The sequence below is a fragment of the Paenibacillus yonginensis genome (assembly GCF_001685395.1).
Taxonomy (GTDB): domain Bacteria; phylum Bacillota; class Bacilli; order Paenibacillales; family Paenibacillaceae; genus Fontibacillus; species Fontibacillus yonginensis.
In genome coordinates, this window is record NZ_CP014167.1 from 3222919 (window position 1) to 3280589 (window position 57671).

A 57671-nucleotide genomic window follows, 5' to 3' on the forward strand; every position below is an offset into this window, starting at 1 on the left:
CAGTCATTATGAACGGCTTGAAGGCATGCGTCTCGCCGCCTTTGAAGCCGGCATCAAACTTCGCGAAGACTGGCTGATTCAGGATGCCGTCGAGGACAGCAGCTATGTACATGGAACAATCGCCGAAATGAAGGAACGGCCGACCGCCTGGTTCTGCGTCAACGACGGCTTTGGTTTTATGATTACGTCTGCCCTGCAGCATCTGGGCATTAAGGTTCCGGAGGAGGTGTCGGTCGTCAGCTTCGACAACGGTTATCTGTCGCAGGTATGCACCCCCTCAACCACCACCCTGGATGTGAACCGAAGTTTGTTCGCCAGCTATGCGCTTAAGCAGCTGTTCAGCCGGCTTGAGAATCCGCAGCAGCCTTATACGGAAATTCTGCTGCCGACGCAGCTGCTGATCCGGGAGTCAACAGCTCCGCCTCCTGAGAAACCGTCTGAATAAATACAGTTAATCTTGTCTAACCATAAGAAGGCCTTCCGTTATTCGGAAGGCCTTTATCTATTATGTCTCATTGGCTTTTCTTTGGCTCTGGTCTTCAAACGACTAGGGCTAATTTTATCTTATTTTTTTTATAAAAATCTTTACTTTTCAATCCCTTTGTTTTATCCTAAATAACGGACTGGTTCAAACATCCTACGTTTAATAAGGAGTTTTGTTTTATGATCAATAAACTGCGTCGGACTTCGTTATCGGGGCAAGCGTACGCCGAAATGGAGAACATGATTTCCTCCGGCACCTGGCAGCTGGGACAGCGGATTCCAAGCGAAACCGAACTGATGGAGAAGCTGGGCGTCAGCCGCAACACACTGCGGGAAGCCATCCGTGCTCTCGTACATGTGGGACTACTGGATACCCGGCAGGGGGACGGTACGTTTGTGATAGCTACAAGCGAGCTGGATGCCATTGTGCAAAAAAGAGTTCACCGTTCCACCCTGCTCGAAACGCTTGAGGTCAGGCATGCCCTGGACCGGCAAGCGGTTCTGCTGGCCTGCGTTAACCGGACGGATGAAGACCTTGAAGAAATCAAAAAGTATGCCCAGCTGTGTGTAACGGCCCACCAGCATCAAATTCTGGAACAATTTGTTCAGGCAGACTGGAAACTTCATCAGGCAATTGTAACGGCCTCCCATAACGTCCTGTTGACCGATATCTATCTGAGCCTTTTTGCCGAGATCCTAACCTCTATTGCCCAAACGACCGAATGGGGAGAATCCTCCCAAATCGGACATCTGGTGCTCGTCGAAGCCATTGAAGAACGCAATGCGGACAAAGCGGCTTTGGAAGTCGACCGCTATATCGCCTTTTTCAAGGAAAAGACTTTAATCTCATAGAGATTCCATCTATTAATATACAAATTAAAGAGAAATGGAGAACCATACTTATGGAAGAAATAGATATGACCCCTCAAACCCGCAAACAGGCTGAGCGCCGGTCACAGACCGGCAACGCTTCGCTTCAGCCATCCAGAAGCCTCTTATCCGAGCTGGAGGCCGAGCAAAATGACGTAAAAAGAAGCGTGGCGCTGCTGCTGGTCGGCATCATTCTTATCGCTGCCAACCTGCGAACGCCTCTTACTTCCGTTAGTCCTCTGCTGGATTTAATTCGTTTGGATATCCCGATTTCAGGCACGCTGGCCGGATTCCTGACCACGCTGCCGCTGCTCGCTTTTGCGGGATTATCCCCTTTCGTCCCCAAGCTGGCCCGGCAATTCGGCATTGAACATACCTTGTTCGCCGCCTTGATCGTGCTGCTGGCGGGCAGCTTGATCCGCCAAGGCGGAAACGAAGCCTCGCTGCTGCTGGGTACCGTCGTTACCGGGCTTGGCATCGCTGTCGGCAACGTTATGCTTCCCGCGCTGATCAAGAAGGAATTTCCGCATCGCCTTGGCATTATGACCGGCGTTTATTCCATCTCGATGAACGTATTCGCTGCTATGGCATCTGCCGTCAGCGTGCCGATCGCCCGCAGCACCTCACTCGCCTGGAGAGGCACCCTGCTGACGATTACGCTGATTGCGCTGGTGTCCATTTTGTTCTGGCTGCCGCAGCTTAGACATAATGCGAAACCGGGCAAAAATAAAGCGGCCGCCGTACAGGTCTCGGCTGCCCGTACAGGAAACGGCGATTCTGCCCGGCCTGTGAGCAGTTCCGGCACAGCTACAGCAGCGCCTGCTTCTGCGAAGCCGGCTTTAGGCGCTGGCGGTTCCAGGAACCCACGCAGCGTTTGGCGTTCCGGACTGGCCTGGAACATCACGTTATATATGGGACTGCAATCTCTGATCTTCTATGTATTTGTCGCCTGGCTGCCGGACATGCTGCTGAGCCAAGGCTTATCCCACGAACAAAGCGGTTTTATGTTGTCCCTGCTGCAAATCGGTCTTATTCCGTTCACATTTATCATTCCGATTATTGCCGCCCGGAGGAGCAGTCAGCTGGGATTAATGGTTGGAACTGGCTGCTTCTATTTCCTCGGCTTCGCCGGCATTCTGCTTTCGCACGGAAATATGGGCATCCTTTCGTTATCCGTCCTTCTGCTCGGCGTAGCCGGAGGTACATCGTTCAGCCTGGCGATGATGTTCTTCAGCCTGCGGGCACGCACAGCACAGGAAGCCTCCGAAATTTCCGGCATGGCGCAGTCGATCGGTTATCTGCTGGCGGCAACCGGACCTTTCCTGTTCGGCGCTATCCATGATGCGGCGAATTCCTGGAACATGCCGATGCTGCTGCTGTTCGCCGCGGCGGCCGTGCTGATCCTGGTTGGGATCGCACCGTCTAAAGGAAAAAGTTATGTGTTTCCCGAATAATTAGATTATTAATAGATTAGATCATTAATAAATTAGATCAACCCATTAACAGATTATTAGTATGGATTTAAGGAATCCGCTAGAGGAGGAGTCTTATCTTTATGGCCTTTGAAGATATTCGTATCCTGCCGATGGATCACAGTACTGCCCACGATCTAAATGCGGCCAACGACCCCTTCCCTGCACCCGGAAAACTCGTTCCCGCTTTTCAGAATCAGGAATGGACCTTTGAAGAAATCCTGTTTAAACATCCCTACGAAATCAAATTTCCGGATGATAAACTCGACGTCGACGCCTATATCGGCAAACCTGATAAAATCATCTATTTGGCTTACGATCAGGACAAATGCGTCGGACAAATCCGGCTGGTTAAGGATTGGAACCGTATGGCCTACGTGGAAAATATTGCGGTCAAGCAGAGTCACCGGGCTAGAGGAATCGGCAAAATGCTGTTCGCAGCCGGCGAGAAATGGGCTCTGGATCAAGGACTGCGCGGGCTTATGCTGGAGGCGCAGGACGATAACCTCGCAGCCTGCCGTTTCTATTTGAAGCAGGGGATGCAGCTCGGCGGGGTAGATACGTTGAAGCAGACCTTTAATCCAAACATTGAAACAACGCTGTATTTCTATAAAAAGCTGGATTAGCTCCCCACACTAAAAGGGGCTCCGTCCTCCACTGTAAAGAATCAAAAAGCTGGCCCCCGGCACACTGCCGGGCGGCCAGCTTTTTCTTTTTTTTCATCAAACAAACGATCTTAACCCAAATTAATCTCCCGAACCTTCTCCAGGGGAACCTTTGGCTTTCGGTCTTCGGTCAGCAGGCCGTTCACCTCGTGCTGCACGTCCGTAATCTGCGTATAACAGTATCCGGCTATATACGGAATCGACTTAATCGCGCCGGTAATACTGGCGAACCGCTCCAGGAAAGCCTCCTCGCTGTCTACCTGGTTGCCGTACCCCCATCCCTGCTCGCTTTTGAAGGCAATGCCGCCAAATTCACTGATGATAATCGGCTGGCCTTTATAGCCATATCCTTCTGCAAACGGGAATTTCCATTCATTGTAGGTACCGGTGCCGCCGGTAATCAAACTCTTATCCTTGTAGGTTTCATAAAAAGCTTCGCCCCGCTCCACATAATCGTGCAGGGTTAATATATCAGAGACCGTATGCTCCCAGCCGTCATTCGTAATCACCGGACGATAAGGGTCGATGGATTTGGTCAAATGATAAATGCCTTCCGTAAACTTCTGCTGGCGGACGTCATGGAGAATGTTTTGAATGCCCCACGATTCATTAAAGGGCACCCAGGTGATGATGCAGGGATGATTATACTGCTGCTGCACAACCTCCACCCATTCCCTCGAAAAACGCTCCACCGCTTCGTCGTTAAACTCATATGCGGCCGCCATTTCCGACCAGACCAGCAGCCCTTTGACATCGCACCAGTACAGGAAGCGGGCGTCTTCGATTTTCATATGCTTGCGCAGGCCGTTGTAGCCCATCTCCGCAATGGCTTCAATATCTTTGACCAGCGCTTCTTCGGATGGAGGCGTGAGATGGCTGTCCGGCCAATAGCCCTGATCCAGAATCAGCCTTTGATAAAGAGGCAGGTTGTTCAACAGAACTTGTCCGTCTTTGATGGAAATTTTGCGCATGCCGAAATAAGAGCCTACCCGGTCGACTTCCTGATCGCCCTCGTACAGCACAAACTCCACGTCGAACAGATTCGGGTTGCCCGGCGACCACAGGTTCTGCAGCCAAGGCCCGTTGATGCCGTTCATCATGCTGGTTTCCACCGTCAGCCAAGCCCGGTCCACTGAAAGGCCTAGCTTGCGAATCGGCTCGCCTTTAAATGTAATTTCCGCCTCCAGCCTGAGATTTGGTTTGGTTTCTGCTCCATGCAGGCGGAAATCAAACCGGACCATTTGACGGTCGATGTCCGGCGTGATTTTTACCGAATCCAGACGGGTTTCGCTGACATGTTCGAGCCAGACGGCCTTCCAGATGCCCGTGGTCTGTACATAAAAGCCATCGTGATTGCGGCCGGCCCACCGCTGTTTGCCCCGGGGCTGCAGGCAGCTGTCGCTGTCTTCAACCTTCAGCACAATTTCATTGCCCGCGCCCGGCTGGAGCAGATCGGTAATATCAAACGAAAACCGGGCGTACGCCCCCTCATGCTGACCGGCCCAACCGCCGTTTACCCAGCAGGTGGCTTTGTAGTCCACACCTTCAAAATGCAGGATCGTCCGCTTGCCCTCCGCCTCCGGCGGAAGGGTGAATGTCCGGCGGTACCATACCTGCGGATGGAATTTCTCCTCGCCGATCCCGCTCGCTTTGGTTTCATAAGTGAACGGAACGTGAATGGTTTGTCCAATCGGAAAATGTTCAACCCACCGCTGCGCATCCCCGGTTTGCTTGTCGTCAAAGCTGAAATCCCACTCCCCGTTTAAATCTATCCACTGACTGCGGACAAACTGGGGTCTCGGGTAGTTCTCTTTATAAAACTTAGTAGCTGATGTAAGTGTAGCAACCATGATGAACCTGTCCTCTCCATTTCTTGTTAAACCTTTAATGTTTTTCTTTTTTAGAATCTTTTTTCGCCATTCATTACATATATTTCATTTGTTTCTGGCGATTATATAGCCAATTTCAGCAATAGTCAACGTTATAAACCAATAGTTTGGAATAAATATAAAATCAGAACCACCCGTCCAACGGGTGGTTTGCACTAGGGGTATAACCCCTTGTTGCCAAACTGCGCCTAAAGACGCTAGCCTGACCACAAAGCGTTCAGGCTCAGTGTTATTTGTCTCTTTCACTTACCAGTTAAACTGGTTTTACTTTTTCTTGCTCTTGTTGCTGCTGAATGGATCTTCATACTCTTTTACACTCAGCTTATCCACTGCCTGGTCATGTGCCTCTTGCTCTCGAATGTATTTGGCGACGGTGGCTTCATTTAGCCCCACTGTACTTACGTAGTAGCCTTCCGCCCAGAATTTACGATTCCCATACTTATACTTCAAATTGGCATGCTTCTCAAAGATCATGAGTGCGCTTTTCCCTTTTAAATAGCCCATAAAGGAAGACACAGATATTTTCGGTGGAATCGCCACCAGCATGTGCACATGATCCGGCATCATATGTCCTTCTAATATCTCGACTCCCTTGTATTTACATAGACGCTTCATGATTTCAATTAGATCTCGTCTCACTTGATTGTAGATCTCTTTACGTCTATACTTCGGGGTGAACACAATGTGATACTTACACATCCACTTTGTGTGCGCTAAACTAAAGTTTTTATTTGCCATTTAAGACCATCCTTTCGAATTGAGCCTGAACATCTCAATTTTATCGGGATGGTCTTATTGGTGTAACCCTAGATCCCTCCACCCGCATAGCGGGTGGTTTTATATTTCGCGCGTTTCACGCGCTCAACAGGCTGAAGCCTAAAATAAAAAAAGCCATTAATTACATGATTCATGTAATTAATGGCTTTTTAAGTTATACGCAGAGCGCCGCTGCTACCGCTGCCAGCTCTGCTATTTGGGTTACCTCGGATTTCATTTCCCCAAATTGATCTCCCGGATCTTCTCCAGCGGCACCTTCGGTTTCCGGTCCTCGGTCAAAAGGCCGTTAACCTCCTGCTGCACGTCGGTGATCTGCGTGTAGCAGAAGCCGGAAATGTAAGGCGTCGCCTGAATCGCGCCAACGATACTGCCGAACCGTTCCAGGAAAGCTTCCTCGGAAGATACCTGATTGCCGTATCCCCAGCCGCTGTCCGTCTGGAACGCGATGCCGCCGAATTCGCTGATGATGATCGGCTGGCCTTTATAGCCATAGCCCTTGGCAAAAGCGTGTTTCCACTGGTTGAAGGCTACCCCGTTGTTCACCACCACGTCTTTGTCCTTATACATGGCCAGGAAATCCTCGCCGCGTTCCACGTAATCATGCAGGGTCAAAATGTCGGAAACGGTATGCTCCCAGCCGTCGTTCGTCACAACCGGACGGTAAGGATCAATCGCTTTAGTCAAATGGTAGACCGCTTCCGTAAATTTCTGCTGCTTCACTTCACGGCCGATTTGCGGCACGCCCCACGATTCGTTAAACGGCACCCAGGTAATGATGCACGGATGGTTATACTGCTGCGGCACGATCTCCAGCCATTCTCTTGTAAAACGCTCCACAGCTTCGTCGTTAAACTCGTAAGTCGCCGCCATTTCCGACCAGACCAGCATGCCTTTGACGTCGCACCAGTACAGGAAACGGGCGTCTTCGATCTTCATATGCTTGCGCAGGCCGTTGTAGCCCATGGCGGCAATCGCATCGATATCCTCGATCAGAGCTTCCTCGGAAGGCGGGGTCAGATGGCTGTCCTGCCAATAGCCCTGATCCAGAATCAGGCGCTGGTAAAGAGGCCCGTTGTTGAGCAGGATTTGCCCGTTCTCGATCGAAATTTTGCGCATGCCGAAATAGGAAGCGACACAGTCGATTTCCCGTTCTCCTTCGTACAGCACAAACTCCACATCGAACAAATTCGGATTCTGCGGCGACCACAAGCTTTGTTTCCAAGGCCCGCCGGCTTCGTGCAGCACGCTGGTTTCCACCGTGAGCCAGGCTCTGTCGACCGAAAGGCTGAGCGAGCGGACCGGCTGGCCCTTGAGCGTAATCTCCGCTTCGAGGCGCAGGTTGTTTTTCCCTTCTAGACCCTGCATTTGAAAGTCGAAACGGATCATCTGCCGGTCGATATCCGGCGTCATTTTGACACTGTCGATCCGGGTTGCGTTAACATACTCCAGCCACACGCTTTTCCAAATGCCTGTCGTCTGCACGTAAAAACATTCGAAATTGTCGTTGATCCAGCGCTGCTTGCCCCGGGGCTGCGTGCAGCTTTGACTGTCCTCGACCTTCAGCACGATTTCGTTCTCCGCGCCAGGGTTCAGGCTGTCCGTAATGTCGAAGGAAAACGCCGCATAAGCGCCTTCATGTTCGCCCGCAAAAACCCCGTTCACCCAGCAGGTGGCTTTATAATCCACCCCTTCAAAATGCAGCAGGGTCCGTGTGCCCTCCGCTTGTGCCGGAAGCGTCAGCTTTTTGCGGTACCAGACCTGCGGGTGGAACGTCTCCTCGCCGATGCCGCTGGCTTTTGTTTCATAGCTGAAAGGAACGATGATTGTCCGGCCCTCCGGGAACCGGTTCATCCACTGCCCGGCATCCCCGGCCCGTTCGTCGTCAAAGCTGAAATCCCATTCGCCGTTCAAATCCTGCCAGGCTTGGCGGACAAACTGCGGTCTCGGGTAATCTTTGATGTAAGATTTGGTGGTCACAGGTTTTGTAGGTACGGATGTGCTCATAAGTAGCTTCCTCTCTCTCCGTGGTAACATTTATTTTAAAAAAACGGTTGTTAGTCGATTAATGAAACCGTTCCGGCAACGTCAACGCGAGCCTGAACGGTCTGAACGGTCCCGCTTCCCCGCAGGCCGGCCCGGTCTCATGATCCACAGGCTATAGCCGATGATGGCCAGCAGAATCAGCGTCACGCCAAAAGCGGTGCCGGGAGGAATCATAAACCCGTAGGTCCGCTGGCTGGCCGCAATCGCAAAGATCAGCAGGTTGCTCATCAGCAGAAACCACAGTACGTTGCTGCCCATGGCTTCAAGCGGCCTGAACAGCCGGACCGGATAAGGCGAACGCGCCAGCAGCCCATCCGAGAAACGCTCAAGCAGACGCGCCAGCAAATAATAGCCGTACAGCAAGACGGCTGGGCCAAGAATCCACCATACCGACGGGGGAAAACGTTCCGGCAGCAGGCCGTCCTCCGCCCCCAGCCATCTCCAGGCAAACAGCCCTGAAGCCGCCGCCGCTCCGGCAAGCACCCGCCAATCCCAGCCGGTCCGGTATTTGGCGAACAGCATGCCGATCAGATAATAAGGGAAATACGGAACGACCGGGAACGACGCAAAATCGCGGGTCCCAAGCAGCGGCCCCAGCTTGACGGCGTGAATAGCGCCGTACGGGATGAAGGTGGTTCCCAGCAGCAGCAAAGCGATCAGAAATCCGGCCGATTTCCGGCGGACGGCCCATTTCAGCGGCGCAAACAGCACGAGGCCCATGAAAGTGAGATAAGCAAAGGAGATCAGAAACTCCGACCAGCCGGGCATTTCCTGCACCAGCAATATGGGCTTGATCCCTTCCCAGCCCAAAGGCCGGCCGTCGATCAACAAGCGGTAGGCCGCGCCAGACAGCCAGAAAGCGATCAGCATCTTTATGCCGGTGAGCAGCATGCGCGGCGCGGCCTGCCGAAAGCTTTTACCATAATAGGCGAGCTGCGACACGTACCCGAAGCTGAACACAAATCCGGAGAACGTCAGCAGATTGATGACATCAATCCAGCGCTGCCCGGCAGGATAAATCTGCTGGTCGCTGAAGAACTGCAGGCTGTGGCAATAGACCATGCCAATGACCAGCAGGCCTTTGAACAGGTCGATGGAGGTTTCGCGTTTGACCGGTATCTTTTCCAGCCCGCTCATATTCACCCTTTAATGCCCGACATGCTGATGCCTTTGACGATCTGGCGTTCAAAGATGACGAACAAAATGATTATCGGAATCGAAGAAATCGCGTTGATGACCATCGGTTTCACGTAGTCTTCGGAATATTGGCTCATCAGGGTCGGAATGCCCATCGGCAGCGTAAACAGGTTGTCGTCCGTAATGGACAGGAACGGCCACAGGAAGTTGTTCCAGGAGCCGATAAACGTCAGGATCGCCATCGAAGCCATCGCCGGTTTCGTCAGCGGCAGCATCATCCGCGTAAAAATCCGCCACGTGCCCCCGCCGTCAATCTGCACGCTTTCGAGCAGGTCGTTCGGAATGCCGTCGAAGAAGCTTTTGAGCACGATGACCGCTACCGGAGATGCCAGCGCCGGGATGATCAAACCCTGATAGGAATTCAGCAGGCTCATATCCTTGGCCACCTGATACAGCGGAATGATCGTGGCTTCGCCCGGAATCAAAAGTCCCGCCAGCACCAGGAAAAAGGTCAACGTCCGGTAGCGGAACGGCAGCTTGGATAAAGCAAATCCGGCCAAAGCGGCGAACAGCACGGTAAAAATCGTCACAAGCACCGCCACCAGCAGGCTGTTGACAATCCAGTTTGTTAACTTCGTCCCGCTCAGAATCTCGTCATAAACAGCAAATGAATAAGGCGGTTTAAACCAGTCCAGCACGGTGATGATCTTCATGCCTTCTTCCTTGATCGAAACGACTAGCATCCAAACCAGCGGAGCCGCAAACAGAATGGCCATGATGATCGAAAAAATCCGGTAAAACCATTTCATCGCACATCGGCTCCTTTCCGGTTATTCAGCCAATATTGCAGCACGGACAAGATCAGCAAAATGACAAACAGCAGATACGACATGGTGGCCGCGTAGCCGAGGTCGTTTTTCTTGAAACCGGTCTGGTAAATCAGCTGGATGATCGGCCGGGTCTTGTCGAGCGGGCCGCCGCCGGTGATGATATAGATCTGCATAAATACCTTAAAGGAAGCGATGATCTGCAGCATCGTAATGGTGCGGGTGATCGGCGCCAAATAAGGCAGCGTGATCTTCCAGAACATCTGGCGGTCATTCGCCCCGTCGAGCCGGGCCGCCTCGTAAATTTCCTCGGGAATCTCCTGGATCGCCGACAGATGCAAAATAAAATTAAAACCAACGGTCCACCACAAGGTCAGCACAGAGATGGCCACCCAGGCCAGCGCCGTTTCGGTCAGCCAAAACAGCTCTGAGCCTTCGGGCAGAATCCCGAACAGGTGAAGCACCGAGTTCACAAGCCCGGTATAGGGCTGGAACACAAACAAACCCAAATAAGAAGCCACGGCCACCGACAGCACGCTCGGAATAAAAAAGATGCTCCGGTAAAACTTCTGCAGCACCGATTTGCGGTTGGCAATCAGCGCCAGCGTAATCGACAGGACAATCATCGTCGGCGTCGTAAAAACCACAAAGATGGCGGAGTGCCAAAGCGCCTCCCACACTTCACGGTCCTGCAGCACCTCACGGTAGTTGTCCCAGCCGATGTAGCTCATTTTGCGGATCAACGTCCATTTGTAGAACGTCATTTCGACGCCTTTGAGCATCGGCCATATCGTGAACAAGCCGTACACGGCCAGGAAAGGAAGCAGGAACAGCAGCGCCTGAAGGTCCGCCCTCCCTTTCTTCATTCTCATTTTCCGTCCACCCCGTTTCCGGAACGACCGCGGGGCCTGCCTCATGGATTCAAATAGATCCCTTAAGATGGCAGAATCTGCAGCAGGCCTTCGCTTCCGGTTCGTCCCTTAATCCTTATGCCTTGTGCTTTGTGTTTTGTCCGGAGCCGCTCTTAGTCGTTCAGCTCTTTCTGCACGCCTTCCTGCATTTTGTCCATCGCTTCCGCCGGGGTCATTTTGCCTGCCCAGACTTCGTTCAGGAATTTGAAGGATACGTTGTCGCGGATCTGCCAGTTCTTCGTGGACGGCTTGTTGAATTTGACCGTGCCGGCTACGGCCGCGTAATCGCTGCGGTAAGGCATCGCTTTGTATTCCTCTTTCTCCAATACGGAAGGTTTGGAAGGAATATGGCCGGCTTTCGCCCAGATTTGGCCGTTATCAGCGATCCAGTTGGCGAACGTGAGGGCCGCTTTGCGTTTCTCAGGATCGTCTTTCTTGGTTACCGGTAAAATAATCGTATGGGAATCGCCCCAAGTCGCTTCCTGGTCAAAAATCTTCGGAATCGGCATCGCGCCGAATTCCAGGCCTTTTGTGGACTCCCAGGTGCCTGTCGCCCAAACGCCGGTCATCATGATGGCCGCGGTGCCGCTTTGGAAGTTTTTATAGAAATCCGGATCGTTTTTCTTAATGTAACCCTGCGTGTACAGGTTCTGGATAAACTCGGCCGCTTTGATGCCTTTTTCCTTGTCGACCGCCGCTGTCTTCAGATCATCCGCCACCAGGTCGTTGCCGCCAAGCTGCGAGTACAAAGCCCACCAGAAGCGGTAAGGGTCGTCATTGGAGTTGGAAAGCGCAAAAGGAGTAATTTTGGCCGGAAGTTTGTCTTTCAGCGTTTTGAGGAAAGTCATGAATCCGTCCGCCGACTGCTCAAACACAGGTTTGCCGTCTTCGCCCAGCAGGCCGGCTTCCTTCAGCAGCTTAGTGTTATAGAACATGATGAAAGGGTGCGTGTCGATTGGCACCGCGTAATGTTTGCCATCCACAACGGTGGCATTCAGCAGGTTCTGGTTAAAGGAGTTCCAGTCCACGCCCGCGTCGGCCGCCGTTTCGTCCAGGTCGGTAACGACGCCTTGGTCGATCAGATCCGGGAGACGAGAGGTGTGGGAAATGCCGACGTCAGGTCCGTTGCCGTTGCCGACTGCCGTAATCAGCTTGGTGTAGTATTCGCCCCAAGCCAGCTTGGTGTTTTTCACCTGAATATTGGGGTGGGTTTTATTGAATTCGTCAACCATCGCCTGCATGTTGTCCCCGTCCCCGCCGTCAAACAACGTCCAGAAGGATAACGTCACCTTACTGCCGCCGGAATTGCCGGAACCGGAGTCGCTGGAAGCCGCACCACCGTCATTGCCGGATGCTGCTGAGTTGCCGCCATTGTTGCCGCTGGACGAGTTCCCCCCGCCGCTGCTTCCACAGGCGCTTAGAATAACGGAAAAAGACAAGAGCAATGCCAGAACTGCAAAACCGATGCTTCTCTTCTTCATTCGTGTCTCCCCCTTTAATTTAAAGTAAAAGATACAAACACCAATTTCGTTTTATTACATATTTTTTGTATATTTAAGGCGATTATAGGGCCGTATAGACTATATGTCAACGCTTTCAAACAATTATTTTGTAATTAAAAAGAGTGAAAAAGGCCATTAGCTACAGCAATCCTGCAACTAACAGCCTTTTTCAAAAGGAATTTTACCTGCTTATGCGCCTGCTTGTGCGCAGTTTATGAGCAGTCTATGAGAACAACTTATGAACACGCTGATGCGCCGCTTAGGCCTGCGCTTCTTCTTCCTCGGGCACAAAATGCACCTTCATCACCAGATTTTGCTCGTAATCGCCGAACTGCCTGCCGAACAAATTGATCCCGCCCTGATGGACCGCATCCGGCTTGATGCCGATTCTTAAACGGACCTTCGGACTCTGATCCAGATTCAGCTGACTCAGGTTAACCGAAGAAATCTTCTCCATGTCCAGCGTCGTCTTGTCCCGGTCGACCTTCCAGGTCTTGAGCAGGCCGTATTGGGTGGACCAGTCCAGCCACCAGGACGGATTCAGCTTGCCTCTGCGGTCGCCGAAGTCGCCCGGACAGGTCCACATGCCGATCTCGACGCCATTGATCCAGACGGAAATATCGGACGGCCAATTATTGTCGTAATTCGGGGCTTCGGAGCACATCTCCATCGACAGCTCCAGCGCCTCGATGCGCGATCCGGCAGGAATCTCCATCGGCAGCAGATATTCCACATAACCTTTGCGGAACCACATGATCTGGGCGCTGATATGTTTCGGATGATAGAAGCTCGCCGGTTCGTCCTCGCGGATGATCATCCCTTCGGCATTGGCCATGCCGCAGGTCGGCGTCACCTCGCAGTCGCTGTAATGGCCGATTGGCACGTCCACCTCATAAACCCTGATGTCGCCTTTGGGGATCGATTTCTCCTGATTTAACGCGATATGAATATCGTCATAATTCCGGCTGCACACCTTCATCGCTCCCCTTGAAGCCGGGAGAAGTTCAGTATTGATCAATTTGGCGGCCTCCAGCACCCGGATGTTGTTGGCCACCGTGGACACCGGAAGCTTCAGCAGCTCTGAAATCTCAATGACATTAAGGTTTCTGGACACCAGCAAACGCAGAATATCCACGCGCGAACGCGTCGATAATGCATGCGCCACCGTTACCAGCTGTTCAGGATCGTCAAAACTTAGCTCTAACACGACTTTGCACTCCTCTTGAACTCGACGTCTGCTGCTATGATCTCTTTGGTCAAAATGCCTCTATGACCATAATACTACTTCAAAGCGGCTATTAAAATCAATAATTCGGTAATAAAATGAATTTTTTGTATCAAATAAGAGCGGACAAGAGTCGTTTTGGGAAGAAAAAAGCATTCCGGTTAGGAATGCTTTACTGAATCCATGACTGATTAACGATTGAATTGATTAATAAATGTATTGGTCAATGATTGAATTAAAACAATGATTAAAAAACCCTAGGCCAGCGGCTTGTTAAGAATAACTGATCCTCGAGCGGGTCAACCGGTATTTATACAGCTCCGGCAGAACCACGCCGATAAGCACGATGACCACACCGACCCACTGCAGAACACTTACATGCTCACCCAGCACGACCGAGGACATCAGCACCGCCACCGGCAGCTCGGCCGCCCCAAGAATACCAGCCATATCTCCGCCGGTATGAGGAACGCCAACCGCAAACAGCACGGGCGGAAGGAATGCGCCGAAGAAGCCCAGCAGCAGGCCAAACACGAGCAGCTGACTCCAGATCAATCCGTTGAAGAGGAACGTGGGCGGGAACAGAATGCACAAAAGGATGAATCCTCCCGTCACCATCCAGGCGCTCCGGTAAGCCGGATGTGCGGCCGGCACAGCCTTGCCGCTAAACAGCACAAACAGCGAATAGCTTACCGCAGACATCAGGCCAAACGCGATGCCCCAGACATTAAATTCGCTAAGCCCCTGCTCCAGGAACCCTGCAGCAAGCAAAGTGCCGCCGAACAGCACCAGCAGCGTCAGCAGCGTGACCTTATTAGGCCGCTGGCGTTTGAGCACCGCCTGAATCAATACGCTGATCCAGGTGAACTGGAACAGCAGCAGGATAGCCAGCGAAGCCGGAATGTAGCGCAGCGAATGGTAATACACCAGTCCGGTGATAACGGTCGGCGTACCGGCCGCCATCAACAGCAGGCGCTGCTTCCAGGTCAGCTGCTGGAACCCTTCGGCCGCTGCGGCCTTGGAGACAGCCGGGCTTGCTTTGCGGCCTTGTCTGATTTTGGTGAAGAAAGCAAACAGCCAGGACAGGATAAATCCTGTCAAAAGCTGGCTTCCCACCACTTCGCCCAAATCATAGCCCTGCCCGTAAGCAAGCACCACTATCGTAGATAAAATGCCGTAACTCATCGCTCCCGCTAGAACGGCAATATAATATTTCATAGTTTCGATCCCCCTGTTGATTAGCGTGAGAAACGCAAAAAATCCTAACCCCGCAGCCTGAAAGGAGTGTTAGCTCTTTTCATAGCTTCGTAGTTAGGAAGTTAAGGCTCCCTGTAGAAACCCTCGCCCTGTGTACACGATTCGGCCTGCGAGGTTATACGAAAGGAATATAGAATAGCTTGCGTTTATCGCAGCATAAAGTTCAAACAACAACTTTTCATATATTACATGGCAAGTAAGGGGATGTCAACCTTCTTCTTCGGCGGATTTTATTAACAGGGCAGCTGTCGATGCCTATTTTTTTGTTCAGATACGTAATGTTAAACGAGCATCGGTGCAATACCGGTAGCCCCGCCTTCGGCAGCGGCTCCGTGTTCGGCCATGATCCCTAGAGGAAACTGATAAAACTTTCCGGTCCAAAAAAACTGGGCTGGTCTAAATCGTTCCTTTCACGCCGTAAGACCTTTTTGCATGAGCAATTTCTCCTCATACATGCTTATGTCGGTATTCCCCTTGACCAGCTCTATTTCATTTCATGTTGTGTATGTCTTTTGCAGGTAGAAATCAATCGCGACCTTCCAGTCGGAGCCTGATTTTTTTCCTGTACATCATAAGTGGTCAGCCCCTGACCGCCATTAAAACCACTTGATCTGTTTTGTTGCCGCCATTGCCGTTATGCGGTAAACTTGGGCGCCGACGATGAACGCTGTTATGCACCGAGCGATTACTATATCAAATGAAATTAAAACCTGAGCACATTCAGATTTGGAAGAAAATGATTCTGGAGATTTCGCGGCATTTCGTCGAACAGGTCCGTCTGGGCAGCAAAAAAAGATTCAGCCTGCCGATCCAGAAATTGGTCCGGTATATCCGGCAACATCCACGCACCTACGTGAGGTGCGACGATATAAATAGGGGCCATGTCGGTTAGGCTTATGATTTCAATCCGCGCACCTACGTGAGGTGCGACGTCATTTTTTGTGTAATCTTGTTCACACGAATAAAATTTCAATCCACGCACCTACGTGAGGTGCGACTCGGAGCGCATTGTTGGGGCGCTTCGGATTATGATTTCAATCCACGCACCTACGTGAGGTGCGACGATTTGCTTGCCTGCTTCGTCCTTTTGTTGACGATTTCAATCCACGCACCTACGTGAGGTGCGACGGTCGTTGCGGCGGACGTGGGCGGATTCACAGTCCGGATTTCAATCCACGCACCTACGTGAGGTGCGACTGTATATTGGCACTATACACTCCTTCGGGAGATATTTCAATCCACGCACCTACGTGAGGTGCGACTTCAATCCTCCATTGGTACGCATGTATACTGGATTATTTCAATCCACGCACCTACGTGAGGTGCGACAAAGACCTTGCGTCTGGCTCTTGGGGCGTTGTTGTATTTCAATCCACGCACCTACGTGAGGTGCGACTTGCATTGCAAACACCGGATTCGAGAACGGTTAATGATTTCAATCCACGCACCTACGTGAGGTGCGACGGCAGTTCACCAAACAAATCATTTTTAAATACTTATTTCAATCCACGCACCTACGTGAGGTGCGACCTTAACGCACGATATCACGCTTATCGACGGATGAATATTTCAATCCACGCACCTACGTGAGGTGCGACTTACTATTCGTAATATCCTTTACCGCTTGCTTGGCATTTCAATCCACGCACCTACGTGAGGTGCGACTATATATATCCGTATTTGTGAGCTGCCTGTAGATTTCAATCCACGCACCTACGTGAGGTGCGACAGCCGCGTAACCAGGTTTTCCCCGATGTCCTTAAATATTTCAATCCACGCACCTACGTGAGGTGCGACTTCCATTAAATTTGATATACAGAGTAAATTTCAGATTTCAATCCACGCACCTACGTGAGGTGCGACCATGGGCAGAACAAGATTGGGAAGAAGCAAAGGAATTTCAATCCACGCACCTACGTGAGGTGCGACGCTCCGGCGTCACCCAAATTGTCGTGACCACAAAATTTCAATCCACGCACCTACGTGAGGTGCGACTCCGATCGTTTGGCCGAAATGATTATTGCCACAAAAATTTCAATCCACGCACCTACGTGAGGTGCGACGGTGTGTACGCGATTAACGAGCGATACCACTTCCGATTTCAATCCACGCACCTACGTGAGGTGCGACCTAATGCGGATCGATTTAAAGCTCTTGCAGATAAGATTTCAATCCACGCACCTACGTGAGGTGCGACGATGGGCGACCTTTTCAGCTCGAAGGCTGCAGCGATGCATTTCAATCCACGCACCTACGTGAGGTGCGACCAGGGAAACCGGAATCGTCCGGTCGATCCGTTCAGATTTCAATCCACGCACCTACGTGAGGTGCGACGGATGCCGTATCCAAGCTCCGGCCTGACGCCGTCGAAAACATTTCAATCCACGCACCTACGTGAGGTGCGACGTGTGCAACCGTCCGTCAACGTCGAGCGCTTCCGATTTCAATCCACGCACCTACGTGAGGTGCGACTAAGAAATTCGTAGGGGTAACCGGATGGACCGGAGAGGCAGATTTCAATCCACGCACCTACGTGAGGTGCGACTAGTATGGCTGGCATGACGGTTGATCTTCCGGATATTTCAATCCACGCACCTACGTGAGGTGCGACCCTCGCTTTCGTCAATGTCGTTACATCATCGTATATAGATTTCAATCCACGCACCTACGTGAGGTGCGACGTAGCCTTCAACACTATAAGATCACCTCATTACAGATTTCAATCCACGCACCTACGTGAGGTGCGACTAGTATGGCTGGCATGACGGTTGATCTTCCGGATATTTCAATCCACGCACCTACGTGAGGTGCGACCCTCGCTTTCGTCAATGTCGTTACATCATCGTATATAGATTTCAATCCACGCACCTACGTGAGGTGCGACTTCGGTTGATGCCGTTTATACGGACAACCCAGGTATTTCAATCCACGCACCTACGTGAGGTGCGACCATACCTACGGTTCATGCTGATAATATTCCAATCGGTATTTCAATCCACGCACCTACGTGAGGTGCGACGATGATAACAACACATTTGGTAGTTGCGAGGTGATTTCAATCCACGCACCTACGTGAGGTGCGACTGCCGTCCAGTCTTTGTAGGACATTATAACCACTTATTTCAATCCACGCACCTACGTGAGGTGCGACTGCCGTCCAGTCTTTGTAGGACATTATAACCACTTATTTCAATCCACGCACCTACGTGAGGTGCGACTCTTATTCGATTGGACGTGAAAAATGGCCTGCGAATATTTCAATCCACGCACCTACGTGAGGTGCGACGAAATACTTATCAGGTATACCATACTGGATGCTTGATTTCAATCCACGCACCTACGTGAGGTGCGACTACTTAATGCATGCAATAACTACATAAAAGAAAAATTTCAATCCACGCACCTACGTGAGGTGCGACCTTGAGAAATATAACCCATTATGAAGACCAGTCCATTTCAATCCACGCACCTACGTGAGGTGCGACGATGCCGTATACAAAACAATTAACGGGGTGACTTATGATTTCAATCCACGCACCTACGTGAGGTGCGACGCCATATGCAGCAGCACACCGCGAACCTTAAAAGATTTCAATCCACGCACCTACGTGAGGTGCGACCCGGTAAATCTTAGCTTGGCAATCGTCGGCTGTATTTCAATCCACGCACCTACGTGAGGTGCGACGTCTTCTTCTACTACTTCGATATAACCCTTATCCAATTTCAATCCACGCACCTACGTGAGGTGCGACGATGATTACAAAGTCGATTATGAACACTTAGGAATTTCAATCCACGCACCTACGTGAGGTGCGACCTGCACGCTTCCAGATGCCGTCTGTTACAGTTTTAGATTTCAATCCACGCACCTACGTGAGGTGCGACATTAATGCCGTTAACTATACACGCCTGGTCAACATTTCAATCCACGCACCTACGTGAGGTGCGACGCCGGGGGTTTGGGTATCCAAGAAGCTTTTAAACAATTTCAATCCACGCACCTACGTGAGGTGCGACGGCGGCATTATCGACTTTATCACGGGGGTATTCACGGATTTCAATCCACGCACCTACGTGAGGTGCGACGCTCAAGCATTAAAACTGAAGTTTGCCGGTACTCTAATTTCAATCCACGCACCTACGTGAGGTGCGACCCAGACGGCACAAGTTTAATTCTGGCGTATCAAGATTTCAATCCACGCACCTACGTGAGGTGCGACGGAGAAAGACTTTACGGACGATGTTTACCGGAAGCATTTCAATCCACGCACCTACGTGAGGTGCGACTCCCTGATACTTGGTAAGCTTCATTTTCACTCCGCAGATTTCAATCCACGCACCTACGTGAGGTGCGACACCCATTCGCACAGAACGCGCTATATGGGCTAATAAGATTTCAATCCACGCACCTACGTGAGGTGCGACGGTTACGTTATGAGTGGCCACAGAAGCAAGAGCAGATTTCAATCCACGCACCTACGTGAGGTGCGACATTTTTCCTTCCTCTGTAATAGTATATCTGTTAGAATTTCAATCCACGCACCTACGTGAGGTGCGACTTTAAACAAGCGAGAATCGATAACGGTTATTCAAAATTTCAATCCACGCACCTACGTGAGGTGCGACATAACTGCACGACTCAAGTTAGCGCCACGCATATCGATTTCAATCCACGCACCTACGTGAGGTGCGACGCCTATCCGGGTTAGCGGCTAGAGCCTTGATGTAAAGCATTTCAATCCACGCACCTACGTGAGGTGCGACTCTTCTTCAGCTTTGCGTGTTGCCGCAACAATTGGATTTCAATCCACGCACCTACGTGAGGTGCGACCGTCCTGTTTTCTAATTAAAAGCAAATCTCCATCATATTTCAATCCACGCACCTACGTGAGGTGCGACAGCGCCCGAAATGAGCCCAGGCCCAGCAAGGGCTCAGAGGCCGAAAAGTGCGAACCTCGTAAAAGGCTGCTTCAAGCATAGCAAAAAAGAGGCCAATATGCTATCTGGCCGTGCGGGGCGCGTGGTGCGAATCCCCCAGGAAAACCATGTTCGCTTGGGGTTCGCACCAGACCTCTAAAATTGCTGTTACATCATTTCGGGAATCATTCTAACCAAACCATGTGGTAAATAAGATCCTTCAACATGATCCACATAGATTGCACTTTTTACTCCATCCATAGTCGAAAGTTGTCTGGACAAAGCTAATCCCTTAAATCCACCCATTATCAAAATAAAAGAATCTTTGTTTCCTTCAATCTCCTCCACGATTTGCTTTGCACCCTTCTGCATATCCTGAAGCATGACATACGAACGCCCCTTTACTTTTCGCTGTCCATCCATACCCGCCTTATCCAACAGCCTTATAAACTGTCCCAACTTTTCTTTTGTTGCCTGCTGTGAACAGGATAAACGTTCACGAATATACTCACCGTTCCCAAACATTTCCCCTTTATATTCACAGTCACGAGTCAACATCTCTACTGCCATATTAGGAAAAAAATCCACCAAGCTCAATAGCAGAATCCAATTCAGATTCCATATTTTGCACTTTATAGAGCGGATGAAGCCGAAGATCCTCGGCTTTTACGGATACATCGTCCACCATAAGCTTGGTCCCTGGATTGTACACCTGATCCTGATTTCGTAGAATCCTTAGCGAGAATAGCCCCTTTGATCGATGACCCTGGAATATAATACTGAGTATTCTTTGGATCATACTTTGGATACGTCCCATATTGATAGAACGGATATATGATGTTGACTTTATTTTCCCCGCTCTCCAGCTTGTCCCGATGATCAGATATACGAATATCCTTAGTCTCGAAATCGCCAGCAGCCTTATAGAATCCTTGATGATCCCGCGGTGATAGAGCAAGACAGGAAATGGTCTGCAATCTATATGCATAGCGTTTCATTTCACAGCCTCCAATCCGGCCAGCGGGTATAAATAGGCCCTACCAAACACAATCTCTTTCTGGTGAAAAGGAGACGGTACACAGCCGCCAGCGGTTTCAATTGTATGGTTCACATACACCACACTGCCACTTTCAATAAAACTAATGAAGCGACCTTTCATCGATTCATCCCAGCCTAACTTCGAACTGAATGGACGACGTTCGGAAGTAAACAACTTCAAGCTGGACTTGGAAAAATCAATATTCCGGAGAAGCAGCATCCCCAGATTTAAATAGAATCCTTCACCAACTGAGGACTTATGTGTCTCCTCGTGAATCCCAACGATTTCAAAGGTGTTAAGACCTTGTGAACTCCTGGCTCCCAGAACGAATGCTCTACCGCTAGTTTTAGCGTGATGTAACATTTCGATCATGATGTCATGCTCTGAACGTTTCTCCAGACCGATATAAAAAGAAAAATCCTGGATAAAACGGGCACGAGCTTCTGGTTTTTTCTCATCTGTTGAAGCCGTAACCTCCCGAACTACGACCTCAGGTACAGAATATAAATTGGGGTCCAAGGCGGGAAAATTATAGCGTTTGCTATCAATAGCTGCATGAATCTGTTGGGTCTGCTCTACTTCGATATAGGGATCGGGTAAGTTCCCCGGTCTTGAGACGATTTGCTCCATCCGCTCTATAGGAGCAAACAGGCGTTTTTTGAGTAATTTATAGAATGACTTATCCGGCTCTTTCAAAGTACTCATTAATCTGCTTAACACATATGTCTGGGGCATAGGCAAATACCCCTTAGGCATCAGGTTGGATAACATAAAACCATATGAAGATTCCTTTACAGCAGCGACAAATGCTGCGGTTTTATCCCCTGAGGTATACTCTGCATAACGGTACATCAAGGCTCCGAATATTTTCTGGGAGTCCGGAATTTGTGTAAGGCGTCCAACCAGCCTTAAATCAACTCGATATTTCACCCACTCAGCCAAGTTGGACCTCCTCCTTCCCAACATTAACCTGTACACGGCCGTAACCACGGCTGCCCGAGTTGCCCAGACGATAAAATCCTTCGTTAAATTGAAGCAGAAGCCGCTCAATAAATTCTATTATTCTTTGCTGCATGCCCACATCTCCCAAAAGCTCAAGCCGATACAATATAACATCGCCGACAAAGGTGACTCCAGGACGAACAACCCGGTATGTACGCGGATTAGCAGCAACATTTTCCCTGTCTTTTAGTTTTACATCTTCAATCTTGTTTTTGGTATCAATGGAGAACAGAGCGTCCCGATCCGCAGCTGACTCGACTGAATCAACCACCAAATCATTAAATAACAGCTTTGGCGTATCATTAAAACCTTCAATGCCAAACAAATACTCAGCGGATGCGCGATCAATAACATCTTGCATCCGTCTCTCCACCCGATCTTTGCGCTCATTCTCAATCTTCAATAGCGACAACTGCTCTTCTTGTTCCAGAGCAACTTTCTGTAGATAACCCTTGTACCCTTGATTGATTTCTTCAGCAAAAACACGAAGCTCATCATTTAGTTGCTCGGCCGGATGGCACGCGTTGGAAATCATATCTTCACTTTTTTCATCGAATAATAACATCCAGTTGTCCGCAACCAAAGGTTGTATTTCGTCCGATATGCAAAATCGGCGCAGCCTTTAACCACGGTGTAAATGGAGCAAGCTGGCCTGCAAAGGTCATGGCCCCTAGCATTCCGCTCCAATCCATCGACTCGCTTTTGCGATTGGAATATCGGTGCATTTCATTTAAATACAAGCCGGAGGATAGCTCTCTTATGTTTTTTGAAAAGGCAATGGCTTCCGCTGCTTTAGCTTGGTCGATATAGCCGCCGTAACGCTCAGTTAAAGCCTGGATTCTGCGAGTTACACCTCGTATAATTGTGGGAAAATTGATGTTTTGCACCAATTCTCCACCACGTCTAATCCGGACTGGCGTTAATAAATGTACGGAACACCATGAAGCAGACTCAGGTACTGCAACCTTCTCGAGATTAACAATCACCATAGAATCGTGATGAAAATGTCCTTGCTGCCAAATCGGTTGAAAGTGTTCAGCATGCAGAATATCCAACAATTCAAATTGCTTCCGCTCGGCCCCAATTGCGAAAATAGCAGCCTTAGCCAAAGCAGTTACTACTTCCTCCGCATAACGGATTGCCTCTCCAAACAGAACAAACCTGAAGCAAAGTTCATCTCCCGGATGATAGACGCTTCGCGATCTTGGAGGTTCAATCATGTAAGGATTCACAATATCCTGCTTCGCCCCACCCAATCTGCGATTTTCAAAAAGATATTCATATGTCTCTCTGTTATTCAGCAACGTCCACCCCACAACACCATGTAAAGTAGAACCAAGGAAGGTCGGTAATTTAGCCATTTCCTTGCATCTTAAACGTACTAACAATGGCAAATACGCTAAAGAAAAAATAAAATCTCGTCTGTCCATAGTGTTCTCCAATTCAAAAATTCGTATATAACAAGATAAATTCATAAACTCAGATCAATTTGCAGCGATTCATTTCCGACTCAGGCAACCACTGTTTTGAATTTCGCGCTCTCACATGGGGAACGACGCAGTACAACACACTGGTTCTTCAAGTAATCAAGATTTCAATCCACGCTCTCACATGGAGAGCGACCCGCAAGCTCATCCTCTACAGCCAGCTTTCTCTTTTCATTTCAATCCACGCTCTCACATGGAGAGCGACCTCCAATATTCTTCATACTGACGGCAGCCTTGCCCTATTTCAATCCACGCTCTCACATGGAGAGCGACCGCGACAAGCTCTATTTAATGAGCCTAGCAATCGCGATTTCAATCCACGCTCTCACATGGAGAGCGACTGGAATGAGTATAACTACTGTTGACTTTATAGAAATTTCAATCCACGCTCTCACATGGAGAGCGACGACACAAAACCGAGTACCTTGCCATTGTCCAGTTTATTTCAATCCACGCTCTCACATGGAGAGCGACAATCGATGTCCAGGTCAACGGAATCGGCGTCGATTGATTTCAATCCACGCTCTCACATGGAGAGCGACTCCTTCTCTTTTTCGGCATCATCCGCAAAGAGTTATTTCAATCCACGCTCTCACATGGAGAGCGACCAGGAGTTGATCATCGGTTCGAATGTGATATTTCGATTTCAATCCACGCTCTCACATGGAGAGCGACTTTCGAAGATAGTTAGCACATGTCTCTGCGAGAATTTCAATCCACGCTCTCACATGGAGAGCGACCGACAATAGACGGATGTTTCTACTGCATCCATCGGATTTCAATCCACGCTCTCACATGGAGAGCGACCCGAATGGGCCGACGAACACCGTGTTTTATCTGCGATTTCAATCCACGCTCTCACATGGAGAGCGACACGGCTACTTGGTTTATTATCGTGGTAGCCTTAGATTTCAATCCACGCTCTCACATGGAGAGCGACGATTCTTCTCAAGGTTATACCTATACGGGCAATATTTCAATCCACGCTCTCACATGGAGAGCGACTTGACCCGATGGATAAATATTTTGGTTCGGGTTCTGATATTTCAATCCACGCTCTCACATGGAGAGCGACCCAACCTGTCCTCATAATCAGGAGCAGCTTGACCAATTTCAATCCACGCTCTCACATGGAGAGCGACGGTTTTGATGTGGAAGTAAAGGCGTCAACGTCGGAATTTCAATCCACGCTCTCACATGGAGAGCGACCTGGCTTTTAAGCTTTCCGATCGCCGGGAGATAATTTCAATCCACGCTCTCACATGGAGAGCGACATGTAAAAGACGTAAAGAGCAGCATGCACAAAGAATTTCAATCCACGCTCTCACATGGAGAGCGACGCCGACACTGCAGATTGGAACCAACAGCATTTAGCCATTTCAATCCACGCTCTCACATGGAGAGCGACTTGGATAGGTGAAAAAGTAAAGGCAATACTCGGATAGATTTCAATCCACGCTCTCACATGGAGAGCGACAGGATCGACGTCAGCTTATGCCTCCTATGTTTGATTTCAATCCACGCTCTCACATGGAGAGCGACGACTTTGGTGGTGGGGTCAAAGTGGACTCTACTACTGATTTCAATCCACGCTCTCACATGGAGAGCGACATTTACATATCGACACCCTAGCAAAAGAGGAGCTATTTCAATCCACGCTCTCACATGGAGAGCGACGCAATGGACAACTCCATTGAGCTGTAATGACCAGGGATTTCAATCCACGCTCTCACATGGAGAGCGACGTAAATTGAACTGCCATCTCCTCTCCCCTTTCCATTTCAATCCACGCTCTCACATGGAGAGCGACTGATCGTAAATGTCGGGGTAGTAACCTGAGCTTTTATTTCAATCCACGCTCTCACATGAAGAGCGACTTGACCATCATATTAAGCTTTGTTCATGTTCCGTTTATTTCAATCCACGCTCTCACATGGAGAGCGACCGGCAACCCTATTAATCGTTTCCGAACCCCGTTCGGATTTCAATCCACGCTCTCACATGGAGAGCGACCGGTGGCAATCGAAAAGCATGGGGTACTATGGTGATTTCAATCCACGCTCTCACATGGAGAGCGACAACGATCCAGTTCCACCTTTTGAAGCACCATAAAATTTCAATCCACGCTCTCACATGGAGAGCGACTTGGGGAGCTGGACAAGCCCACCCGTCACTTTTATTTCAATCCACGCTCTCACATGGAGAGCGACTTTGGACATACCACTTAAAGCCAAGCGGGAACAGATTTCAATCCACGCTCTCACATGGAGAGCGACGTTGGCGTGTCCATAACGGCCCACTTGCAAGACGTTATTTCAATCCACGCTCTCACATGGAGAGCGACCAATCTCCTCCCCCAAGTACCCATTTTCTTGCAAATTTCAATCCACGCTCTCACATGGAGAGCGACATTCGTCAAGGATGCTGTTAATGACGCCAACACGTTTATTTCAATCCACGCTCTCACATGGAGAGCGACGTTCCTCACTTAGACCAAGGCGATTCGATCGGCTACATTTCAATCCACGCTCTCACATGGAGAGCGACCACATGACATCGCCTTATTTAACAGTATACAAAAGATTTCAATCCACGCTCTCACATGGAGAGCGACCCGATGTACGGCTTTTCAGGGTCCGGGTTAATGGTATTTCAATCCACGCTCTCACATGGAGAGCGACATCGCGACTTGAAATAGACCTCATTGCACTTGGCAAATTTCAATCCACGCTCTCACATGGAGAGCGACTATTGCTGACATTGATAGCAGAGTGACAACCGCACAATTTCAATCCACGCTCTCACATGGAGAGCGACGAGAGAAAAGAGGGGTAAGGTCATATGCCAGATATTTCAATCCACGCTCTCACATGGAGAGCGACGTCCTCTCCCATTTCTTCATCCTGCACCCGAATAGATTTCAATCCACGCTCTCACATGGAGAGCGACTCTTGCTGTATCTATTAGTCTTTCTGATTACGTATTTCAATCCACGCTCTCACATGGAGAGCGACGTAAATCCACTTCCTAATGTCGTAAGTTGTCGAACTATTTCAATCCACGCTCTCACATGGAGAGCGACGGCAGTCGATGTATCAAACTTTTCGCTTGATGATGTATTTCAATCCACGCTCTCACATGGAGAGCGACAAGATACTAGCATCCTCCAACTGCTCCGAATGGACCATTTCAATCCACGCTCTCACATGGAGAGCGACTCTCCAATGACTTATTGTAAATCCTCATCTGTAGACGTATTTCAATCCACGCTCTCACATGGAGAGCGACTCAATGAGGAGATTTACACAGCTGCTATTTATGTTATTTCAATCCACGCTCTCACATGGAGAGCGACAGCGGGCCTTGTGAAGCCTTGAGCCACAAGGCTTCACACACCCCAAAGTGCGAACCCATTTGGGAGCACGAATTTTCATGATTTATTTCAGCCAAAATCTTGACAAACCCTTTAATGACGCGGGGTGCGAACCTCCCAGGGATTTGATGTGCGCTTGGGGTTCGCACCATGAGCCATTAGAAGATTAAGGGGTCTTCTAAATCCAATGATGGTTTAGCGCCCATATGCTCTACCTTGGTCTTGTAGTTATTGCCCAACCGATAAAAGCGCAAGCTATCTTGTTCTTCATCGATTAACTGGGCCAGCTCGAATTTCAAGGCGGTGAACTGGGCCGCATCCACAATGCATTCAAACACGGAATTCTGTACCCGCTGCCCGTAATTCTGACACGCCTTAGAGACTTTACGCAGTCTTGCAGCACCTCCCGCCCCTGACGTTTGAACATCATACGTAATGAGTACAAGCATTAGGGCTCACCTACTTCCATAAGAATGGCGGATACTCATCTAAATCACCGCGCAAGAAACGGGCCAATAATAAGGATTGAACGTAAGGAACCAGCCCCCAAGAGATTTTTTCACCCAGATAGGGATGTGTAATACTTTCTTGTTTCTTGGTTTGCCATGCTTTCAGAAACGTTTTGCGCGCCTCGTCCGTCATCAGCACAGCCCCGTTTTCTTTTGTAACAAAATCACTGGCTGTCACTTCTTTTCGGTTGATCAGCGAGAGCACAAATCGGTCTGCGTAAATCCCACGCAACTCTTCCATTAGATCCAAAGCCAGTGAAGCGCGGCCAGGACGGTCTTGGTGCATAAAGCCGACATAAGCATCGAGCCCTACTGTTTCCAAAGCCGCAGCTGTATCTTTAGCTAAAAGTGTATAAGCGAAAGACAACATGGCATTTACGTTATCCTTTGGTGGCCTTCTGGATCTTCCATGAAAGAAGAAGTCTTCTTTCTGCTGCAAAATCATCTGATCAAACACACGGTTGTAGTATACCGCCGCTTGACCTTCCCAGCCTCGCAAACTTTCCATACTGACACTGTTACGGACTTCACGCAAAATATCCGAAAGCTGGCCCGACACGATTTTAAATTGTTCCACATCAATTCTCAGCGGATAATCTCGCGTCATACGCTCCAGTACCCATTTGTGGTTATAGACTTTGCCTGTAATAAAGTTTCGGGCGATCTTCGTTGCTTCCTCTTCATTATCCGAAATCCGGTACTGCGTTTTTCTCAGAACGACATTTCCTCGGCTTTCACCGATCACTCTTGCCAGGAATCGCCCGCTCTGTGTCAAGAAGGTGATAGCGATATTCCGGTCAGCGCAATATCCCATTAACGCAGGACTAGCTCCCGTGTATCCAAAGCTGATGATAGCCTCCAAGTTATGAAGCGGCAACCGGCCAAGCTTCTCATCACCTTTAAGCAATAACACATTGTCACCATCAAGTGCCAAGTAGGTGTCAGGCTGAGTGACATACAACGTATTAAGCAACTTCCTCATTCGCCCAGCCTCCCCTCTATGTAACTTTGGACGGAGCGTTTATGCATCAGATTAGGCACACAGATGTGCTGCAAGGAGCAGTTTTTGCAAAATGGCCCTGTCTTTACCTTCGGTGTGTGACGTTTATCGTAATAATGATGCATTTCAGCGGCCATTTGTTTTACTTGGTCCCGCAGCATGTCACTAATCGGAACTTCGATTCGATGCTTGATCTCGTTGTAGAATATGTACCCTGTATCCACACGGCACAACATCATCTCTTCCAGGCACATCGCTTGGGCTGCTAGCTGAATGACGTCTTCGTCGCCTTTTTTCGGCTTTCCCCGCTTATACTCAACCGGGTAGACCTTATAAGTACCTTCCACTCCGGCCAATCCTACTCCATCCGGGTCCTGAATAAATTCAACCACATCACAGGTTCCGCTGAGCTGCAATTCCTTGGACTGAATTGGCATTGCTCGAACGATCAATTTATCTCTACGCTTTTCTTTGAGAAATGGCTGGTCTGCTTTATGATGCAAGTGCTGACCTTCGATCGTCCTTACATTTTCTTCCCACTGCTGTTCGATATGAATCAGGGCCCACTGACGTTTGCAAAATTGGAAATGCTGGAGCCCCGACAACATCAAATAACGGTCCTCGTCATTAACGACCATTAATAACCTCGACATTCAAACCATCGAGTTCCTCTAGTTCAATTGTATAATGTTCTTCAAAATTTTTCGGCTCAGTAGATGTCGACTGAACTTTTAAGGAACGGTGCACTTTGGCCGACGAATATTGTCCCAGCTTGGAAGAATGGTTCCACCAGTAAACCTTATGGACTTCCATACTACCTTCCGGGCGGGCAGAAGAACTGTCATTTTCAAACAGCGTAATCAACGCCTGTTTAATTTTCTCCGCATCTTCTTCCGTAAAACCTGTCTTCTCCGCAAGTTGGGTGTTAATGCTGCCCTTGAACACGTACACGCCAAAATCTACACGATGCTTCATGCCCATCGTATCGGAGCTGCGCTTGTCTCCCGTTACGGAGTTGACGCTTTTGGTGATCTGCGTGCTGACAATATCGATCGGGTCAACGCTTGTTGCGGTATGGATGGACACAGGACCACGGACGCCAACAGACAGCTCGGAACCTTTGAAAGCAAATACTTGTCCAAAACTACGCACATCGATCCATTCCTGACAAGCCAGCTTGGCAAATTCATCCGTCGAGGCATTTTTCCCCTTCAGCATCTTCGCCAACTCCGGATGGGCGTCCGCACGTTCACGCAAACTTTTGAATTCATCCGCTTTTCTATCATCCGACTGGACAAAAACCTTCTCTCCCATATCCAGCAAGCGATTGCGGATTTTACGCTTGATCGCAACATCGGAGATTTCACCGCGTCCGTCATAATTTTGGCGAGGGCGATTCCCGTTCAGGGGGTCTCCGTTCGGATTGGCTTTTGTAACCGATAGGATAACTGCAAAATCGATTTTATGACCAAGAGTGCTCATTCGTTTGTATCCTCCTCTTTTTTCTTATAAAGTTCACGGCGCTGACTATAGAATCCCAGCAAATATTGCTCTGTTAAAGGAGCATTATTAAAGTCGCCATCCTTAAATTGATCGGCGATTTCATCAATCATCTTGGATAAATAAGTAGCTTTCGTTCCCAGCTTGGCCTGATAAGGCTGCAGGCTGGCTTGAATGGTTTTCCAGGTACGGCCCGGATTTTGGGCAAAAGAGTTCATATAACGAATCGCGTTGGTGGATCTCGTCTCGTCTTTGCCCAGCGCTCCTCGTTCAAGCACATCCGCCACAGCCAGCAAGCGGCCAAACAGATAACTCCGATCCTTGGACTCGGTGTTTAGCGGCACATTCCATTCCTCCCCTTCTTCTTTTTCCAACAGCCCTTTCCGAATCAGTGCGCATGCAATACTTAGCGTCTTCTCCCATTCCCACCGTTCCATCGAAACCGGATTCGATGCCCGGTGAAAGGCACTTCTAACAATGTCTCGGGGGACCGCGCGTCCATCCACGATGCAAGGAATGATCCGTTCCATCAAACCTTTGACGATCTTCTCACTCGCCCTTGGGCCGTAAGCAGCAAAAGCAATATCCTTGGTCGCCGGCGCTCCATAAAATGAGATAAACTGCTCTTCATCCTTGCGATACCGATGCTCCCAGGCACAAGACTTATGCCATTCTTCCAATCGGTTCAAATACAGCTCTTTAGTCAGATGACGGTAGTAAAGCACGGCCATCCGGCCCGTCGTTGCCGAGTCCAGAACGAGAATATTCACCTCTGCCTGGTAGGTCAGGTCATTCCGGTAGCCGGCAATCGCTCGTTTGACCTGATCGGCGTACGGCTTGTCCGTATCCGGTTCTCGTTCGATCTCCCGGCCTGAATGCTGCATCATGTCTACGATATCCTCATCGGTATTGGGAACCGGATTGTTATCGTTGCCCCATACCAGAAAGACACGTTCATCAATCGTTTTCCCCTGGCGGTGAATCAGCCATTTCAAGGCGTTATGCGCTTTCTGCGACACCTCATAACTGATTGCTACCGCTTCCTTGCTCGATTTAAATCGTCCGCGAAAGGTGAAGCCAGAACTGTCATTCGCAGAAATTAACTTTGCTTTGTCTGCCGCATGGCGAATTTTGTTCGCATGCCGCTCCGTACTCGGACGAGTGTCTCCGGTAACGAAACAAACGTCCTGTTCCCCCAGCTTCTGATTGTAAAAGGCAATAAACGAATCAAACATCGCTTTGTCTTTCCATACATCCTCCGGTGAATCAGGGGTAAACGCATTAAATCTAATAAAAGCGCTGGATGTCTCCGCAGCCCCGCTGGAGAAAATAGGCGGCTTTTCCCCGAGCCTGGCCGTGTATTTATCATCCCATTTCTCTATCAATTTCTGGTTTTCGTCGAGTTTGATTATTTTTGCGGCAACCAGGTCCTCGATTAACCGCCCCTTGCGCAAATACGTATAAATCCATTTCAGTTTCTCCGTCGCATAGGGCGAATTGGCCCATTCCTCCAAATTACGGATATACTTGTCAAAAGGGATTTCTTCCGGATTTTTGATCTGACCGCCATACTTAACGAAGTCGCCAGCGACATAACTTAACTTGTCATGTAACGGGTATGGAGCAACCTTGGAACCTGACCGACTTGCTGATTCCTCTGTGCAGGGAATTAAAGTGCTCTCTTTCTCCAATACCTTGGCCTCCAGAAAATCACCGTCTTCATCGATCGTAACCTCTATATGTGCATTCTGGGTCGTATGCGAAACCGGCAGCAGCGTGTATTCCCGGTCGCTCCTTTTTTTCACCGTTTTCCCGACTTGATCCAAATTAGCCTCATACGTCTCATATAGGTGGAGCAGCCAACTCATCTCATTCACCTCCTAAATCACGAAGCAGTTGTTCCGCAGACTCGATGTCATCCGAATGGAATAATTTAGGCTTCATCTCTCTAACCGAACGAACAATCGTACACTCTGCCGGCTTCGGAAACTCGATGTACCCTTGTTTCATCTCAACAGGCCATAGCCTTACTGAAAGCTCATTCACCCCTGTTTCATCGGGATAATTGAACCCATGGACCATCGTTCCTAAATACTGCGTTCTTTCATCCGTATCGTAAAAACCCTCTCCACTGCCAAATTCACAAGGCTGTACATATCCCTGACATTCTCTAGTACCAAGGAAAATATCTCTGCGTCCACCCGCCTTCAACGAACGCTGAAGGATGCTGTAATGCTTCCCTTCATTGCGGTCAAAGGCGAGATCCGGCCGGTGTTCGTTAAAGACAAAATGGGCCTTCACTTGATAATGGACATCCTTAAGATACGTATAATTAGCCAGCGTGTTCCCGCCCCCGTAATCCATCGGACGCACGCCTTTCGATTCCATCTGGATCGGATTCATTACACGTAGTTCGTCGATGATGTACATGATAGTCGGCTTCCAGTAGATGGACTCTAGTATGCCTTTAATTGCCTGGTAGGTAGGCACACTGTAAGATAGCTTCTCACCTCCAATTTTGGTTAGAGGATCGGTGAATAAAGCGTAGTCGCCGAAAACTTCGAACTGGACTTCATTTCTCATGGTTTGGATCACCTCCTTTACAATAGGAGCAGCCTAAAAAGATATTCATTCCTCTCAGGCTGCAACTTTAATCTAGCTAGTTCTTTTTTCAATTACTTCAACAATTTTCTTCAAAATCTCAGCATAAACCAATTCGACTTTCTCGTTCACCATGGACTTTGGCTTGTTGTGAAGCACAGTTCTCACCTCCGTAATTCCGTTCTCTAGAGGAGGCTTACTGACTTACTTCTTATTAAACTTTCGTTTTTTGCCCCCTTGTTGTATATATTCAGCAGCATTAAATGATGTGCTTGTCTTTTTTTAGTTCTAATAATGATTCATAAGCATACTGTAGAGTAGTGTCTTTCGCATATTGCGCGGATTGAAAAAATAACAAGTATGTCAGAAGCCTGTCTAGGAATGGACTTACCAACCCATAAAGTCCATTCCCCCCTCCCCCTTCAAGTCCACCCCATACTCATCGCTATACCAGTTCTCTTTCAACTCATAAATCATGCCGTCCAAGTGCGTTACAATGGCGTTATCCCGTATTAATTGCTCCCGCTCTTGCGAATACAGGTTCACCGTATATTGCTGGGCTTGTCTGAAAAACTTGCTTACATCTTCAAGCCAGGCTCCGCTATTCAATTGAGCAATGAGTTCTTTTCCTCCTCCATAAGGCACGAGAACGGACGTCGTGTTTTGATCAATGACCTTAAAGTGCTCTGCTGCCGTTTTGTAGCTGCCATTTAAAATTAAAGGAAATCTTGTCCCATTTTTCTTTTGGTAGTGGGTCACATAATCATTTTCCTGGGAAAGAGACATCAAAAGTTTGGTCATTTCTTTATCTATTTCCTTAACGTAATAGTTTAAGTTGGTCTCCATTCTAGTGTAGTAATAGCGGAAATATTCACTCATCGCCTTTGGTAAAAGCAGGTTGCCTTCATATTGATCAGCTTTCTTCTTAAACCTGGCTAGTACGTGGCTAGATACATCCTTCCCGACCTTTATCTCCTCGAGCCTCGATATGGCTTCCTCCGTATGATTAATAATGTATACGTTACGCGATACGTCTTCTCCGTGACGATTGCATCGCCCGGCTGCCTGGGCAACCGAGTCTAGTCCGGCTAACGAGCGAATAACACATTTAAAGCTGACATCCACACCGGCTTCTATCAATTGGGTGGTTACGCAGATAAAAGGAATTTGTTGATCCAGCAAATGTCGGATCTCTTCGAGCTTCTGCTTTCGATGTGCTGCACACATCGATGTACTTAGATGATAGACAGGCAGAGGTCCATCCTTTAGCCTTTTATATAAATCTTTAACAACGCTTTTTGTATTTAGAATGACAAGAGTGCTTCCCCATCCATGAACTTCATCATGAATCCAGTCAGCCAATGTCTCATTCGTCATCGGAACTTTCGTATGGTCAATAAGCTCTACCCGTTTAAAAGCCTTCGCAACTTCAGAAAGGTTCGGCACAATCTCCCCATCCCGATCCTTCAAAAGGCTATGCTTTACTCCTTCCAGTGTAGGTTGAGTAGCCGTGCAGAGAAGAACGCTGCAATGGGCCTCTTGTTTCAAGAAATTCAACGCCTCATTAAATAGAGAAATACAGTGAATAGGAACCTTTTGCACTTCGTCAAAGACAATCACCGAATGACTCAGATTATGCATACGACGGGTATTGCGGTTTCCTTTGGCATAAAAAACATTGAGGAATTGGACAAGGGTAGTAAAAATAATAGGGCTGTCCCAATTGTCGCGAGCAAGCTTAAGTTTCTCCTTGTTCGTGATAAGCCCGTCATCTGCTTCGTCACCATCTTCCAATCCATTCGATTCGTCCTCAATAATATTGGAATGGTGTTCTAAAATATGTTCGTTATCCTTTAAAATCTTTCTGACCTCATCCGCATTTTGTTCGATGATTGTGGTATAAGGGACGACATAAATGATCCGCTGCTTTTTGTACTTGCGGGCATGTCTGAGCGCATATCGAAGACTAGCAAGGGTCTTGCCTCCCCCCGTGGGAATGGATAACGTATAAATGCCGGATGGGCGTTCGGTAGCGAACACATCGCATTGTTCCGACATTTGGGCTCTAAGCATGTTGATCCGTTCGCTTGGATTATTTTTTCCTTTAAAAGTGGCAAGCTGATCTATTAAACGACGGTAATACGTGTCAAATAAAAGAAGATGATCGGTAGACTCTTCTGCTTCAATCTGTTCTTCGAAACATCGCGTGTCGGTGCGATCCGCATCCACTAAGCAACTGAAGATATACTTGGTAAGGAAAAAACTTTGCTCCGGCGTGCGATTAGTAAATTTCTCCAATTCATCTACGGCAGTATGAATATAATGGATAAGTTCTTCCTCGGACATCGTATCCTGATAAAAACGTTCAACAGCCAATTCGTATTCAGGAAGATTCGTATCTTGTACTCGTCTTAGGTAATCGGATTTGATCTCAGGTGAGAGATAATCTTGGAGGTTGGAGTGATGAGAGAGGATGGCATTGCCGACGATTTCGGCCAGAAGCTTTTCACAGAAGGTACTTTCCTTATGATGGAGCAGCGAAAACAGTAATCTGCCTCCAGCTGTAGAGTGATCAACCTCACCGCGCTTCGGTTGAGGCCATTCAGGGTGAAAGGCAACAACGTCTATATATTGTTGGAATCTATCGCTATATTTCCCCAGATCGTGAAGCAATCCGGCTAACCCGGCAACATGTTTCAGCCCCAGCTTCCCCCCGAACTGTTCCGCCAGGCGTTGCACTCCAAGCAAGTGCGCGTTTACCGGTTGAATTTCTTTATCGAGTTCTCGTACATGGGCAATATACACAAGCACATCTCCTCGCAAAATGTCACATACAATTAGTTACATTTTACCATAAAACCCGCCATTTTTCACCAATAAATAGGTAAAAAGATAGATTCCCCCCTCTAATTTTCCCATAATTATTTTTCTGCAAAAGCGAACCGGGAGCACTCTATTTATTGTGTCCTATGAAATTACTCAATAAGAATACCTTATTCTGTGGAAACAGTACTGTGGTGGCCTGAAGCGGATGGGCATGGAATAATGTTCATTGTTGAAGCTGTGTTCTTGGGATGAGTTGACTGCGGGACGGCACTCCTAACCATGCACACTATTTTAGAAGCTTGAATCCGTTACGATGTTAAAAAAGCAACCTTACAGGGGACAAGATAGCAATAAGCGAGCTAAAAGAATGGAAACACGTATTCATCTATACTGCGCCCGAATCGTTCGAACAGTACTTAAGATACGGCTCCTTGATCATCCTAATCCACGCACTCACACGGAGTGTGACTCGAACGTCAACCATTCTGGCTTTTCACCTTCAGGATTTCAATCCACGCACTCACACGGAGTGCGACGGAATTGCATGACGCGGTATGGGCGGCTACGATCATTTCAATCCACGCACTCACACGGAGTGCAACAATATACCTCCATTCCTTCCAACTGAGTCTGCCTAATTTCAATCCACGCACTCACACGGAGTGCGACTGCATAATCACTGGAAAGGTTACGTCGAACAGATGATATTTCAATCCACGCACTCACACGGAGTGCGACGAAGCCTTGAATCCTTATAAATACTCACTAGCAGCATTTCAATCCACGCACTCACACGGAGTGCGACTGTAGCTCAATATAGTCCTATTACATTCAAAATATTTCAATCCACGCACTCACACGGAGTGCGACCGGTATGACCGGAGGAATTGACCACGTTTGACATATTTCAATCCACGCACTCACACGGAGTGCGACCTGTTGCAGCTTCCGGGTCTATAACAATAATCTATTTCAATCCACGCACTCACACGGAGTGCGACTAGGAAGGATTGTGTTATAATGGACGTATTAAAAATTTCAATCCACGCACTCACACGGAGTGCGACGCTGGTTAAACAGGTGGATGCCGATGTCTGTTTTATTTCAATCCACGCACTCACACGGAGTGCGACATTTTAGTCTATTAACGCATTGTAAATCAAGTCTTATTTCAATCCACGCACTCACACGGAGTGCGACGTAGAGAGGGATCGACTACGGAAGGCACTTGAGATTTCAATCCACGCACTCACACGGAGTGCGACCGGAGTGCTTATAATAACCTCCTCCGTTTCTGCCTATTTCAATCCACGCACTCACACGGAGTGCGACTCATCCGACGCAAAAGCCCGTAAAAATTTTAAAAATTTCAATCCACGCACTCACACGGAGTGCGACTATTTTGCTCATATCAGCAGATGCCAATGATTGAGATTTCAATCCACGCACTCACACGGAGTGCGACGTCCTTCATAATTGCCTTTTTTACATCCGCCGGACTATTTCAATCCACGCACTCACACGGAGTGCGACCTACGGCAATATTAAAAGTTGTAACGGCAACTCCTATTTCAATCCACGCACTCACACGGAGTGCGACAATAAGGTAACCTTTTCCAATCGCTTGTTCCACGTGATTTCAATCCACGCACTCACACGGAGTGCGACCTTGACAACGATTAACGCCCAGTACGAAAGCATCATATTTCAATCCACGCACTCACACGGAGTGCGACACTGACCAGATAACGCAACTTGCTAATAGTTTTTCGATTTCAATCCACGCACTCACACGGAGTGCGACACCACAATCGGAAAGCCCAAGCTCCCAATCAAACTTATTTCAATCCACGCACTCACACGGAGTGCGACACTAAACAAATTTACAGGGGGTTCCGATGATGCGATTTCAATCCACGCACTCACACGGAGTGCGACTTAAAGTTACCTGATCGGCTTGCCTTATGGATTAAAATTTCAATCCACGCACTCACACGGAGTGCGACCATTAATCAGGAGATAGCCGGATACCACAATCGATTTCAATCCACGCACTCACACGGAGTGCGACTAATAAAAAACCAATCATTTAGGAGGCCAATATATTTCAATCCACGCACTCACACGGAGTGCGACTGAGCGCATGTAAGGCAATCAAAGACTTCTCAGAGCATTTCAATCCACGCACTCACACGGAGTGCGACTGGCTTTATAGGCTGATTCGATTTGTTCCCATGTATTTCAATCCACGCACTCACACGGAGTGCGACAGCACACCTTATATCGCCTTGTTGCACAAGGCTTCATAAGATCAAAAGTGCGAACCTCCTTTTGAGCATACTATAATTGCCCCCCCATTTTCTACCATAACGACTGAACTCGTTGCGGGACGCGAGGTGCGAACCTCCCGGAAATTTTATGTGCGCTTGGGGTTCGCACCAGATTTGCTGCAGGAATTCGGATTTGAAGGAAGCCACTCTAAACGAGAAAACCGCTATGATAACGCATGTGTAGAGTCATTTTTCTCGCGCTTAAAGACAAAAAAAACATATTGGAGAAACCCCAGGATATGTACGCCCGCAAACGCATTACCGAATAATCCGGTTTCACAACACAGACGATTTCAAAGCAAACTGAGCGATCTCTCCCCGATTAAGTACGGAGAATGGATCGCCGCATAGTTAGGAGTCTTTTTTATATTGTCTACTTGACGGGGCTACGACCTCTTGGCCAGGTTTTTTTATGTTCCAGCCTACCACAGCCAGATTCACCCGTTGCATCATCATTGCATCATCCGTTTCCACTGACTCTGCGGTACTCAAGGTTGTTTTCCATGACGAGGGCGGCGGTGCCGATAAAAAACGCGTTTCCAGGGAACTTTGAACGTGCAATCCGGACTTTACGGCGATTGCCCGCAGCGATCATCCGGCTATTTACCTCCTGCTCAAAATACTGGAATAGATGGTCTTTTGCAAACCACAGGTCGCCTCCGATAAAAATACACTCCGGGTCATATAGATGTACAATGTTGATCAGGCCACTCACAAGATAGCGGTTCATTCGTTCCAATGCTGCGGAGCAGACCGGGTCACCGGCTTCTGCCTTTATCAGCAGTTGCATCCAATCCATATCGTGCGGCGCGCCGTTCTTATGAGCCCAATTGAGGGTAGCGCGTACACTGCTCATGGCCTCCAAGCAGCCGCGCTGTCCGCATGCGCATAATTCACCATCGGTCAGCACAATCATATGACCGATAATTGAAGCCAGCCCGTTCGTGCCGCTGTACAGGCGCTGATTGATAATGACTCCCCCGCCGATACCGGCTGTTACACCCACGTATACAAAATTGTTATACAGCTGTCCGCCTCCGTAATACATCTCTGCAAGCGCAGACACTGCCATATCGTTCTCAATATAAACAGGGAGATTCCACCGTTCCTTCAGCCGGGGAACAATATGGATCATGTCAATGTTAAAATCAGGAGGATCAACGATGACTCCCTCCGCCATATTGATTGGACCAATACTTGCAATTCCAATGCCCCACACCTTCTCAAAGGGTACATTCTGCAGTATGACTTCACACATGGCCAGCAAGCCGTTTATAAAGCTGTCCTCGGTGGTAAATTGCCCGATCGGAACCTGGTTATGAAGAACAATGGCACCGGTCAGGTTTATAATTCCGACTTGCAAAGAGTCCCGTCCTACGCTAATGCCCAGGGTCAACAAACTATCGGGGACCACTTCCAATAATGTTGGGCGCCGTCCGGCGGTTGATGTGGTAGTTCCGCATTCGCGTACGATCCCCTCCTGCAAAAAATCAGCAATCAGCGAAGTGATGGTCATTTTGCTAAGCTGGGTTTGTTTGCTCAGCTCAATCCTGGATATTGGGCCGCACGTTGCGATGGTTTTTAAGATGAGAAACTTATTGGTTTCGGTCATATTCTGATGATTTACGCCCCGCATTGATGCCATCTCCATATGTATTCATAATATTTATCCGGTTACATCTTGAAAGTATATGATTCGTATTATATCACATGAACTCTTAATTTGGTAAAACTACGAATCTTTTACCAGTATAACAGCATTTTATACCACTAAATAAACTAATAGTAAATTTAAATTATTAACTGTAATTATTCGAATTAAATCTACATATTATGCGAAAATTTCGAGGTTTAAAAACAATAAATATTAGGTTGACACCGTTATGTAAGCGGTTTTATAATCCGATTAGTAAGAAATAATTACTAAATGTTATTTCTTTACGTAATCGCAGCTATAGGCCAAGCGATCCGGAATGAACTTACGGGGACTCGAATGGAGTGATGGATGTTGCTATGCGGATAGGAGTAGATATTGGCGGTACTAAGGTATCCTGTGCACTGGTAGGAGAGAACAAAACCATTCTTTCAAAAGTAAGCTTTGACACAGGGGGTGGACGGCCATATACAGATGTGCTGCATGATGTCGCGAATTCGGTTTATTCTGTTCTGGACCAAACCGGATACCGGCTCGATGATGTTGAAGCGATTGGTCTTGGCTGCCCGGGAATATTGGATCAGCAAAAGGGTGAAGTTATTTATTCCAATAATATTGCCTGGGAGAACGTACCGCTTGTAAAGACATTGCAGAAATATGTGCCAAAGGAAATCTATGTGGACAACGACGCCAATTGCGCTGCATTGGGAGAATATCTTTGTGGAGCGTCCCAAGGGACAAGTTCATCGATTACAGTTACGCTGGGCACTGGCGTTGGCGGGGGAATTATACTCGGGGGAAGCATCCATAGCGGATTTAACTCGGCGGCCAATGCAATCGGACATATGGTCATTGTGTCCGGGGGGATGCCCTGCACCTGCGGTCGAAAAGGATGCTGGGAATCCTATGCCTCCATCACTGCGCTGGTTCGTATGGCTGAGGAGATGGCAGAGCAATTTCCGGATTCCCTTCTGGCTGAGGTGAAGAAACGCTCCGGCCCATTCAACGGAAAAAACATCTTTAATGCCGCCAGGCAAAACGATCCGGCTGCCTTAAAGCTGCTGGACAAATACTACTATTTTGTGTCGGAGGGAATCATCGACCTTATTAATGTTTTTCAACCCCAGATGATTGTGATTGGCGGCGGAATCAGCAGCGAAGGCGACTATCTGTTATTGCCCATTATTGCCAATGTCAAAAAGGGAGTGTACTGCAAGCAGGTGCCGCTGCCGCAAATTACGATCGCCAAACTGAACAATGATGCCGGAATCATTGGCGCGGCTTACTTGAAAGGGTATCAGGCAACTGCTGTGAACCCAGGAATTTAACGCTGATTGAAATTAACCATATGCTCACGCTTCCGAAGCCAGTTTTGTTCGAAGCCAATTCAGGAGCTTGGGCTCACAAAACTAAGCCCATGCTTCCGAAGCCAGTTTTGTTCGAAGTCAATTCAGGGAGCTTGGGCTCACAAAACTAAGCCCATGCTTCCGAAGCCAGTTTTGTTCGAAGTCAATTCAGGGAGCTTGGGCTCACAAAACTTTAAGGAGGATGATTCAATGTCTGGCAAAAAAAACGCTGTCCCTAATTCTTGTCGTTTTCCTTATGACGGGTATCCTTGCTGCATGCGGTGGAGGTAATACCGCCGGAAACGCCGAAAATTCGGCTAAAACCGGGAATACGCCTGCCCAGACCAGCGGAAAAGTAGAATTTTGGCTGGATAAACTGGGTGATGCTGAAAAGGCTGCTCGCTTGTCCGACGCCTGGAAGAAGGATTCGGGGATCGATGTCGTGTTCACCAATTATCCTGATGTAGCGGCCTATCAGACTTCTATACAGCAAACGATTGACGATCCCGGTGCTCCGGGCCTGTTTACCTGGTGGAGCGGCCCCCAATTGGAGACTCTGGCCAAAAACGGCAAGCTGGCTGATCTGACTGCGGAGTGGGATAACTACATAGCCGACGGAGTTTCCGCTGATGTCAAGGAAGCCTTCACGGTGGACGGAAAGGTCTACGCCGCTCCTTACAGTCTCCGTTACACGTCCTTGCTTTATAATGTGAAAGTCTTTGAGGCTGCCGGCGTGGCTGTTCCCACCACATTCGACGAATTTCTGGATGCTTGTGAGAAGATCAAGGCCAGCGGCGTCACCCCCATCGGCTTGAAAAATGATTCTTGGGCCAGCTTCATTTGGTTCCAGCAGTTGATTGCGGCCTATGATCCTCAGCTTTATTCAGATCTCTGTGATGGCACCAAACCCTATACAGACGATGCTGTGAAGAAAGTGATGGCGATCTGGAGAGAGATGTTTGATAAAGGTTATTTTGGAGAACCCATTGTCTACAGCGACCTCCATAAAGAGTTTGCTACAGGCGTCGTCGCCATGATGCTGGAGGACAGCCCTACCGTAACCGATTTACAGAGCGATTACGGCATGGAGCCCGGAACCGATATTGACGCCTTTGTCCTTCCCAGCATGAATGGCGGGAAGGGTACCATCTTCTTTGAAGCCTCACCTATTGTGGTCACTGAGGCTAGCGCTTCTAAGGAGCAGGCTCTTGCCGCTCTGCGCAGCTTCTACAAACCTGCCACCCAAACTGTGATGGTCAACGATCACGGCATTGCCAACATAAGTACGATATCCGTGGACAACCAGACCATTCGGCATATTTTGGACATGACCGGAGATTCTGCCCATTACCAGCTCATGCTCCGCTTTTATGAGAATACTCCCGAGGATTTACGCAATACCGCCCTTGATGAACTTTCTCGCTTTATGTACAGCGGCGCGGATATTGACGATGTGCTGAATGCCATTCAGGCCAAGGCGGACAAAGTCTTCGGCTAAATTCCGAATGACCGGCGGACAAGAGAGCAGTCTATCTGCTGCCCTCTTGTCTTACCGGCTCACAAAATACAAACGGCTTTACAGCCTAAGCGTAGGCTTCCGAAGCGAGTTTTGTCCGAAGCTTATTCAAGAAGTAACGCTCACAAAACTAAGCGCATGCTTCCGAAGTGAGTTTTGCTCGAAGCCCATTCTGGAAGTAACGCTCACAAAACTAAGCGCATGCTTCCGAAGTGAGTTTTGCTCGAAGCCCATTCTGGAAGTAACGCTCACAAAACTAAGCGCATGCTTCCGAAGTGAGTTTTGCTCGAAGCCCATTCTGGAAGTAACGCTCACAAAACTTTAGGGAGGGGGGTTCCTTTGAAAAAGATCAATTTCGCCTGGACTAATTATCTCTACCTGCTGCCCGCGGTTCTGCTGGTTGCCGTCTTCTTTATCACATCTATTGTGTACACCATTCGTCTCAGCTTTTATGAATACGACGGATTTTCAACCATGCGGTTTGTGGGATTGGAAAACTACCTTTATCTGTTCCGGGATGCAAATTTTAAAATATCATTAATGAACACCGTTATCTGGGTTGTGTTTTCCCTTTTATTCACGCTGGCGCTTCCGCTGCTGTTGGCCATTTTGATTACGAACAGCTCCTGGGTCGGCGGGTTTAAAAATATTTTCTACTATCCTACTGCCCTGTCTAGCACCATAGGAGGCATTATCATGGTGGCCATTCTCTCCAAATACGGCATTCCTCAGTTGTTCGGTTTGCTCGGCTTTGAGAGTTTGGTTCGGGATTGGCTGGCCATCCCTTATGTAAATACATTTATCATGATTTTGATGGGAACGTGGCAAGGCGTAGGCTTGAACACCATTCTATTCATCACCGGGCTGGCCACCATTCCCGATTCCCCTATTGAGGCTGCCAAGATTGAAGGTGCGCGGACGATTCAGCTTTATAACAAGGTGATTCTGCCGCTTCTCAAGCCTACCACGGTCGTTGTGCTGCTGATGTCTCTTGTGAATAGTTTTAAGGTGTTCGACTCGATCTGGGTCATGACCAAAGGCGGCCCCTACCGAACCTCCGAAACCTTGGCGCTAACGATGTACCAGGAGTCCTTTATACACGGCAAGTTCGGTGTGGGTGCGGCAGTAGCTGTGGTACTTACCGTTATCATCCTGATCGTCTCCTATTTCAATATCCGCAACACCTTCGGCGACACCGACCAGACTGCCTGAACGAAGCTCGAAAGGAGAGCCCTCAATATGAAACAAGCAAGCCATGGAAGAATAGTCGTAAACGCAGTTTTGATTATTCTATCTACTTTATGGATATTCCCGGCCGTTTTCGCCGTTTTCGGGACATTGAAGAAAAAGCAGGAATATAACCTGAGCAACTTCTGGGATCTGCCACATGGAATAAGCCTCGCCGAAAATCTAAAGGGAATCGCCGGCACCTTCGGCATAGTCAAGGGAATGCTCAACAGCCTCCTGTATGCTACTGTATCGGCCGGGGCAGCAGTGATCATTGCCACCTTGGCAGCCTATGCCATCTCCCATCTCAAGATCAAACGGCCCATGGTCTGGTTCCTATTTATCTATAGCGGGACCATATTCCCTTTCCAGATCTTCTTGATTCCGGTTTACAAAGGATTAACGGCTACGAACCTCTACGATACCCAATTGGGGATGATCTTGTTCTATACCGCAATCTGTGTGCCCTTCTGCATGTTTGTACTACGAAATTATTATCTTGGCATATCAAAGGAAATCTGCGAATCGGCAAAAATCGACGGCTGCAACAGTTTTCAAATTTTGGGGCACATTTTTGTTCCCATGTCTACTGCCCCGCTGGCTGTTGTGTTCCTTACCCAATTCAACTGGGTGTGGAACGAACTCATGTTTGGACTGACCTTCACGAAATCCCGGGAAATCCGTCCGGTAATGGCTGCGATTACCCTTATGGACAAAGCAAATGTGCCGGTTATTCTTCTGGCCTGCGTAGCAGCATCTATCCCTACCCTACTGCTGTTTTTCCTGCTCAACAAACACTTTGAAGCCGGGTATGCATACCAGAGCAAGTAACTATAAGGAACGGAGTTGATTGTATGAAGCTGTCGAAAAAATGGAAGGTGTTCCTCATTCACCACTCTCACACCGATATTGGCTACACCGAGCGCCAGGATAAAATTATCCATTATCATTACGATTTTATAAAGCAGGCCGTGGATATTCTGAGGGAGGTTGACCGAACCGGCAACGAGGATCGCAAAGGCTTTGTTTGGCAGTGTGAAAATCACTGGCAGGTCAAAAACTTTTATGATCATGCGCCTTCGGAATATATTACGGACTTTGAAAAATATGTACGAGAAGGACGGATCGGACTTTCAGGGAATTATTTGAATTTAACTGAGCTAGTCAGTCGAGATATCCTATACGATTGTACGATTCAAGCCAAGACCTATGGTGAGCAGATCGGTTATCCAGTCCGCAGCGGCATGAGCGCCGATATCAACGGGTTTGCCTGGGGATATGCCGATGTGCTGCGGGAGTGCGGCGTGGAGCGCCTGTTTTCCTGCCTCCATCCCCATCATGGAATGTTCCCCTTAAATAAAAAACAAACTCCTTTTTACTGGCAGGGTCCGTCCGGAAAGAAGGTGCTGGTATGGAACGGCGAGCATTACCACTTTGGCAACGAGCTTTGCTTTTCACCCCATGCGGCTTCCACCTATATGATTCACAATGAAGTGGGCAAGAAGCTTAGAGGGAATCAGATCATGACCACCAGCCCCGAGGATACGGAGCAAGTCGAGCAGGCTATCCTGGAGGAACGGCTGGAGCGCTACCTGCGGAATCTCGAGGAGGAGGGCTACCCTGGCGATTTTGTTCCCTTCATGATTTCAGGGGCGATTACCGACAATGCTCCGCCAAACGTAAAGATCGCCGATCGGGTTGCTTGGCTGAACCGGAAGTACGCCGACACACTGGAAGTTCACATGGCCACACTGGACCAGTTCTTTGATCATCTGGAAGCGGCATGGGAGAACATCCCGGTTTACCAGGGGGATTGGAACGATTGGTGGGCAGACGGAGTCGGCTCCACACCGGCGGTTGTCAAGGTGTTTCGGGACGGCCAGCGGAAGTACAACCTCTGCAAAAAGCTGGATCCAAACTCCACTCTTGGTGATGCCGGATTGATGCAGAAAGCGGCGGAAAATCTCATCCTCTATAGCGAGCACACCTGGGGCTACTCCTCCTCCGTATCGGAACCTTGGGAAACCTTGGTGGGGGAGCTGGAGCATAAGAAATCAGCATACGCCATTAATGGCAATACTGAGACAGCGGACAATCTGGACCGAATTTTAGCGAAAAAAGGTGAGGTGGCTATCCGGCAGGACCGGCCGCAGCACTTTCGGATCCTGAATCCACACGACATTCCGCTAAAGACTACCACTAAAATCTATATTGAGTTTTGGGAGTATGTGGATGGGTTGAACTATAGCCTAGAAGTTCCAATTGAAGTTTATGATTTGGCGACCGATGAAGTCATCAAGCACCAGGCAAAGAGAATCGCCCGGGCCTACGAGATTGAAATCCCGATCGACCTGGGGCCCAAAGAGGAACGCTGTGTCGGGATACGTACGACCGGCCGGTATTCTAATCAAACCTCCCAAAGCCATGCGCATATTGGCGCGGAGGGAATTTCAGATGTACTGCAGCCCGGTTCGCTGCGGGAAGATGTTGCCTGCGTGGAGACCAAGCACTACCGGGTAGAGTTCGATCAAAATCGGGGGATTACCTCAGTCATAGACCGTACGAGCGGGAAGAATCTAGTCCGGCAGGATGCCGCTTACGCCCCTTTTACCGGAATCTATGAGGTTACCGATATTCGTACCACCCCTACAGAGGAACGCCGGCAAATGGGACGCAACCGCAAGTCCCCGGCAACCAGACGATATGAGTCTCGCCTGACTAATATTCAGATTGTCGAGAGCGGGCCATTGTTTGTCTCTCTGCAGCTCGACTACAGCCTGGAGGGCACGCGGTTCTACATGGTGTTCCTCAAGCTGTACCGGGAAATCAATAAAATCGAAGCCATGGTGCGCGTCCACAAAGATAGTGTGTGGGAGCCGGAAAACCTTTATGTATCGCTGCCGTTCACCGCGGGCGACGATGAGGTGAAATATGTGGACAAAACCGGGTGCATCATTCGCCCGGGAATTGATCAGCTGCCAGGAAGCAATATGGAATTCTATTTGATTCAAAACGGACTCGTGATGCAGGCTGGTAAACGGCAGGTCGTGGTAGCCGTCAAAGACACGCCTTTGATGACGTTTGGCCCCCTTGAAGCCAAACCTATCCAGCTTTGTGACGGCAACAATTGGGAACTGAACCGTGGGGAAACCTTTGCTTGGGCAATGAACAACTACTGGGAAACTAACTTCAAGGTGGACTTGGGCGGCTTCTATGAATTTGCTTTTACGCTTTCCACCCAGGAGCAGCAGACAACTGAAGCCGCTATGCGCATTTGCGAGGCTTATAACGAGGGCCTGCTCGCCTTCTATATTTAACAAATGAGGAGTACTATAGATATGAAATACGGGAAATATCACAACTATGACTTGGAGCCGGCATTGGACATCCAAGGCTGGGACAACCACGCCTTTTCAGGGTGGGAAGCCATCCGGAAAGAGTTGGGGCGTCATATGGATAAATGCCGCGTATTTGTTTTTGACCTTTATCCGGGTACAGACAAGGAGGAAGCAGCTAAGGAGCTGGCGCTTTTATCTCCGGCGCTGATGTTAGACTGTGAAACCTGCCTGTTGCCGCCGCAGCAGCTGGAACAGCTGCTTGCACTCAGCCTGCCGCAAGACCCCGTTTTCGGTGTCATGTTCTATGGCAGGTTGGAAAACTGCTTTGACCCCGACTCTCTGGATGCGTTGCGGACAGAAATCGAACGATCCGATGGCCCCATATTTCTCTATGGGACTGGTGCATCTCTTGTGACCAAAGGGGATATGCTGGTATACCTCGATTTGCCCCGTTGGGAAATCCAGCTGCGCTATCGCCGGGGAATGACGAACTGGCTGGCCGACAATCCCGATGCGCCAATCTTGGAAAAATACAAACGTGGTTTCTTTGTAGAATGGCGTATTGCGGACCGTCATAAAAGCGAGCTGCTGGGGAGCTTGGATTATCTGATCGAAACCACCTCACCGGGCCATCCAAACATGGTTTCCGGGAACGCCTTCCGGTCCGCTCTCAAAACGGCCGCTTCGCGGCCATTCCGTCTGAAGCCTTATTTCGATCCGGGTGTATGGGGCGGGCAGTGGATGAAGGAGAATTTCGGGCTGCCCGAGGGACCGCCGAACTATGCCTGGAGTTTTGATGGTGTTCCGGAAGAGAACAGCCTCCAGTTTCGTTTCGGACAGGTTACCTTGGAGATTCCGGCCATTGACCTGGTGTTGTTCTGCCCCCGCCATTTGCTGGGTGAGCGGGTCCATGCCAGGTTCGGAGCAGAATTCCCGATCCGGTTTGATTTGCTGGACACGATAGAGGGCGGGAATTTGTCCCTCCAGGTCCATCCGCTGACCGAATACATTGGGCAGACCTTCGGGATGCACTATACCCAAGATGAGAGCTACTATATCTTGGACGCCGCTGAAGACGGAGATGCCTGTGTTTATCTAGGACTAAAAGAGAATGTGGACAGCAAACGCATGGCGAGCGACCTGTACCGCGCGAAAAGCGGCAAGGCGCTCTTCCCGGCAGAGGAGTATGTGAACAAAATCCCGGTCAAAAAACATGATCACGTGCTTATTCCTGCTGGCACTATCCACTGCTCGGGCAAGAATACCATGGTGCTGGAAATTAGCGCCACCCCTTATATTTTTACTTTTAAACTTTGGGATTGGGGCCGCATGGGCCTGGATGGTCTCCCCCGCCCCACCCATCTGGAGCACGGGTTAAAGAATATACAATGGGATTGGGATACTCCTTGGGTAAAAGAGAATCTCATTCATCAAGAAGAGGTGCTGGAGGAATCAGGGCACCATAAAGTGGAGAGAACAGGCCTGCACACCCGGCAATTCATCGATACTTTCCGCTACACCTTTTCTGAGTCGATTGAGATTGCCTGCAAGGACAGCGTACAAATGCTGAACCTTGTGGATGGCGGGCAGATTACGATTTCCAGCAAAACCGGCGCATTTCCGCCTTTTGACGTACACTATGCCGAAACTGCCGTTGTCCCGGCAGCGGTGGATGCTTACTCGATCCAGCCCTCGGGAATTTCAGAAGGGGAGACGGTCATGATCATCGTTGCATCGGTCCGCTAAGTTCGTCCCGCCAGAAAATCACGGGTTTATCAAGATCTTTATGTAAACTCAATTGAGTCCCCCTCTAGGGGGACTTGGTGTTTCTAACGTAAGTAGTTGCCGACTCGATCCGGAGCTGCCCGTTAAGGCAGATCCGGTTTCATGAGACCTTTACCAATAACGTTTGCAGATACAGGCTTCTTGCCTATTTCTCTTGACCAAACCGATAATTGTCCCATGTGGTGGATTTGATGGGCGATGATATGGCGCATGACTTCACCCCAAGTGTCTATAGCCAGCGTTCCATCAGACTGAAGGTCATAAAGTGGACGGTTCTCCATACTGTCGTCCCAAGATTCAACAAACTTCTGTACCTCTGTGCGGAATTGGGAATCTAAACCTCTTACTTTTTCTAGTGTTTTATATTCCTCAAAATCTTCCTGGAAGTCTTCCTTCCCTTGCAGTAATCGAATCCAGCTCCACTCAACATCCGCGATATGGAACAAAGTCTGCAGAATATTCCCAACACCGCCTGTTCGCTGCCGAATCAGTTCATCATACGATACCTCTTCACACCATGCGTACCATTGTTCCCTTACCATCCAGTTATAACGGAAAAATATCTCCATGTTGTTCCCCCTGCGAATGATCATTTGCCTTAGCTTTAGTCGATACAAATTGGTTTAACAGTTTGGTCTAAACCCTTATATAAATCTTAAATGCATAAAATATTAATAACAATAGCTCACAAAACACTTTCCAAAAATCACGGAGCAATAAGTATTTCTTGAGTGTTTTCACTCTTATTCATGGATTCATCATCTTTCCTATGTAGTTCGTTTTAAAATTTCAAACCTTCTTATCCACGTTATTGCCTTTATTCTGATCAGCAATGGTTTTCCTCAAAAGTTCCAGCTGCTTTATTAATTCATGATGCTGACTTTGGAGGTTTCGAATTTCACTTTCAGTAGTGGCTAACACCGAATGATTAATAGCTGTTTTTATAACTACATACAAAATGAAGCAGCTGATAAAAGTGAAAATGATCCAAAGTAAAATAGCCATAAAAATACCGCCCATCTTCAGATTGATTAAATAAATAGTTAATGACCTGAATTTCGATTAACTTTAATATATTCACGAAAAATGAGCCCGCTTAGATTGTTCTGTCCTCGGCCGGGTCGTGTGAGTCTGGTCTTCTCCATTTATCAATATCCTGTCACTTATAAATTCATAAAATGATTTGCTTCCTCAATTCAGTAATATATTCATATACATCCTCTATCTCTTTAATCCCTTTAATTCTTTCTTGTAGCAACCTAACTATAAAATTAAGCTCGTTTTCTCTGGGATAGATCTGGTCCACGTAATAAGCATTATAATCCTTTATAAAGTCTGACTTACTTTTATAAAACCTAAAGCGCTCCAGAACATAAAGCTCTTTAATGCTAATGAATAGGGATAACAAATCCTTAAGGTTCCTTGCAGCTAAATTGACTTCATATCCAAAGCGCATAGGCTGTATAAAAAGTATAGGCGCTTCTTCCAAGTCTACAATCGAACCTCTTGACGTATAAAAAGCAAAGTGATCCCCATCTACACCGGTTCTTCCAAATAGGATAGAGTCATCCGGAGTACAAGAATATCTATGTTCATCATCAAAATTTATATACAAACCTATATAATCATCTATTGTCCGGCCGTAGGTTGTGCTCAATTCTCTATCCAGCAGCACAAGCTTTTCCAAGGTTTCAGGCATTGGGATCCGCATCTGTGAATTCCCTTCATCAGGTAATTTACTTGCTAGTCACTCCCGTATTTCAACTCCTAATTCCTGCTCAGTAATGATTTTGAACCTCTTCAAATCCAGGTTGAGGGCTAAAATCCCCTCTTTGTCCAAACCTTGGGTATCTACGTTAAATGAACCTTTAATTAGCTCTTCCGAACCGCCAGTGATGGTTTTATTCACTTCGTTTATAAGGGGAGTTCTGTCTAGTCTACTAATAAGATCTTCCTGTAGAATAGGTTCAACTGATTTAAGGGTTATACTTCGCCCCGTTTTGTTCCAAATGTTAAAGCTATAAGAAACCACTGTAAGATCTAATTCTCCACCGTAACTTGTAGTCAGTCCACTCATTACAAGACCATCTTCTACTCGATCTTTGCTTAAATTACTGTTGCATCCGTATAAACTGAAAGATGATACTATAATAATTACTAGAAGATTGAATTTTAGCTTCCTCATTGGCTCCCTCCCCTTAAAAGGTCTACAAAGAATTCTGCTGCGATCGTATAAATTCTTTAAATCTAGTTCCTTGATACCGGAGTTCCCCTTGATCGCCTATTGAAATCAATCCAAAATCTTTGTCTCTCAAATATATTCGAGTATGGTCTTCAAATTCAAAGGTGATGTAATAATTTGTACTGGTACTTGAATCTCCAGAACCTCCCCATACTTCTGTTCTCTTATCGATAACGTTACATTTCTTCTGTACTATTGCCGAAGCATTATTTGAAATCCAGGTAGATAGACCTTTTATGATGATGAAGACAAACCCGCCAATTACTATAAAGAAAAGTAATCCTATAAAGATCCGGGCAAATAAGGGGATCTCTTGAAAGAAATCGAAAAAGCTATTAGGTTCACCAAAATGATTCAACGTGTCTCCCCCTTCCTTTTAATATCACCTGCCATCAACAGCAGTTATATTTTACCTTTATTTACATCTGCGTACAATCATTCTTATTGTGTCTTTTCTTCTATGTAAAAAGTTTCTCATGGTTTAACGTATCGAAGTATTTCGAGAGGTCAATCTCTACCGCATAGCTATATCCTTGTTCCGCATAGCTCTTCACTCTTAGGATGGCTTGCTGGGCACTTCGCCCTGGTCGATAGCCATAGCTTCCTTCCGAGAACAACGGCTCGAAGATACCTAATTGCTGAGCTATCGCTTGCTGGATGACTCGGCTACCACAGTGGGGATCCCCAGTTTGCGTACGCCACTTCCATCTGGTTTGGGGATTTCTTTGCGTCTTACCGGACTCGGTTTATACGTTCCTTCCCGGATGCGACCTAGCAGCTCTTCTCTATTTTCTTGCAACCACCCTAGCGCGGCCTCTACGGTCATCCTATCGATTCCGGTACTATGGCTTCTGCTGACTTCTCACAGCAAGCTTTACGCCGTCTTTCGGATTTTTTTCCTACTCCACGTCCGTGAGATCTCCCCAGGTAAGAGCGATAACTTTCCCCTCATCTATCTGCCACATTTACATGATGTGACTCGGGCAGTATTGGATTTCGCTTTGATATGCAAGCTCGTCCGTCCCACCATGCCTTGTATGTGATTTCTGTTCGTCAGACCGAGGTTTTGCCTCCGGCTTCCTTCAGATTCCGTCTCACGACGGACACCCTTGCCTTCAGCTAACAGTTCCTACTGCCAAGCCTGTAGCGGACTTCCACCGCCGAGTTATCGCCCATGCCGGGCGCACATGCAAAAAAGCCGATCTCTGCACGAAGAATCCATGCAAAAATCGGCTTTTAAAAACACATTATTCAATTTCCATTCGCACATACGCATGCGGTTCAAGTAAAGCTTTTATCAGAGCGTCTCCGTACTCTTCGTCCCTTGTCTCCAGCAATTGGGAGTTTAGAGGTAGAAATAATTACAAGGACTTTATAGCATTTAAATAAAAATGATGCAAACATACACTCGATAAAAAGCACTAATTTGTCAACTAATAAAAAAAGCAGCACTACTATTCTTTTTTTATTTCTGCCCAAATTAAATAAATGACTCCTAAGATCAAAGCTATTATTTCTGGAAGAACAGAATAGGTTTTGGTAACACTTAAAGCGTAGTCAAACATCCCCTCACCAATAACCCCATCTTTCCTTCCCATGATTGCTGCCACAAGCAGATGCACGCTATTTCTAAAAATAAATAGCACCGCCGCAATGCCCAATAGTGATATTCCTGCACCACGTTTTTTCATTAAGCTCTCCTAGTTAGTTCTCCCTAAAAAAAGGGATTTTTTCTTTCGAAAGAAATGAAAACTCCTATAAGAGGAATCATTACTGTAACACAACAATACGAACAAAGAGTCACGTCGAACTCCATACTAAATGTTAGATTCGACGTGGCCACTCAAAATCCCTTCTTTGAGATGATGTATCTCACAAAACAACCAACTATATATTTGGGACAGCCTTTAATACCCCGAAAAGCCTTTCTAACCTCAATGATCAGGCAGGCGGAGTGCTACCTTCCTTTACTGTGTAGATGCCATCTGGTAATCCAGCATTCCCTGGTCTTGCAGCATAAAGATCAAGAAAATATGTTTTGTTTACCAGGTTTACATTAGAAAATCCATCAAAGTTCCAAACTTCTTCATGCATAGTTCCCCATGAGTTATCCATATATGGCGTGAATTCCATCCAAGAATATCTTTTGGGAGGAATTCTTTGTGAAATCGAGTCAGAATTTGTAATAGTCTTGCTCCATGAAGCTCCAAGAGAAGTGCTAGCACTAAAGGCATCTTCACCATAAGAAGTTGAAAAAGAGACATTGGCAGAATATCCTTGAGAAGCCGAGAAAGTAATTGTTCTTGTAACCTCATTAGAGGTTTCATTATAAACAGCAACAGAAATCCTTCTAGTTAAATTATAATTGTAAACACCGAATGCACGGCCTGATTCTGAATAATAACTGTAATCTTGTAGTGCAAATGGAGTTATTGTATTATTATTTTCATTTTTTGAAACCTGTGGATTGAAAATCTCAGATTTCAGACTATTTTTCTGTGACTCTATGGATTGTAGTTTTTGCTCATTTTGGCGAAGAAGAAGATTATACTCCTCTTTACTCAGCTCTTTTTGTTGACCATTTTCAACCAAAAATATTCTTGTTACTTCTGTATCATCAGATACTGCATCTTTCCCTTCAGCAAGAACCGACATGGAACTGGCAGAAAATACTGTTACCAGCAAAACGAGCATTACTGGTAATTTTAGTACAGCTTTCATCTCTCAACTTCCTTTCTTCTCCATATTTTTAAAATACATTTCATAAATAGGATAATATTGACTTTAATATATTTCAATATCTTTTTTGTTAAAATTTAGATTTTCAGTAAAAAACATAAAACTCAGCCAATATCTTTGTTAACTCTTTCAGTTTCTTCTTTGCTTTGGCTAGGGCATCCCGATGTGTGCGGATATACATGCCGCTTCCGCTCTTCCCTAGGGCAAAACCCAGAAATTTGAAATGCTTCTGCGCAACCACGCTCACCACTTTGCTCTTCTTCGCGTTCATCTGGAGTCTTAACTTGTTCTCTAGATACTTTCGGCTCGTCTCAAGTAACCGGGTGCCTGCCCGTTTACTTTTCGCTAGCACCACGATGTCATCTGCATATCGGATCACGTTCACTCCTCGGCTTTTCATCTCTTGGTTAAATTCGTTCAAGTAGATGTTCGCCAGAAGCGGGGATAGAGGCCCTCCTTGCGGAGAGCCTTCTTCCGTTTCCCGGCATATTCCGTTTTCCAGGACTCCGCTTTTCAAGTACTTCTTAATGAGGTCGGTTACTCGCTTATCCCGAATCTGTTGTCACAGAAGCTTCATCAGTAACTCATGGTTTAACGTATCGAAGTATTTCGAGAGGTCAATCTCTACCGCATAGCTATATCCTTGTTCCGCATAGCTCTTCACTCTTAGGATGGCTTGCTGGGCACTTCGCCCTGGTCGATAGCCATAGGCTTCCTTCCGAGAACAACGGCTCGAAGATCGGCCCTAATTGCTGAGCTATCGCTTGCTGGATGACTCGGTCTACCACAGTGGGGATCCCCAGTTTGCGTACGCCACTTCTGGTTTGGGGATTTCTTGCGTCTTACCGGACTCGGTTTATACGTTCCTTCCCGGATGCGACCTAGCAGCTCTTCTCTATTTTCTTGCAACCACCCTAGCGCGGCCTCTACGGTCATCCTATCGATTCCGGTACTATGGCTTCTGCTGACTTCTCACAGCAAGCTTTACGCCGTCTTTCGGATTTTTTTCCTACTCCACGTCCGTGAGATCTCCCCAGGTAAGAGCGATAACTTTCCCCTCATCTATCTGCCACATTTACATGATGTGACTCGGGCAGTATTGGACTTCGCTTTGATATGCAAGCTCGTCCGTCCCACCATGCCTTGTATGTGATTTCTGTTCGTCAGACCGAGGTTTTGCCTCCGGCTTCCTTCAGATTCCGTCTCACGACGGACACCCTTGCCTTCAGCTAACAGTTCCTACTGCCAAGCCTGTAGCGGACTTCCACCGCCGAGTTATCGCCCATGCCGGGCGCACATAAAAAAAAGCGCCCTTCCGATTCACTCAGAAGGACGCCTTTCACTTCTGGCACTAACCAGCCTTCACTTCAATATCTCGCGCACAAAATCTCACACAACGCCCCATACAGCGCCGGTTCCAGCTCCATCGCAGCCAAAGAAGGCAACACCCTGGAAGAAGCTGACGTCTCCTTCACAAGCTGATAAATCTGCTCCTTCAGCTGGAAGCGTATCTGGGCTCGGTCCAGCAAGGTGAACACTTCATCCACCACCCGGTTCTCCGCCAAACGGGCATCTGACAAACGAACCGTCAAAGATACATTCACGGGCACCTCCGGCACCATGACCGTAAGCGTATGAGTTTGCTCGTCATAACTGGAATCGTGAACCCTGGTATATGCCTTAGCTCCATTACTCTCGTTAGCACTTTCAGATTCCTTTCCCCCATTAACCAGCACTTCAACTCCAGTCTCCGCTACCCCGCAGAACACCAGCTTCCAGCTTCGCTGCTTCGGAACAACACTCAGGTTCCCTTCGGCAGGCAGAATCGTCAAGGAGCTGCCTTGTACGTCTTCCGCAGCTTTCCACGTCCATACCATTTCCGTCCGGCACCAGTTCTCATCCCGATCCTCCGCCGTGTCTCCGGCATCCTCCCATAGCTCAAACCGCCCGTCAGCTCCCGCAAAAATGCGGACCTCCAGCTGCGCCGGATTTTCGGTTGAATGCGTGAACTCGGGGAAATCGGCCATAGGCACGATAGCGCCCGCCTTCGCCAATACCGGGATATGCTCCAAATCCCGGTACAGCAAAAGCTTCCTGCCGCCGTCATAGACCCGGCCCTTAAAGAAGTCAATCCAGCGCCCTTCCGGCAGCCAGGCTTTAACTTCGGCCACGCCGATCTCCCGGTGCATCGGCCGGGTAACCGGGCAGGCGATCAGCTCGGTGCCGAAGTAATATTGGTTAGGCACTTCGTAAGCCTCGTGCTGTTCGGCATGCCGATAATACATCGGCTGCACCAGCGGAAGACCGTCGCGGCTGGCGTAACGGTTCATCGTGTAGAGATAAGGCAGCAGACGGTGGCGCAGGCGCAGCTGCTGCTTCATCACTTGTTCCGCGATAGGATTGAAACGCCAAGGCTCCTTGCTGTTAAAAGGACTGGACGAGCTGTGCAGGCGCAGAATCGGCGAGAACACGCCGAACTGTACCCAGCGAGCCGCCAGCTCGTCGTCGAGATAACCGAGCATATGCCCGCCGATATCGTGGCTCCACCAGCCGTAACCGGCGTTGGAGGCAGTAGCCGTGAAATACGGCTGGAAGTCCAGCGATTCCCATGTCACGATTGTATCCCCGGAGAAACCGACCGGATACCGGTGACTGCCGAGGCCTGCGTAACGGGAGAAGGTTAATTTCCGGCTGCCGCGCCGCCCGCTGTCCAGATAATGATAATGGTTCAGCATCCACAGCGGATCCAGGCCCGGCACCTTGGTAACGCCGCCCTGCTGCCAGTCGATCCACCAGAAGTCGACTCCTTCCTCCTCCAGCGGATGGTGCAGGTATTTGAAATACGCCTGCAGGAATTTAGGGTCGGTGATATCGAATTCGACAGCTTCGCCCTGTTCAATATCCACGCCAAGGTCGGCGGCGATCGCCAGATAAGGCTCCTCAAATGCTCTTACCCCGTCGGCCGGGTGCACGTTCAGCGTCACCCGTTGTCCGTTCTGATGCAGCCATTCCAGCAGACCCTTCGGATCAGGGAACAGCTCCCGGTTCCACGTATACCCCGTCCATCCGCTGCCGTACTGCGGGTCAATTTCGACGAGATGCCAGTCCATGTCCAGCACCGCCACGGAGAAAGGAATCTGCTCCTGCCTGAACCGCTCGAATAAAGCTTTGTATTCTTCCTCCGTATAGCGGTAATACCGGCTCCACCAGTTGCCAAGCGCGTAGCGCGGGAGCAGCGGCGTGCGGCCGCTCAAATGATAGAAATCTCTTAAGCAGGCTACATATTCATGCCCATAACCAAACAGATAGAGGTCCAGCCCCGCTGCTCCGGCTGTTTCCCGCGGTTCTACCCTCCCGTCCTCCTTCAGGATAAGAGAGCGGCTGTCGTCGATCACCGTGTAACCCGAACGCGACAGCAATCCCGGCTCCAGCGCAATAGTCCCGTCAGCATTATCCAGCGTACGTGCGGTACCGCCCAGATTAGCCCCCGTTCCGTCCCAATTAAGCTCCGCATCCCCGTAACGCCAGACGCTCATCAGATGCCCATTCCCGCTGCGCACTTGAACGCTCAGCCCGTGGCGCGTGAAGGGTCTTTTGTCGTATTCCACCCTCAAATATTTCGTTATGATCTGCAGCCGGTGCTCCTGATCAATAACCTGAAATTCCGGCACCGGATATAGACGGTTCACCACCGTCTGCGTCGCCCGGTCTTCGAACCGGCCATTCTCGTTGTATTCCATGCGGATCAGCTGCGGGGTCAGCACCGTAAACCGGTAATGCTCACCGGCCACAACCGCCCCCTGATCGGCAGAGGGCTGGGCCTCCAGCCTTAAATGCTCAGGCAGGCCTACTTCTTGTTTGTTGGGTATGGTTTGATACATCTCTCTAACTCCTCTCTATGAAAAAACATACTTTCTCTACTAGAATTAGCTTAATATCTAAGACAAAGCCGCCCCGCAGAAAGCGCGGGACGGCCTTGATAAACGTTACTTCACGCTCATATACCGGTCATAAGCGTCGGTGCGGATCTTCATCAGCTGTTCCAGCCCCATGTCGTTCAGCTTCTTCACGTAAGCATCCCAGCCTTCATCAATGCCGCCTTTGGTTACCCAAACCGCACGCATCGTCGATACATAAGTATCAATATCCGTAGTCAGCGTCGGCAGCTCCTTGAACTCGTCG

General features: G+C 48.4%; 42 protein-coding genes, 3 CRISPR repeat arrays and 1 riboswitch (2 of these 46 only partly in view). Of the genes, 10 read left to right on the forward strand and 32 right to left on the reverse strand.

Going from position 1 to position 57671, the window contains the following annotated elements; all coding sequences use genetic code 11:
- The 4 genes from AWM70_RS14600 to AWM70_RS14615 all read left to right on the forward strand — a co-directional run.
- Positions 1–445, forward strand: partial view of a LacI family DNA-binding transcriptional regulator gene (locus AWM70_RS14600; RefSeq protein WP_068697607.1) — the 3' portion only. Its footprint begins 641 nt before the window's first position; 445 of the gene's 1086 nt are visible here — the last part of the coding sequence; its start codon lies off the left edge, out of view; its stop codon occupies positions 443–445.
- Positions 446–663: 218 nt separating this feature from the next.
- Positions 664–1335, forward strand: a complete 672-nt coding sequence (locus tag AWM70_RS14605; RefSeq protein ID WP_068697609.1) for a FadR/GntR family transcriptional regulator — start codon at positions 664–666, stop codon at positions 1333–1335.
- 50 nt (positions 1336–1385) lie between these two features.
- Positions 1386–2807 carry a CynX/NimT family MFS transporter gene (locus tag AWM70_RS14610; RefSeq protein ID WP_169823450.1) on the forward strand — a complete coding sequence of 474 codons (1422 nt, stop codon included), beginning with the start codon at positions 1386–1388 and terminating at the stop codon, positions 2805–2807.
- Positions 2808–2908: 101 nt separating this feature from the next.
- Positions 2909–3451, forward strand: coding sequence for a GNAT family N-acetyltransferase (locus tag AWM70_RS14615; RefSeq protein WP_068697611.1), 543 nt, complete (start codon positions 2909–2911; stop codon positions 3449–3451).
- A gap of 110 nt (positions 3452–3561) precedes the next feature.
- Here AWM70_RS14615 and AWM70_RS14620 read toward each other — a convergent pair whose 3' ends face one another.
- The 21 genes from AWM70_RS14620 to AWM70_RS14725 form a co-directional block, all read right to left on the reverse strand.
- Entirely contained in the window at positions 3562–5340 is a 1779-nt protein-coding gene (locus AWM70_RS14620; protein ID WP_068697612.1) for a glycoside hydrolase family 2 protein, read from the reverse strand.
- Positions 5341–5643: 303 nt separating this feature from the next.
- Positions 5644–6117, reverse strand: coding sequence for an IS200/IS605 family transposase (tnpA, locus tag AWM70_RS14625; RefSeq protein WP_068693347.1), 474 nt, complete (start codon positions 6115–6117; stop codon positions 5644–5646).
- A 252-nt stretch (positions 6118–6369) separates the two neighbouring features.
- Complete coding sequence (locus AWM70_RS14630) at positions 6370–8160, reverse strand: glycoside hydrolase family 2 protein (protein ID WP_068697613.1); 1791 nt, start codon at positions 8158–8160, stop codon at positions 6370–6372.
- Positions 8161–8241: 81 nt separating this feature from the next.
- Positions 8242–9336: an acyltransferase family protein gene (locus AWM70_RS14635; protein ID WP_068697614.1), complete on the reverse strand. Its 1095-nt coding sequence runs from the start codon at positions 9334–9336 to the stop codon at positions 8242–8244.
- A gap of 2 nt (positions 9337–9338) precedes the next feature.
- Positions 9339–10145: a carbohydrate ABC transporter permease gene (locus tag AWM70_RS14640; protein ID WP_068697615.1), complete on the reverse strand. Its 807-nt coding sequence runs from the start codon at positions 10143–10145 to the stop codon at positions 9339–9341.
- Positions 10142–11035 carry a carbohydrate ABC transporter permease gene (locus AWM70_RS14645; protein WP_068697617.1) on the reverse strand — a complete coding sequence of 298 codons (894 nt, stop codon included), beginning with the start codon at positions 11033–11035 and terminating at the stop codon, positions 10142–10144. Before AWM70_RS14645 ends, AWM70_RS14640 begins: the two co-directional genes overlap by 4 nt.
- 152 nt (positions 11036–11187) lie before the next feature.
- Positions 11188–12555 (reverse strand): ABC transporter substrate-binding protein, encoded by a 1368-nt coding sequence (locus AWM70_RS14650; protein WP_068697619.1) that lies wholly within the window; start codon positions 12553–12555, stop codon positions 11188–11190.
- A 280-nt stretch (positions 12556–12835) separates the two neighbouring features.
- On the reverse strand, positions 12836–13783 hold the full coding sequence (locus AWM70_RS14655) for an ArsR/SmtB family transcription factor (RefSeq protein ID WP_068697621.1): 948 nt from the start codon (positions 13781–13783) through the stop codon (positions 12836–12838).
- A gap of 291 nt (positions 13784–14074) precedes the next feature.
- Positions 14075–15019: an EamA family transporter gene (locus AWM70_RS14660; RefSeq protein ID WP_068697622.1), complete on the reverse strand. Its 945-nt coding sequence runs from the start codon at positions 15017–15019 to the stop codon at positions 14075–14077.
- Positions 15020–15089: 70 nt separating this feature from the next.
- Positions 15090–15201, reverse strand: a riboswitch (purine riboswitch).
- A gap of 690 nt (positions 15202–15891) precedes the next feature.
- A CRISPR array of direct repeats spans positions 15892–19957; the repeat unit is 32 nt; unit sequence ATTTCAATCCACGCACCTACGTGAGGTGCGAC.
- A gap of 186 nt (positions 19958–20143) precedes the next feature.
- On the reverse strand, positions 20144–20545 hold the full coding sequence (locus AWM70_RS14665) for a hypothetical protein (protein WP_068697623.1): 402 nt from the start codon (positions 20543–20545) through the stop codon (positions 20144–20146).
- Positions 20546–20969: 424 nt separating this feature from the next.
- Positions 20970–21956 carry a hypothetical protein gene (locus tag AWM70_RS14675; RefSeq protein ID WP_083180326.1) on the reverse strand — a complete coding sequence of 329 codons (987 nt, stop codon included), beginning with the start codon at positions 21954–21956 and terminating at the stop codon, positions 20970–20972.
- The gene (locus tag AWM70_RS14680; RefSeq protein WP_068697632.1) at positions 21949–22581 is read right to left on the reverse strand and encodes a hypothetical protein; all 633 of its coding nucleotides are present in this window, start codon (positions 22579–22581) and stop codon (positions 21949–21951) included. The genes AWM70_RS14675 and AWM70_RS14680 overlap by 8 nt, the downstream gene beginning before the upstream one ends.
- On the reverse strand, positions 22565–23446 hold the full coding sequence (gene cas6 / locus AWM70_RS14685) for a CRISPR system precrRNA processing endoribonuclease RAMP protein Cas6 (protein ID WP_068697634.1): 882 nt from the start codon (positions 23444–23446) through the stop codon (positions 22565–22567). Before cas6 ends, AWM70_RS14680 begins: the two co-directional genes overlap by 17 nt.
- Before the next feature lie 161 nt (positions 23447–23607).
- A CRISPR array of direct repeats spans positions 23608–26858; the repeat unit is 32 nt; unit sequence ATTTCAATCCACGCTCTCACATGGAGAGCGAC.
- 176 nt (positions 26859–27034) lie between these two features.
- Positions 27035–27325, reverse strand: coding sequence for a CRISPR-associated endonuclease Cas2 (gene cas2, locus AWM70_RS14690; RefSeq protein WP_068697636.1), 291 nt, complete (start codon positions 27323–27325; stop codon positions 27035–27037).
- Between the two features lie 10 nt (positions 27326–27335).
- On the reverse strand, positions 27336–28367 hold the full coding sequence (gene cas1c, locus AWM70_RS14695; RefSeq protein WP_068697639.1) for a type I-C CRISPR-associated endonuclease Cas1c: 1032 nt from the start codon (positions 28365–28367) through the stop codon (positions 27336–27338).
- Positions 28364–29023, reverse strand: coding sequence for a CRISPR-associated protein Cas4 (cas4, locus tag AWM70_RS14700; RefSeq protein WP_068697641.1), 660 nt, complete (start codon positions 29021–29023; stop codon positions 28364–28366). Before cas4 ends, cas1c begins: the two co-directional genes overlap by 4 nt.
- Positions 29013–29867 (reverse strand): type I-C CRISPR-associated protein Cas7/Csd2, encoded by an 855-nt coding sequence (cas7c, locus tag AWM70_RS14705; RefSeq protein ID WP_068697645.1) that lies wholly within the window; start codon positions 29865–29867, stop codon positions 29013–29015. The genes cas4 and cas7c overlap by 11 nt, the downstream gene beginning before the upstream one ends.
- Positions 29864–31753, reverse strand: a complete 1890-nt coding sequence (cas8c, locus tag AWM70_RS14710) for a type I-C CRISPR-associated protein Cas8c/Csd1 (protein ID WP_068697648.1) — start codon at positions 31751–31753, stop codon at positions 29864–29866. The genes cas7c and cas8c overlap by 4 nt, the downstream gene beginning before the upstream one ends.
- A gap of 1 nt (position 31754) precedes the next feature.
- On the reverse strand, positions 31755–32468 hold the full coding sequence (cas5c, locus tag AWM70_RS14715; protein WP_068697652.1) for a type I-C CRISPR-associated protein Cas5c: 714 nt from the start codon (positions 32466–32468) through the stop codon (positions 31755–31757).
- 405 nt (positions 32469–32873) lie between these two features.
- The gene (locus AWM70_RS14720) at positions 32874–35291 is read right to left on the reverse strand and encodes a CRISPR-associated helicase/endonuclease Cas3 (RefSeq protein WP_068697653.1); all 2418 of its coding nucleotides are present in this window, start codon (positions 35289–35291) and stop codon (positions 32874–32876) included.
- A gap of 458 nt (positions 35292–35749) precedes the next feature.
- A CRISPR array of direct repeats spans positions 35750–37582; the repeat unit is 32 nt; unit sequence ATTTCAATCCACGCACTCACACGGAGTGCGAC.
- A gap of 520 nt (positions 37583–38102) precedes the next feature.
- A complete protein-coding gene (locus tag AWM70_RS14725) occupies positions 38103–39158 on the reverse strand; it encodes an ROK family protein (protein ID WP_169823451.1) in 1056 nt (351 codons plus the stop codon).
- A gap of 485 nt (positions 39159–39643) precedes the next feature.
- On the opposite strand from AWM70_RS14725, the gene AWM70_RS14730 reads away from it, so the two are divergent.
- From AWM70_RS14730 to AWM70_RS14755, 6 genes are all read left to right on the forward strand, one after another.
- Complete coding sequence (locus tag AWM70_RS14730) at positions 39644–40624, forward strand: ROK family protein (RefSeq protein WP_083180329.1); 981 nt, start codon at positions 39644–39646, stop codon at positions 40622–40624.
- A 274-nt stretch (positions 40625–40898) separates the two neighbouring features.
- Positions 40899–42140, forward strand: coding sequence for an ABC transporter substrate-binding protein (locus tag AWM70_RS14735; protein ID WP_169823452.1), 1242 nt, complete (start codon positions 40899–40901; stop codon positions 42138–42140).
- 357 nt (positions 42141–42497) lie between these two features.
- Positions 42498–43370 (forward strand): carbohydrate ABC transporter permease, encoded by an 873-nt coding sequence (locus tag AWM70_RS14740; protein ID WP_068697663.1) that lies wholly within the window; start codon positions 42498–42500, stop codon positions 43368–43370.
- Positions 43371–43397: 27 nt separating this feature from the next.
- Positions 43398–44216, forward strand: coding sequence for a carbohydrate ABC transporter permease (locus AWM70_RS14745; RefSeq protein ID WP_068697665.1), 819 nt, complete (start codon positions 43398–43400; stop codon positions 44214–44216).
- A 23-nt stretch (positions 44217–44239) separates the two neighbouring features.
- Entirely contained in the window at positions 44240–46702 is a 2463-nt protein-coding gene (locus AWM70_RS14750; RefSeq protein WP_068697667.1) for a glycoside hydrolase family 38 N-terminal domain-containing protein, read from the forward strand.
- A gap of 21 nt (positions 46703–46723) precedes the next feature.
- Positions 46724–48469, forward strand: coding sequence for a class I mannose-6-phosphate isomerase (locus AWM70_RS14755; protein WP_099093100.1), 1746 nt, complete (start codon positions 46724–46726; stop codon positions 48467–48469).
- 122 nt (positions 48470–48591) lie between these two features.
- Here AWM70_RS14755 and AWM70_RS14760 read toward each other — a convergent pair whose 3' ends face one another.
- From AWM70_RS14760 to AWM70_RS14805, 11 genes are all read right to left on the reverse strand, one after another.
- Positions 48592–49077 (reverse strand): DinB family protein, encoded by a 486-nt coding sequence (locus AWM70_RS14760; protein ID WP_068697673.1) that lies wholly within the window; start codon positions 49075–49077, stop codon positions 48592–48594.
- Positions 49078–49297: 220 nt separating this feature from the next.
- Positions 49298–49513, reverse strand: coding sequence for a hypothetical protein (locus tag AWM70_RS14765; RefSeq protein ID WP_068697675.1), 216 nt, complete (start codon positions 49511–49513; stop codon positions 49298–49300).
- 166 nt (positions 49514–49679) lie between these two features.
- A complete protein-coding gene (locus AWM70_RS14770) occupies positions 49680–50195 on the reverse strand; it encodes a hypothetical protein (protein ID WP_169823453.1) in 516 nt (171 codons plus the stop codon).
- Between the two features lie 60 nt (positions 50196–50255).
- The gene (locus AWM70_RS14775) at positions 50256–50693 is read right to left on the reverse strand and encodes a hypothetical protein (RefSeq protein ID WP_068697682.1); all 438 of its coding nucleotides are present in this window, start codon (positions 50691–50693) and stop codon (positions 50256–50258) included.
- Between the two features lie 22 nt (positions 50694–50715).
- Complete coding sequence (locus AWM70_RS14780) at positions 50716–51108, reverse strand: DUF2500 domain-containing protein (RefSeq protein WP_083180331.1); 393 nt, start codon at positions 51106–51108, stop codon at positions 50716–50718.
- A gap of 100 nt (positions 51109–51208) precedes the next feature.
- The gene (locus AWM70_RS23935; protein ID WP_335582162.1) at positions 51209–51409 is read right to left on the reverse strand and encodes a reverse transcriptase domain-containing protein; all 201 of its coding nucleotides are present in this window, start codon (positions 51407–51409) and stop codon (positions 51209–51211) included.
- Between the two features lie 795 nt (positions 51410–52204).
- The gene (locus AWM70_RS14785) at positions 52205–52441 is read right to left on the reverse strand and encodes a hypothetical protein (protein ID WP_068697684.1); all 237 of its coding nucleotides are present in this window, start codon (positions 52439–52441) and stop codon (positions 52205–52207) included.
- 250 nt (positions 52442–52691) lie between these two features.
- Positions 52692–53471, reverse strand: a complete 780-nt coding sequence (locus tag AWM70_RS14790) for a hypothetical protein (protein WP_068697686.1) — start codon at positions 53469–53471, stop codon at positions 52692–52694.
- Between the two features lie 103 nt (positions 53472–53574).
- Complete coding sequence (locus AWM70_RS23645; RefSeq protein ID WP_206093358.1) at positions 53575–54006, reverse strand: reverse transcriptase domain-containing protein; 432 nt, start codon at positions 54004–54006, stop codon at positions 53575–53577.
- An 850-nt stretch (positions 54007–54856) separates the two neighbouring features.
- The gene (locus AWM70_RS14800; RefSeq protein WP_068697688.1) at positions 54857–57370 is read right to left on the reverse strand and encodes a glycoside hydrolase family 31 protein; all 2514 of its coding nucleotides are present in this window, start codon (positions 57368–57370) and stop codon (positions 54857–54859) included.
- A 105-nt stretch (positions 57371–57475) separates the two neighbouring features.
- Positions 57476–57671, reverse strand: partial view of an extracellular solute-binding protein gene (locus AWM70_RS14805; protein WP_068697690.1) — the 3' end only. 1418 nt of this gene lie beyond the right edge of the window; only the last 196 of its 1614 coding nucleotides appear in the window; the start codon falls outside the window, past its right edge; the stop codon is at positions 57476–57478.

Bases quoted from the DNA above. Each gene is read 5' to 3' on its own strand.
- AWM70_RS14745 (WP_068697665.1), top strand. From the start codon at position 43,398: ATGAAACAAGCAAGCCATGGAAGAATAGTCGTAAACGCAGTTTTGATT.
- cas2 (WP_068697636.1), bottom strand. From the start codon at position 27,325: ATGCTTGTACTCATTACGTATGATGTTCAAACGTCAGGGGCGGGAGGT.
- AWM70_RS14615 (WP_068697611.1), top strand. From the start codon at position 2,909: ATGGCCTTTGAAGATATTCGTATCCTGCCGATGGATCACAGTACTGCC.
- cas6 (WP_068697634.1), bottom strand. From the start codon at position 23,446: ATGGACAGACGAGATTTTATTTTTTCTTTAGCGTATTTGCCATTGTTA.
- cas4 (WP_068697641.1), bottom strand. From the start codon at position 29,023: ATGGTCGTTAATGACGAGGACCGTTATTTGATGTTGTCGGGGCTCCAG.
- AWM70_RS14730 (WP_083180329.1), top strand. From the start codon at position 39,644: ATGGATGTTGCTATGCGGATAGGAGTAGATATTGGCGGTACTAAGGTA.
- cas5c (WP_068697652.1), bottom strand. From the start codon at position 32,468: ATGAGAAATGAAGTCCAGTTCGAAGTTTTCGGCGACTACGCTTTATTC.
- AWM70_RS14630 (WP_068697613.1), bottom strand. From the start codon at position 8,160: ATGAGCACATCCGTACCTACAAAACCTGTGACCACCAAATCTTACATC.
- cas8c (WP_068697648.1), bottom strand. From the start codon at position 31,753: ATGAGTTGGCTGCTCCACCTATATGAGACGTATGAGGCTAATTTGGAT.
- AWM70_RS14620 (WP_068697612.1), bottom strand. From the start codon at position 5,340: ATGGTTGCTACACTTACATCAGCTACTAAGTTTTATAAAGAGAACTAC.
- cas7c (WP_068697645.1), bottom strand. From the start codon at position 29,867: ATGAGCACTCTTGGTCATAAAATCGATTTTGCAGTTATCCTATCGGTT.
- AWM70_RS14765 (WP_068697675.1), bottom strand. From the start codon at position 49,513: ATGGCTATTTTACTTTGGATCATTTTCACTTTTATCAGCTGCTTCATT.
- AWM70_RS14790 (WP_068697686.1), bottom strand. From the start codon at position 53,471: ATGAAAGCTGTACTAAAATTACCAGTAATGCTCGTTTTGCTGGTAACA.
- AWM70_RS14760 (WP_068697673.1), bottom strand. From the start codon at position 49,077: ATGGAGATATTTTTCCGTTATAACTGGATGGTAAGGGAACAATGGTAC.
- AWM70_RS14645 (WP_068697617.1), bottom strand. From the start codon at position 11,035: ATGAGAATGAAGAAAGGGAGGGCGGACCTTCAGGCGCTGCTGTTCCTG.
- AWM70_RS14750 (WP_068697667.1), top strand. From the start codon at position 44,240: ATGAAGCTGTCGAAAAAATGGAAGGTGTTCCTCATTCACCACTCTCAC.
- AWM70_RS14660 (WP_068697622.1), bottom strand. From the start codon at position 15,019: ATGAAATATTATATTGCCGTTCTAGCGGGAGCGATGAGTTACGGCATT.
- AWM70_RS14800 (WP_068697688.1), bottom strand. From the start codon at position 57,370: ATGTATCAAACCATACCCAACAAACAAGAAGTAGGCCTGCCTGAGCAT.
- AWM70_RS14635 (WP_068697614.1), bottom strand. From the start codon at position 9,336: ATGAGCGGGCTGGAAAAGATACCGGTCAAACGCGAAACCTCCATCGAC.
- tnpA (WP_068693347.1), bottom strand. From the start codon at position 6,117: ATGGCAAATAAAAACTTTAGTTTAGCGCACACAAAGTGGATGTGTAAG.
- AWM70_RS14775 (WP_068697682.1), bottom strand. From the start codon at position 50,693: ATGAGGAAGCTAAAATTCAATCTTCTAGTAATTATTATAGTATCATCT.
- AWM70_RS14610 (WP_169823450.1), top strand. From the start codon at position 1,386: ATGGAAGAAATAGATATGACCCCTCAAACCCGCAAACAGGCTGAGCGC.
- AWM70_RS14725 (WP_169823451.1), bottom strand. From the start codon at position 39,158: ATGACCATCACTTCGCTGATTGCTGATTTTTTGCAGGAGGGGATCGTA.
- AWM70_RS14785 (WP_068697684.1), bottom strand. From the start codon at position 52,441: ATGAAAAAACGTGGTGCAGGAATATCACTATTGGGCATTGCGGCGGTG.
- cas1c (WP_068697639.1), bottom strand. From the start codon at position 28,367: ATGAGGAAGTTGCTTAATACGTTGTATGTCACTCAGCCTGACACCTAC.
- AWM70_RS14650 (WP_068697619.1), bottom strand. From the start codon at position 12,555: ATGAAGAAGAGAAGCATCGGTTTTGCAGTTCTGGCATTGCTCTTGTCT.
- AWM70_RS14605 (WP_068697609.1), top strand. From the start codon at position 664: ATGATCAATAAACTGCGTCGGACTTCGTTATCGGGGCAAGCGTACGCC.
- AWM70_RS14680 (WP_068697632.1), bottom strand. From the start codon at position 22,581: ATGTTATTATTCGATGAAAAAAGTGAAGATATGATTTCCAACGCGTGC.
- AWM70_RS14665 (WP_068697623.1), bottom strand. From the start codon at position 20,545: ATGGCAGTAGAGATGTTGACTCGTGACTGTGAATATAAAGGGGAAATG.
- AWM70_RS14640 (WP_068697615.1), bottom strand. From the start codon at position 10,145: ATGAAATGGTTTTACCGGATTTTTTCGATCATCATGGCCATTCTGTTT.
- AWM70_RS14755 (WP_099093100.1), top strand. From the start codon at position 46,724: ATGAAATACGGGAAATATCACAACTATGACTTGGAGCCGGCATTGGAC.
- AWM70_RS14735 (WP_169823452.1), top strand. From the start codon at position 40,899: ATGACGGGTATCCTTGCTGCATGCGGTGGAGGTAATACCGCCGGAAAC.